Origin of the sequence: Carboxylicivirga taeanensis, assembly GCF_051851475.1 — a bacterium.
In the GTDB taxonomy this organism is placed as follows: domain Bacteria; phylum Bacteroidota; class Bacteroidia; order Bacteroidales; family Marinilabiliaceae; genus Carboxylicivirga; species Carboxylicivirga taeanensis.
In genome coordinates this window covers 1-57,671 of record NZ_JBPUSJ010000012.1, presented here as the reverse complement: position 1 = coordinate 57,671, position 57,671 = coordinate 1, and the positions used below count along the sequence as shown (strand labels likewise).

Annotated in this window: 43 protein-coding genes; 10 read left to right on the top strand and 33 right to left on the bottom strand. The window is 41.8% G+C overall.

The features are described 5' to 3' along the window. Positions 1-9 precede the first annotated feature (9 nt). On the top strand, positions 10-357 hold the full coding sequence (rplS, locus tag ACSX1H_RS15560; protein WP_439185151.1) for a 50S ribosomal protein L19: 348 nt from the start codon (positions 10-12) through the stop codon (positions 355-357). Between the two features lie 249 nt (positions 358-606). Here the strand turns inward: rplS and ACSX1H_RS15555 are convergent, their stop codons facing one another. Then, positions 607-3,054: an AsmA family protein gene (locus ACSX1H_RS15555; RefSeq protein WP_439185150.1), complete on the bottom strand. Its 2,448-nt coding sequence runs from the start codon at positions 3,052-3,054 to the stop codon at positions 607-609. 668 nt (positions 3,055-3,722) lie between these two features. Here ACSX1H_RS15555 and ACSX1H_RS15550 point away from each other — a divergent pair. Then, positions 3,723-5,303, top strand: a complete 1,581-nt coding sequence (locus tag ACSX1H_RS15550) for a dipeptidase (protein ID WP_439185149.1) — start codon at positions 3,723-3,725, stop codon at positions 5,301-5,303. A 67-nt stretch (positions 5,304-5,370) separates the two neighbouring features. Here ACSX1H_RS15550 and ACSX1H_RS15545 read toward each other — a convergent pair whose 3' ends face one another. The 16 genes from ACSX1H_RS15545 to ACSX1H_RS15470 form a co-directional block, all read right to left on the bottom strand. Beyond that, positions 5,371-6,588, bottom strand: a complete 1,218-nt coding sequence (locus ACSX1H_RS15545) for an alkaline phosphatase family protein (protein ID WP_439185148.1) — start codon at positions 6,586-6,588, stop codon at positions 5,371-5,373. A gap of 69 nt (positions 6,589-6,657) precedes the next feature. After that, positions 6,658-9,918: a TonB-dependent receptor gene (locus ACSX1H_RS15540; protein ID WP_439185147.1), complete on the bottom strand. Its 3,261-nt coding sequence runs from the start codon at positions 9,916-9,918 to the stop codon at positions 6,658-6,660. 380 nt (positions 9,919-10,298) lie between these two features. Beyond that, on the bottom strand, positions 10,299-12,755 hold the full coding sequence (locus ACSX1H_RS15535) for a DUF6359 domain-containing protein (protein ID WP_439185146.1): 2,457 nt from the start codon (positions 12,753-12,755) through the stop codon (positions 10,299-10,301). Between the two features lie 60 nt (positions 12,756-12,815). After that, a complete protein-coding gene (locus tag ACSX1H_RS15530; RefSeq protein ID WP_439185145.1) occupies positions 12,816-13,856 on the bottom strand; it encodes an endonuclease I family protein in 1,041 nt (346 codons plus the stop codon). A 6-nt stretch (positions 13,857-13,862) separates the two neighbouring features. Continuing rightward, positions 13,863-14,783 (bottom strand): hypothetical protein, encoded by a 921-nt coding sequence (locus tag ACSX1H_RS15525; RefSeq protein ID WP_439185144.1) that lies wholly within the window; start codon positions 14,781-14,783, stop codon positions 13,863-13,865. An 11-nt stretch (positions 14,784-14,794) separates the two neighbouring features. Next, a complete protein-coding gene (locus tag ACSX1H_RS15520; protein WP_439185143.1) occupies positions 14,795-17,377 on the bottom strand; it encodes a TonB-dependent receptor in 2,583 nt (860 codons plus the stop codon). A 230-nt stretch (positions 17,378-17,607) separates the two neighbouring features. Further along, on the bottom strand, positions 17,608-18,177 hold the full coding sequence (locus ACSX1H_RS15515; protein WP_439185142.1) for a TetR/AcrR family transcriptional regulator: 570 nt from the start codon (positions 18,175-18,177) through the stop codon (positions 17,608-17,610). Positions 18,178-18,516: 339 nt separating this feature from the next. Further along, the gene (locus ACSX1H_RS15510) at positions 18,517-19,539 is read right to left on the bottom strand and encodes an aldose epimerase family protein (RefSeq protein WP_439185141.1); all 1,023 of its coding nucleotides are present in this window, start codon (positions 19,537-19,539) and stop codon (positions 18,517-18,519) included. A gap of 78 nt (positions 19,540-19,617) precedes the next feature. Beyond that, complete coding sequence (locus ACSX1H_RS15505; RefSeq protein WP_439185140.1) at positions 19,618-20,892, bottom strand: galactokinase; 1,275 nt, start codon at positions 20,890-20,892, stop codon at positions 19,618-19,620. Positions 20,893-20,911: 19 nt separating this feature from the next. Continuing rightward, complete coding sequence (locus ACSX1H_RS15500) at positions 20,912-21,964, bottom strand: UDP-glucose--hexose-1-phosphate uridylyltransferase (protein WP_439185139.1); 1,053 nt, start codon at positions 21,962-21,964, stop codon at positions 20,912-20,914. A gap of 26 nt (positions 21,965-21,990) precedes the next feature. Beyond that, positions 21,991-22,689, bottom strand: coding sequence for an NUDIX hydrolase (locus ACSX1H_RS15495; protein ID WP_439185138.1), 699 nt, complete (start codon positions 22,687-22,689; stop codon positions 21,991-21,993). A 188-nt stretch (positions 22,690-22,877) separates the two neighbouring features. After that, a complete protein-coding gene (locus ACSX1H_RS15490) occupies positions 22,878-23,855 on the bottom strand; it encodes an ROK family protein (RefSeq protein ID WP_439185137.1) in 978 nt (325 codons plus the stop codon). A gap of 90 nt (positions 23,856-23,945) precedes the next feature. Then, on the bottom strand, positions 23,946-25,199 hold the full coding sequence (locus tag ACSX1H_RS15485; protein WP_439185136.1) for an MFS transporter: 1,254 nt from the start codon (positions 25,197-25,199) through the stop codon (positions 23,946-23,948). 296 nt (positions 25,200-25,495) lie between these two features. After that, complete coding sequence (locus ACSX1H_RS15480; RefSeq protein WP_439185135.1) at positions 25,496-26,077, bottom strand: FKBP-type peptidyl-prolyl cis-trans isomerase; 582 nt, start codon at positions 26,075-26,077, stop codon at positions 25,496-25,498. Positions 26,078-26,147: 70 nt separating this feature from the next. Further along, complete coding sequence (locus ACSX1H_RS15475; RefSeq protein WP_439185134.1) at positions 26,148-26,678, bottom strand: FKBP-type peptidyl-prolyl cis-trans isomerase; 531 nt, start codon at positions 26,676-26,678, stop codon at positions 26,148-26,150. Then, on the bottom strand, positions 26,665-27,693 hold the full coding sequence (locus tag ACSX1H_RS15470) for a DHH family phosphoesterase (protein ID WP_439185133.1): 1,029 nt from the start codon (positions 27,691-27,693) through the stop codon (positions 26,665-26,667). Before ACSX1H_RS15470 ends, ACSX1H_RS15475 begins: the two co-directional genes overlap by 14 nt. A 104-nt stretch (positions 27,694-27,797) precedes the next feature. Here ACSX1H_RS15470 and ndk point away from each other — a divergent pair, with 104 nt between their 5' ends. Beyond that, positions 27,798-28,229, top strand: a complete 432-nt coding sequence (ndk, locus tag ACSX1H_RS15465; RefSeq protein WP_439185132.1) for a nucleoside-diphosphate kinase — start codon at positions 27,798-27,800, stop codon at positions 28,227-28,229. 199 nt (positions 28,230-28,428) lie between these two features. Here the strand turns inward: ndk and ACSX1H_RS15460 are convergent, their stop codons facing one another. Both ACSX1H_RS15460 and recF read right to left on the bottom strand, forming a co-directional pair. Next, a complete protein-coding gene (locus ACSX1H_RS15460; RefSeq protein ID WP_439185131.1) occupies positions 28,429-28,719 on the bottom strand; it encodes a DciA family protein in 291 nt (96 codons plus the stop codon). Positions 28,720-28,774: 55 nt separating this feature from the next. Continuing rightward, positions 28,775-29,932 (bottom strand): DNA replication/repair protein RecF, encoded by a 1,158-nt coding sequence (recF, locus tag ACSX1H_RS15455; protein ID WP_439185130.1) that lies wholly within the window; start codon positions 29,930-29,932, stop codon positions 28,775-28,777. A gap of 176 nt (positions 29,933-30,108) precedes the next feature. Between recF and ACSX1H_RS15450 the strand changes: the two genes are divergently transcribed. Together ACSX1H_RS15450 and ribH are read left to right on the top strand one after the other, a co-directional pair. Continuing rightward, positions 30,109-30,795: a tetratricopeptide repeat protein gene (locus ACSX1H_RS15450; RefSeq protein ID WP_439185129.1), complete on the top strand. Its 687-nt coding sequence runs from the start codon at positions 30,109-30,111 to the stop codon at positions 30,793-30,795. Positions 30,796-30,867: 72 nt separating this feature from the next. Continuing rightward, on the top strand, positions 30,868-31,362 hold the full coding sequence (gene ribH, locus ACSX1H_RS15445; RefSeq protein ID WP_439185128.1) for a 6,7-dimethyl-8-ribityllumazine synthase: 495 nt from the start codon (positions 30,868-30,870) through the stop codon (positions 31,360-31,362). Between the two features lie 111 nt (positions 31,363-31,473). On the opposite strand, the gene ACSX1H_RS15440 is transcribed toward ribH, so the two are convergent. Together ACSX1H_RS15440 and ACSX1H_RS15435 are read right to left on the bottom strand one after the other, a co-directional pair. Beyond that, positions 31,474-33,273 (bottom strand): cation:proton antiporter, encoded by a 1,800-nt coding sequence (locus tag ACSX1H_RS15440; protein WP_439185127.1) that lies wholly within the window; start codon positions 33,271-33,273, stop codon positions 31,474-31,476. A 92-nt stretch (positions 33,274-33,365) separates the two neighbouring features. Next, on the bottom strand, positions 33,366-35,246 hold the full coding sequence (locus ACSX1H_RS15435; protein ID WP_439185126.1) for a mechanosensitive ion channel family protein: 1,881 nt from the start codon (positions 35,244-35,246) through the stop codon (positions 33,366-33,368). Positions 35,247-35,424: 178 nt separating this feature from the next. Between ACSX1H_RS15435 and ACSX1H_RS15430 the strand changes: the two genes are divergently transcribed. After that, positions 35,425-38,694, top strand: a complete 3,270-nt coding sequence (locus tag ACSX1H_RS15430; RefSeq protein ID WP_439185125.1) for a UvrD-helicase domain-containing protein — start codon at positions 35,425-35,427, stop codon at positions 38,692-38,694. 122 nt (positions 38,695-38,816) lie between these two features. Here the strand turns inward: ACSX1H_RS15430 and ACSX1H_RS15425 are convergent, their stop codons facing one another. The 5 genes from ACSX1H_RS15425 to ACSX1H_RS15405 form a co-directional block, all read right to left on the bottom strand. Next, a complete protein-coding gene (locus ACSX1H_RS15425; protein WP_439185124.1) occupies positions 38,817-41,147 on the bottom strand; it encodes a glycoside hydrolase family 20 protein in 2,331 nt (776 codons plus the stop codon). 167 nt (positions 41,148-41,314) lie between these two features. Next, positions 41,315-42,643 carry a serine hydrolase domain-containing protein gene (locus ACSX1H_RS15420; RefSeq protein WP_439185123.1) on the bottom strand — a complete coding sequence of 443 codons (1,329 nt, stop codon included), beginning with the start codon at positions 42,641-42,643 and terminating at the stop codon, positions 41,315-41,317. 94 nt (positions 42,644-42,737) lie between these two features. Beyond that, positions 42,738-43,319, bottom strand: a complete 582-nt coding sequence (locus tag ACSX1H_RS15415; protein WP_439185122.1) for a thioredoxin family protein — start codon at positions 43,317-43,319, stop codon at positions 42,738-42,740. Positions 43,320-43,331: 12 nt separating this feature from the next. Further along, positions 43,332-43,808, bottom strand: coding sequence for a TlpA family protein disulfide reductase (locus ACSX1H_RS15410; RefSeq protein ID WP_439185121.1), 477 nt, complete (start codon positions 43,806-43,808; stop codon positions 43,332-43,334). A gap of 45 nt (positions 43,809-43,853) precedes the next feature. Beyond that, positions 43,854-45,017, bottom strand: a complete 1,164-nt coding sequence (locus ACSX1H_RS15405) for an Lnb N-terminal periplasmic domain-containing protein (protein WP_439185120.1) — start codon at positions 45,015-45,017, stop codon at positions 43,854-43,856. Positions 45,018-45,108: 91 nt separating this feature from the next. On the opposite strand from ACSX1H_RS15405, the gene ACSX1H_RS15400 reads away from it, so the two are divergent. Further along, complete coding sequence (locus ACSX1H_RS15400) at positions 45,109-45,639, top strand: HEAT-like fold family protein (protein WP_439185119.1); 531 nt, start codon at positions 45,109-45,111, stop codon at positions 45,637-45,639. Here ACSX1H_RS15400 and ACSX1H_RS15395 read toward each other — a convergent pair. After that, positions 45,636-47,084 (bottom strand): hypothetical protein, encoded by a 1,449-nt coding sequence (locus ACSX1H_RS15395; RefSeq protein ID WP_439185118.1) that lies wholly within the window; start codon positions 47,082-47,084, stop codon positions 45,636-45,638. The genes ACSX1H_RS15400 and ACSX1H_RS15395 overlap by 4 nt on opposite strands. A gap of 201 nt (positions 47,085-47,285) precedes the next feature. On the opposite strand from ACSX1H_RS15395, the gene ACSX1H_RS15390 reads away from it, so the two are divergent. After that, entirely contained in the window at positions 47,286-48,662 is a 1,377-nt protein-coding gene (locus ACSX1H_RS15390; RefSeq protein ID WP_439185117.1) for an MATE family efflux transporter, read from the top strand. Between the two features lie 48 nt (positions 48,663-48,710). Here the strand turns inward: ACSX1H_RS15390 and ACSX1H_RS15385 are convergent, their stop codons facing one another. Continuing rightward, complete coding sequence (locus ACSX1H_RS15385) at positions 48,711-50,015, bottom strand: carboxypeptidase-like regulatory domain-containing protein (protein ID WP_439185116.1); 1,305 nt, start codon at positions 50,013-50,015, stop codon at positions 48,711-48,713. Between the two features lie 248 nt (positions 50,016-50,263). On the opposite strand from ACSX1H_RS15385, the gene pepF reads away from it, so the two are divergent. Continuing rightward, complete coding sequence (gene pepF / locus ACSX1H_RS15380) at positions 50,264-52,141, top strand: oligoendopeptidase F (RefSeq protein WP_439185115.1); 1,878 nt, start codon at positions 50,264-50,266, stop codon at positions 52,139-52,141. Between the two features lie 135 nt (positions 52,142-52,276). Here pepF and ACSX1H_RS15375 read toward each other — a convergent pair whose 3' ends face one another. Then, positions 52,277-53,551, bottom strand: a complete 1,275-nt coding sequence (locus ACSX1H_RS15375; protein WP_439185114.1) for a DEAD/DEAH box helicase — start codon at positions 53,549-53,551, stop codon at positions 52,277-52,279. 242 nt (positions 53,552-53,793) lie between these two features. Next, positions 53,794-54,507, bottom strand: coding sequence for a DUF169 domain-containing protein (locus ACSX1H_RS15370; protein WP_439185113.1), 714 nt, complete (start codon positions 54,505-54,507; stop codon positions 53,794-53,796). A 234-nt stretch (positions 54,508-54,741) separates the two neighbouring features. Between ACSX1H_RS15370 and ACSX1H_RS15365 the strand changes: the two genes are divergently transcribed. Beyond that, complete coding sequence (locus tag ACSX1H_RS15365) at positions 54,742-55,941, top strand: NAD(P)-dependent alcohol dehydrogenase (RefSeq protein ID WP_439185112.1); 1,200 nt, start codon at positions 54,742-54,744, stop codon at positions 55,939-55,941. 401 nt (positions 55,942-56,342) lie between these two features. On the opposite strand, the gene ACSX1H_RS15360 is transcribed toward ACSX1H_RS15365, so the two are convergent. The 3 genes from ACSX1H_RS15360 to ACSX1H_RS15350 form a co-directional block, all read right to left on the bottom strand. Beyond that, entirely contained in the window at positions 56,343-56,561 is a 219-nt protein-coding gene (locus ACSX1H_RS15360; RefSeq protein WP_439185111.1) for a hypothetical protein, read from the bottom strand. After that, on the bottom strand, positions 56,539-56,817 hold the full coding sequence (locus ACSX1H_RS15355) for a transposase (RefSeq protein WP_439185110.1): 279 nt from the start codon (positions 56,815-56,817) through the stop codon (positions 56,539-56,541). The genes ACSX1H_RS15360 and ACSX1H_RS15355 overlap by 23 nt, the downstream gene beginning before the upstream one ends. A gap of 246 nt (positions 56,818-57,063) precedes the next feature. Next, a complete protein-coding gene (locus ACSX1H_RS15350) occupies positions 57,064-57,411 on the bottom strand; it encodes a hypothetical protein (protein ID WP_439185109.1) in 348 nt (115 codons plus the stop codon). Between the last annotated feature and the right edge of the window lie 260 nt (positions 57,412-57,671).

Sequence of the window (57,671 nt, the reverse complement as noted above, 5' to 3'; positions counted from 1 at the left end):
TATTCAAAAATGGATTTAATTAAAGTAGCCGAAGCCGCTTTTGAAGGCGGAGTTGAGATGCCTGATTTCGGTCCTGGTGATAACATCGCAGTATCGTACAAGATTAAAGAGGGTAACAAAGAACGTATTCAGGTATTTAAAGGCGTAGTTATCCAAATTAAGGGACATGGCAACAACAAACGTTTTACTGTTAGAAAGATGTCTAACAACGTAGGTGTTGAGCGTATCTTCCCTTTCAATTCACCTTTCATTGAGAAAGTAGAGCTTTTACGTCAAGGTAAAGTTCGTCGTGCTAAGTTATTTTACTTACGTGGCCTTACCGGTAAAAAAGCTCGTATCAAAGAGAAAAGAAGCTAAGCCATTATATAATGGTGATAAGAAACCTGACATTTTTTGTCAGGTTTTTTTGTGCCCTAATATTCGGTGGGCAATCGAAAAAAGAGTGCATGCAAAACCTAATTACAGGTGCTATTAAAGCAATAGTGGGCACCTGTTTTCCCAGATGCCCACTAATTATAAATTGTATTTCCAACTATAAGTGATCTACATACCAGTCTATTAAGTAAGAATTCGGCTGAACCATCTTAGTTTTCTGGTCTACTCTCTTTAAAAGCCCTTTAAGAAGTTATTCAGCAACTTCTCTCCCTCCTTTTTTAAGTCCTTCTCAATCTGTTTTTTGGCTTTATCCAAACCAAAACTCAACTGAGGTTGCTGCACAGTGCCTTTCACCAATACATCTACAATGAGATCATCACCCGAGGTAGGTAATGAAAAACCAAAGGAACCGGCCATCTTAGATACTTCTTTTCTGCTTACCGGCATGGTGATCATATAGTCAATGGATTGATCCAGTCCTTGCGTGCCTTGCACTTCCACCATTTTACCTCCTATTTTAGTTTTAAAGGGTTTCACAATCACATTTCCTTTATCCAGAATAAAGTTAATATTGAGGTCTTCGGCCCGCATCTTTCGATAGCTCTCATTATTAAGTGTGGATGCCAGTGAATTCTGAATTTTTGACCCAGCCACTTCCACGCTTTTCGAACGCAACCAGCCACCTCCATTGATGCTCGACATAACCGGCTTGGCATCTGCACTAAGTAAACTGTTATAGTTAAACTGCGGCGATACCTTTCCACTTGTATTTTTAGCCAGTGGTAATAAGGAATCCACCACACTAAATGAATTGGCTGCCATATTTAAATCCAGTTCGGATCCTTCAAATGCAAAGTCAACAAACGGGCGCTGCATGTTTGTGGTGTTATACTGTCCGGTCATCGTCAGTGAACCATCCAGCAACCTCATGTTAAGCCCATCCAGCTTCACCACACCATTCTTCACGGTAATTTTACCATTGGCCCGGTAGATATCTAACTTATCATACACCAAGCGCTCTATCTGCGAACTAAACACAAAATCGAGGTTTTTAGGCACCTCAACCACTTCGGTTGTTTCGTCCGATGTTTCGGCATTTGCCTCCGTTCCATTGGACATGGCCAACAACTCGTTGGTATTGATTAATTTCGAATAATGCCGGAGGGAACCTTTGAGTGTCCCATCCTTAAGCGCGTAGGCCAGGTAGTTTTCGAGAGAACCACTTAAACCAAAGTCGCTTTTGCCCACCTGACAGTCAAATGATTCCAATTGAATGGCCCGGGGGGTAACTCGCATTACCGATTGCCTGATAAAAACCCCCAGAGGCCAGTCGGCGCCTTGATAAGCAAAATTTGTTAAGGCCAGCTTGCCTTGGGCATTTATTTGCTCGTAAGCTTCTGCCTCAATCATTTGATAATCGCCGGCAATAGCAAAATCAGTCTCCATCAGGCCTTTAATTTCAAAGCTATCCAAAGGAATGGCATTGGCCAATGAGCTTAAATCAATTCGCCCGGCCACCTTACTACTAAAGGTAGGGTTAGAAACAGGCGTCAGCATTTTAAATGAAGCATCGAACGGATTCTGAGCTATTTCAAAATGAAACTGTTTTAGCTCAGTAATGGTTAAATCAGCGCTGCCTCCTTCATTATTTATCTGTAAGTCGATATTGATATTATTAATGGACTCTGGTAAATCGGGATATTGCACCCTTCCATTTTCAACCCCCAGGTCGAGTGAAAAAGCGGGCAAATGCTCCTCGTCAACATAGTCACCTTTAACCTTCATGTCCACATGCATGGTGCCCTCCGTTTTAAGGCCTTCAAAATCCTTCAGAAATTCCTCAGGCACTAAAGCCAGCAAGGATTTAAAATCAGTTTTTGTCGTTCCCATCGTGAGGTCAAGACCATAAGCCTCCTCCTTCACCGCTACATTTCCATCCAGATTTAAAACCAGTCCGTTTACCTTCAGTTCATTATCCAAAAAAGTAAAAACCATCTTCTCCAAATCGGCGCCAATGCCAGCATTTAAGCCCAGCGATGCCCCATTGACATACTTTACACCATCGTAATCAACCATCACCTTCTCAATGAGCGACTGAATAGTGAGGTTGGTTTGCTTAGCCGACATATCGCCCGACAGACTCAGGTTAAAGCCATTGATCTCCGACTGAATACCCGCTGTATTATCGTGGTAGCGCAGGTTAGCATTATTCATCACAAACGACTCCAACACCACCTTAAAGGCTGCCGCTTCACCTGTTTCCTCTTGAACTGCTACCTCATCGCTTGCTTTGGCGATGTCCCAGTTAGCACTCGAATCGGCCAGCACAATGGCATTTACCTGCAAATCATTCAATAGTACTGATTTAACTTCCAACTCACCCGATAAAGCTCCCATCAGGCCTACTTTACTGCTAAACTCGCCAAGATATAACAATGTATCCTGTTCGAACGGTGCTTCACCTACCACCGACAGACCATCAATGCCCACACTTATATTGGGAAAGTTTTTTATGAGTGATAAAGAAAAGCCAGAGTAATCGACCCGCGCATTGACATTCGCATTGATCTGCTCTTTCACAAGGTTTTCAATCTTGCCTTTAAACGCCAAGGGTAGAACCAATAGTAATACGAGCAATCCCAAAACGATTCCTCCTGTTATTTTTAAAAACTTCATCATATTCAGATATCATTAAGTTGATGTGATATAAACAAAGTTAAAAAATCCTGTCGAATAACAATTATCCGCCTCTGCAGAACAATGCGTCAACCATGCAGCACGCTGTTAATATCCAATCGTTGGACTCAACAGCCTGCGAGACCGGTTCCGCAATTCGGTCGCTGGACTCGACAAGCTACGGGACCAAATTCATAATTCGATCGTTGGACTCGACAACCTACGAGACCAAATTCACAATTCGATCGCTGGACACGACAAGCTACGAGACCAATTTCACAATTCGATCGCTGGACTCAACAACCTGCGGGACCAATTTCACAATTCGATCGTTGGACTTGACAACCTGCGAGACCAATTTCACAATCCGATTGCTGGACTCAACAACCTGCGAGACCAAATTCACAATTCGATCGTTGGACTCAACACCCTGCGGGACCATTTTCACAATTCGATCGCTGGACTCAACAACCTGCGGGAAGCGTTTTAAAGCAAAGCATCCCCCATTCAACAAGCTAGGGGAAAGTATTGATGAACACTAAGATTGCTTTCGACAAGCTCGATGCTCAATTAGTTCTTCCCCAAACCCACATTAATAAAACGCCCCATTTCAGTTCGAAGGCTCATTCATTTTTATATTTTTGTAGAACCTCAAAAAAATAATTATGCCAATGAAGATAACAATTGCCCTAAGCCTGCTGCTGACCATGGTCGCGCAGGGAATTGACGCACAGATAAAAGCCGATTGGGAAGGCGGTGTACCCGAAGGATGCACGACGATTACCGTTGGAAAAAGCGCTAGTTTTGATGGCTCGGTGATGACCTCTCACACTGATGACAGCCACCGGACCCGCTCGTGGATGAACATTGTGCCCGAGCAAAAACATGGCCGCAGAGACAAGGTAACCATGTATGCCCGTGAGAAAGATGATACGCGAAAAATGCCGGCCTATAAACATACACCAGTTGGTGAAATACCTCAGGAACGCAAAACCTATGGTTTTATCAATTCGGCCTATCCTTGTATGAATACCAAACAGCTGGCGATTGGCGAGTCCACTTTTGGTGGTCGTGAATCGCTGGTTTCGGAAGCCGGCTTGATTGACTGCCAGCGTCTGATACAGCTAATGCTGGAGCGCTGTACAACGGCCAGAGAAGCCATTAAAATGGCCGACGAGCTGACCAAAGAATATGGCTACCGCGACTGGGGCGAATGCCTGACCATTGCGGACAAAAAAGAAGTATGGCACTTTGAAATTGTTGGGCCTGGAAAAGGTGAAGTGGGAGCTATTTGGGCTGCGCAGCGTGTACCTGACGACCATGTGAGCGTTAATGCCAACGCAGCCCGCATTCTGGAAGTAGATACTGCAGATACGCACAACTTCATGTATTCAGACAACCTGTTTGAAGTGGCAAAAGACAGTGCCTGGTGGAACCCAATTGACGAACCTTTCCGCTTTGCCTATGCCTATGCCCCTGAAAGCCGGGCATCAATGGCCAGCCGCCGCAGGGAATGGCGCACCCTTAGCCTGATGGCTCCTTCTCTGGAACTGGATCCGGAAGCCATGGATTATCCTTTCTCGGTAAAACCAGATAAAAAGGTAACGCTGCATAAAATGATTGAAGTGTTTAAGGACTATTACGAACATACACCGTATGATATGGTGGGCCATCTGAAGAAAATTACCGAAGATGGTGATACCATCCCTCATCCTTATGCCAATCCGTTTATGCCTTACGACAAATACGACCTGCATAATATAGAAGGTGGCTGGGGTAAACTGGGTGAGCGCACCATTGCCCGTTGGTACACCATGTATGGCACCATTACGCAAAGCCGCGACTGGCTGCCCGATGAGATTGGCGGACTGGTATGGATGGCACAGGATAATATTGCCACATCGGTGTATATCCCTATTTACTGCAGCGTTAGTGATTTACCAGAATCTTACAAAACACCGGGACGTAACGGCTTTAACCGCAACTCGGCCTGGTGGGCTTTTAACCGCATGAGCACATTAGCCAGCCTGCGCTGGAACGATGCCCGTCACGATGTGGATAAGGTGCTTTTACCTTTGCAGGAAGAAATATTTGCCAAACAACGCGAAACAGAATTGGCGGCGATGAGCATGGGGACCAAACAAACCATTGCCCATTTAACGCGTTACACCATCGACTGGGGAAACCGAGTGGTAAATACTGCCTGGCAGCTTGGTGATGACCTGTGGACCAAATACGATGAGAAGTTTTAAACTTTGAATAACGATATACAACAAAGGCTGCTTCAGATGAGGCAGCCTTTATTATGTTAGGGCATCACTATTTTAAAACGTCTTCAATTTCGTTTAAGTCACCATCATTCCGTGCAGCTTCAATATTCAGTAGCTTACACATCAATTCGTAAATATGAATACTCTCAAATGATTCCTTCCGGTACCCTTTTTTAAAGGCGGGTCCAAAGGCATAAAAAATGCCGTGCATATTCATATTGGTTGGTTCGTAGCCATGCGTACCATTGAAATAGGCTCCAGGTTGTCCCATAGTTATACTCCAGGCACTATCAGCCACAACTACTAAATTGGCAATATTTTCATGAGTGCCATAATGCAGATACGATGGTATCTCTTGCTTTGACCAGACTTTCAAACCTTCAATTTTACCCAATTGCTCCTGCAAAAAGCTCATTCTCTCCTCTTTTGGCTCAATTAAGAAAAAAGGATTACTACCGACCATGTATTCAACATCGCTTGTATCTATTACCTCACTCAAATCTATATTTCTGGTTGAATGAATAGGCCCCATTCCATGATCGGACAAAATTATGACATTGATCGAATCCTTTATAGGTAGAGCTGACAGCCTGGCGCAAAGAATTGACAAATGCCCATTTAAGCTCTCTATCACATTTTTTGTTGTATCCGATACAGGGCCAAAACGATGCCCTGCCTTATCTGGCTCATCAAAATAGAGCATACATATCCTTGGTCTTTCAACGTATGGCAATTGAAACCAATTCACCACTGAATCAATTCGAGCTTCATAACTCACAGATGAATCATAGACTTTCCAGATTGATGGTCTTTTACCTTTTATCTTAGCTTCTGAACCAATCCAATAATAACTGGCTGACTTAAGCCCCTGCTTTTCGGCACTCACCCAAATTGGTTCGCCTCCATAATATTCTCCATCCTGCACCCTAGCCCTGTTACTTACGCTATAATAATCATTGGTCTGTCTGCAAAAGAATGAATTAGACACTAAACCATGACTATCTGGATATAAACCGGTAGCAATAGTATAATGATTGGGAAAAGTTTTACTCGGAAATGCGGGTTGCAATGAGCTCGCTTTAACACCTACATGCTCTATAGAATCAAGAATAGGAATGTTGTATAAATCCTGATAATCCCACCTAAAACCATCCAACGAAACAACAAGCAGATAATTATTACTAGCCTCCACAACCTGCGTATAGCCAACAATTGGAGAACACAGCTTAAAAATAAATAGAGCTATAACACTATTAAGAAACCTCATACGACTATAATAATTAAAAGGGCAACCACCATGATTGCCCTTCATCTATTTTCAAACTAAAGGATGCTACTAGAATATATATCTTACACCAATTTGTGCTTGCCAACGCGAGCTTTGCAAACCGCGGTCATCAATACCGTAGGTTTCATCTCCACTTTTGTTGATATAGGTATAAGTTGGTGTTGTTCCATCAGCCTGATAACCTTCAAAACGTAATAAACGATAGGTACCGTAGTCTCCCAACGAATAGTACATACGTCCCCAATCCTTGTTCAGCATATTCGTAAAATTGAAAATATCGAAGGTGATCTGAATTTTATTCACCCTGTCGGCCGATACTTTAAACTTAAACTCCTGCATAAATTTTAGATCAATAGTATGTTCAAATGGCATGCGCTGTGCATTTCTTTCTGCAACTTTTCCCCGGTTATCACTTAAGTACTTATCGTTTTCGATAAAGGCATTGAGGTCATTCCATTGCTGATCGGCCGTATAATCATCATTATCAACCAATACAATGTCATTACGATCTTTAGGAATATACATTAAAGTCAAATCCCTACCATCCAGGTTATCACCTGCTGGTCCGGCATATGCTGAAACACCATTATCATAGCCATACGAGTAACGTGTACCTGATTGCCCATTGTAGAAAAGTGAAATGGTAGAATTAGCAAACTGACTATAGTCCCACTTATAAGACACATTTGCCATAATACGATGTCCTAAATCGTAAACCGAATAGCCTAATCCAAGGTTGTTACGTCCATTACGGTTTGGCACACGCCATTGTGATGAATTTTGAGACGATTGGCCGTCGTTAATTGACTTAGCAACACCGTAGTTATATCCTAGGCTGGCAAACAACCCATTATTCCAATTCTTATCAAACATAGTTGAGAAATTCAAGCTATGTCCTTTGCTTGTGTTTGAACCTAAGTAGATACCAGTGTAAGCCCTCTTTGGATCGCCAGCTCCCTGATCAAACTCATTAATATCATCCGAAATATCTTCCCAAACAATCCGCTTATCGCCAGTGCCTGTCATACGTTCACCAAGATCCTGAGCCATCAGATTCTGATAAGTCACATTATTCACATTTTTGGTATAGGTTAAATCAAAAGTACTATTGATACCGTATGGCAGCTTTGCATCAAAGGCAACATTTGCTCTGAATATTTGAGGCATCTTGAAATCCTTAGCAAAAATGTCGATCTGTCCTGAAGGAACACCTGAAATAGATGGTTGTTGATCCCACTCTGGTATAAAATTAGGTGTGTTAGCATTACGTAAATCCATACCACCAACAGAGATACCATTGTTATTGTAAGCACCACCTGGCCACACATAAGGAATACGGCTGGTGAATAACCCAGCTCCACCTCTTAACTGCATGGACTTATCCCCTTTGATATCATAATTAAAACCTACACGTGGAGAGAACAAAGGCTTGGCATCAGGCATTTGACCGGTTTTTGCACCCTTAAAGTCAACCCCGTAATTATCTTTCAGATATGGGATAACGTTGTCGTTAAAATCCATATTTACGGCCGGATCATCAAGATACATTGGAATATCCATACGGATACCATAAGTTAGTTTTAAATTATCATTGACCTGGTAGTCATCTTGTGCATAAAATCCCAACTGCAACACCTTAAACTCAGCGGCAGCAGCAGTATTATCGCCAGTTACATTGTCCACCAAAGAAAAACTTCTGCGATACCTATTGGCCTCATCCGGCGATGTTATAAAATCATCTAAGGTATAATATCTATAATAACCATAATTCTGACGAATAAACACGTTAAACATGTCATAATATTCGTGATGCATCCCAACCGTGATATTGTGGTTTCCAGCATAAATATTGAAGTTATCAGTAAAAGTAAATGTTTTTTGCTTCAATCGGTTGGCTGTTGAATACTGCTCACTCCCCAGTGAAATTCGTTGGTCTTGAATGTCAATATAAGGGAAACGGTCACCCATCGGGTCTCGGTTATCATCCACATTGGTATAAACAACTCGCATTTGATTGGCAAACTTACTACCAAAAATACTGTTTAACTCAGCGGTTGTAGAATTGGTAACCGATTCGAAATCGATACCTGAATTTGAGAAACTAATACTTGTGCGACTTGATGTTGAAGGATCTATACTACGTCCCTTTGAATATTGATGACGAACAGAAAACTTATGGCTTTGGTTAATATTCCAGTCAAGCTTCATAAAAAACTTTTCCGCATCTAGCGTTTCAGTTGTACTTTCGTAGGTTCCAGGATCATATCCGTAAGTATTAATCAACCTATCGCGTAAGGCGTCTACTTCGGCTTTGCTGGCAGGGTCTGCTGCATTGTTGGTATAATCAGCAAAGTCAAATGGCCTAGGAGTCTCATCACGCTGAATCTCGAGGTTCGTAAAAAAGAACAACTTGTTTTTGATAATTGGACCGCCCACTGTAACACCATAGGTTTTAGAAGTGAACTCATCTAACTTTTCGCGCTTGATGTCAGGATCGTCAGTTGGCGTTTTACCTGCTAAATCTTCATTCCGGTAGAATCCATAAACGGAGCCAACAAATCGGTTAGTTCCACTTTTAGTTACCGCGTTAATACCTGCACCGGCAAATCCACTTTGCGTAACATCATAAGGTGACAATGAAATGGTTAATTGCTCAATGATATCCAAACTCATGGGATTGATACCAATTTGCCCTCCATTTGTACCATTACTTGCCAAACCGAAAGCATCATTTTGTAAAGCTCCATCAATAGTAAATGAGTTATAACGACTACTTTGACCCGCAACCTCAATACCTCCGCTCTCATTAATTTTAGCCTGTGGTGTAATGCGTGCAAAGTCACTAATGCCTCTGCTAATAGTTGGAAGCGCATTGAGCTGTTCATTACTTACCGTTGTTTTAGAACCCGTTGTATTACCATCAAAAACTCCCGATGTAACAGCCACCACTTCGACTTCTGCCAAGTCGGTAGTTACTTCATCGAGTCTGATATTCAAAGATAAAGTTTGCCCAAGAGTCAGATAAATCTCCTTCTTTACAAAGTTGTCGTAACCAATGAAGGACGAAGTCAAAGTGTAAGGCCCCCCAGGTGTTAAGTTAGGCAGGTGATAAATCCCTGATTCATTAGCTGTCGTTCCATACTGTGCTCCAGTAGACTCATGAACCAAAACAACTGTTGCTCCAGTCAGGTTTTCACCTTGAGAACTAACTCTTCCGCGAATACCTGAAGTTGTAACCTGCGCATGTAGAGGTATTACAAGGAACATCATAAGAGAACAGCAGAGCGCTGTTAATACATGTTTTTTCATTGTGATGTGTTTGAATTATAATTATTTACCTTTAACAGTTCATTACTATAGTATTTATCAAAGATGAATACATTGAATTATAAGTTTGTATTCTCACTATTAAAATTCTGTCAATTCTGGGTAAATATCCATTAAACATACCAAAAGTAATTAACATTTATTATCACTTTATTAACAATTGTAAACTTTATCCATTTTATTCCGCTACTTTGCTATGCGCAATATTATAGTTTGTTGCCCATCATTTTCGAACAAAAACTATCCATATTGTTGCTCTCATTTGGTTAAATAAAAAGCTATCCATAAAATTTGAACATAAAAAAAACTGCCTCAAATTGCTTTGAGACAGTTATTAATTTTAAATTGTTTATCAATCTTTATTATTCTGGGATAATTTCAAATTGCTCCGCTGTTGATACGCCTTTTAGGCCTGCATGCGTGTCAAAATAATTCGTCAAATTACCATTGAGTTTAACAAGTTTTCCTAAAGAGGCTCCGGCAGTTGAGCTTAAACCTAATTGGGTTCTGGCTGCCGAACCAGTACCTGATAATTGAACATAAATCATTTTCTCAGTATCAGTTTCACCCGCAGAGGTTGCTATTGCGATATTACTATCCGAAGTGATTTCCAATGCCTCTTTGGTTACGGTCGCAGGTGTACCAGAGACAACAAAACCAACTATATAGCCTTGTACCCATGCTTTTGAATTATCCTGTATACCAATTGCCTCTTCAACAGTATAAGGATCTTCTTTTGTTCCTCCTTCTACAGGAGGCACCGTATTGTAATCTCCATAAGTAAAGTCGTCAACTCTAAATGTTGTAGAACCTCCTGTGCTACCTTCACCATGGTAATAGAATGCGATATATTTATATCCTGAATAGGCTGATAAATCAATCTCGCCAGACTCAATCCATGCATTATTAGCATCCGTTTCAGAAGCCAACAATGCATCTGTCAGCTCAATCTTTATAGCGGTAGAAGGATCCGTTCCATTTAGCAGATACACCTTGAATTCGGTTGTAGCCGACCAATAAGCCTTAGCTGTCTTAAATGATACCTTTTTATTAGTGGCTCCATCAATATCTAGTGCTGGTGAAATTAACCAAGATGTATATGTATCGAGATCACCATTATAGCCAGACATCTGTGCATACATATTTCCATTAAATTCATTGTATGACCACTGCTTATCGACTCCATCTATACTGTTTACGGTTTTCCAGTTACTCATCATAACAACATCATTTTTAACACCATCACTAAAATCGTAGAATAACTCTGAAACTGGAATAATTGGTTCTTCAGGAGCATCATAATCTCCATAAGTAAAATCATCAACTCTAAATGATGTTGAACTACCTGTTGTTCCTTCGCCATAATAGTAGAAAGCAATACGCTTTACTCCAGAATAGGCAGATAAATCAATGCTACCTGATTCAACCCAGGCATGATCAGCATCAGATTCTCCAGCCAATGTGGCACTCAGTTCAACCATATTATCAGTTTCGGGGTTAGTTCCATCAATTAAATAAACCTTAAACTGTGAACTTGCTGCCCAGTATGCCTTAGCTGTTTTAAAGGAAACTGTTTTATTAACAGCACCTTCAATATCTAAAGGCGGTGAAATCATCCATGAAGTATAGTTAGCTTCAGTGCCATTAAAACCAGATGCCTGTGCATACTTATTTCCATTTTTACTGTTTTCATTGAAAGACCAACCTCGATCAGCACTTGGGTTTTTATTAACTGTAAGCCAACCATTAAGTTGAATCTTATCATATTTAGTTCCATCTGAGAAATCATAAAAAAGAGAGGTCACTGGATCAACTTCAACAGGAATATCTTCCACATCACCATATATGAAATCATCAACCCTAAAGGACGTCGAACTGCCAGTGGTTCCTTCACCAAAGTAGTAAAACGCAATGTATCTAATACCCGAATAAGCTGATAAATCTATATCTCCTGATTCTATCCAAGCATGATCATCATCTGCTTCAGTGGCTAAAAGAGCGGTCAGTTCAGTTTTGTTAGCTGTCAACGGATCTGAACTGTCCATAATATAAACTTTAAACTCTGAGCTTGCTGCCCAATATGCTTTAGCAGTTTTAAAGGATACAATCTTTCGATTTGTGTTATCCAAATCCAATGGAGGAGTTATCATCCATGAAGTATAGTTAGCTTCTGTGCCATTAAAACCGGATGCTTGTGCATATTTATTTCCAGTATCACTATTCTCATTATATGACCAACCTCTGTCTGCTCCAGCTTTAGCGTCTATAGTTAACCATCCATTCAGAGAAATTTTATCATACTTGGTACCATCCGAGAAGTCATAAAAAAGAGAGGTTACCGGTGGATCAACACCTGGATCAGTCGCAGGATTAAATTCAACCAACTGCAGATCAAATGTTGTTAATTGCCCTTGAACAATATTATCAGATTGAGGCAGAAGCAACTCTGGTGCAATCTCCTTAGCTCTTTCATCATCTTTTGTTACTGCTAAATAAACTGGTAAAAAACTTTTGTCCAATAATACGGCTTGTTTAACTTCCCAGTTACCATGCTCCATATCAAATGGTACAGTAAATATTAGACCATCTGTGGAAATTTTCTCAATCTCCAACTTTGCTTCAACAGTCACGTCATTATATTCCCGATAAAAACTCACCTTTATGGTGTAATCTTCTTTATCTGAGTCGCTAATTGTTTGAGGTACTGAAACGGAAAACTGAACTTTTCCTTTATGAATCACGTCACCTGTCTCATCCACACAAGAGCAGATTATGAGTGAAAGGAAAAATATTGATATATAAATTAAATGCTTTTTCATAGTTATAATTTTTATAATCATTTACTAGATTATTGGAATTTAGAGCTGATTATCGACAGATTAGTTTTCTGAAAATATAACTCCTCCATCCCATTCTTCATTTTGTTTATCTCCGAAAATAAAATCAACTAATTCCGGATGATCAACGAAAGGGTTTCTGTTTTTCTGAAACTTAAACACTACATTATTACGCTTAATTTCATATGGATCAACAGGATCAGTACTATGCCATTTTAGGAGATCAGTTAACTTACCTTGGCGAGGTTCATTGGCAGAATTATAAGCTCTATCATCCAGAACAAGTTTATTATCCTTATTCCAGCGAACAGCCATATACATAAGTGTTCTTGCAACATCTCCTCTTGCTGATTTCATAGGCACATATGAGTAATCTCCGTGCGTACCATAAAAATTTACATCATCTGGCTTTTCTTCAAAATCTCTATTGCTTTTATCGGAATTCACACTTGAATCTTCTGCTCTTAAGTTATGGCCATCGGTTGCCGCTCCTTTATCAGCAGTTTCGCCAACACCACGACTCCTGGCCCATATATGTTCACGATTCCATTTACCTGTTCCATTTTCTGAACCTTGCTGATTTGATTTAAGATTTGTCATTTCCTCATAGCTCAACCATACTTTGGTATTGTCCAAGGGATCTTCATCTGCTTCTTTTGTTAATTCCCAAATTCCAGGCGTATATGTAAGCTCGTAATGATTTTTAGTAATGATTTCAGCAATTGCGGCACGAAGTTCATCTCCCTTCTTTCCTACAGCAGCCGAATAGTAACTTTTTATATCATAACTTGTATTTCCTGCAATATCATATGCAACTGAAACAACGTGATACTTAGCAGTATCGGTATACTGTGGAGGTTGTCCACTTACAATAATCCTCCCACTTTCATCAACTTCAGGAATAATATACTTGTAAGATGTTGTCGTACCTTCGTCACCACCGCCATCAGGCTTCTTATCATTAGGATCGATATAATCAGGAGGCAAAACCTCCCCATTATCGCCACCTGAATCACAAGCTGATAAGGAAAAAAGTGCTAAAATAAAGTAGAGTATACTAAACTTCAATAAATAATTTTTCATATCAGATTATTTTTTCACTGAGAAAACGGGACCAGATAATAGTTCGAACTGTGGCTCTGGCGATGCCTTGATGCAGTTAAAGTTACATGTCATAATCTGGTTACTTCTATCATCAAATCGACAGGTTCCTAAAACTTTATAGGTTATTGTTACCCCATTGGATAGAATCTCTGCACCAGACTCCATATAATGCTGCTGCAACACTACATTCATAGCTTCGACTACTCGCTCAATCAACACCTCTTCTAATTTTACAAGGTCATTTGCGTCATACAGAGCAGCAAGGACAGGATCTATTTGAGCTTCTCCTTCCATTTCCCTCGAACTATTGGCTCTATTATGAAATACAAGATCAAAATTGTAATATTTAGCCGTTGACCCATAATACAGGTCTCGACCAAATGGTAAATACCTCGCCTCCCAGTACTTGCCTAGTTCTTCACTGGCCTTAACGTAATCAGTTATGTATTGATAAAAAGCATTATCTGAATTCATGTCAATTTCAATCACAGGGGAGAATTTCCAAAAACGAGCAGGCTGCATTTCATAGTATTCTAACACAGCAACAACTTCTTCACCTATGGACTCGGAAGCTCTAAATGAAACTTCGGAAATAGATTTGATTCCAAACCCTTTAAAAACGTCATCAATAACCTTTGGAATATACTTCACTGACATACCTGGATATAGAACTGTGTCTACAGCAATTTGCTCCGCCATTTCCAGCTCTTTTGGTGTTTGAGCATCTTCCTTAGCCATTTTACTAATCGTTAAATAGTCAGCGGGTTTCAACTCATATTTAAGATCCTTTCTTAGTGGTCCAGAATAGGCATTATCCAACTCGTCTCTTATATCATCTAACGGTTCACAAGCAATAGCCAGCAGCCCCATTAGGACAATTATTATATAGTGTGTTCTAAAATTCATGATTAAGTGTATTAAAAGTTAACCTTCATTCCAATTGAAAAAGTTCGCCCAAAGCCATAATAGACAGGTGATGTTTGCCAGTTATGCTCAACGCCATCGTCTGCATCAGCAATATATTCTGTATCAAATATATTGGTTACTTTTCCGAAAATTCTCGACTTTAATCCATTAATTTTAAAATTATAGCTGGCATTTACGTCAAATAAATACACATCTGGTAATTGCCAGGCATTAACCCCACTACTGGCAATCGTAGTTCTGTTAGTTGGATCAAAATCAGCGAAGTTACTCCCATAGTAGTTTCCATCAACACCAATCTTAAATGAATTAAAGAAGCGATAATCAATACCCAGAGCTGCAGTTGTTTGGGCCGAATTACCTACATTAACATCTTTAACATACGCATTATACTCACCAATGAAGTTTCCTGCATCATCAAACTCCTGGAAATAAACATCATCAATATAGGTCCAGTCGCCCACTGAAGCCATAGCCTTTAATGTTAATTCTCTTGTTGGCTTATAGGTCAACTCAAACTCTACACCTTGATGGAGAGAACTCAACCCTAGAAGACTGAAACTCTGACCTTGAAAACTTTGAGTGAGTCCCTGGTCTCTCCACTCTGTTCGATAAAGCCCAAGTTTAACATTCAAATTTCTTGAGCGGTACCCATATCCGGCTTCAAACGTTAGCACCTTCTCATATTTAGGATCATCGATTAATTCATTAGTATACCCATCAAAAACAAATTTGACAAAAGGAGCTCTTGTAAAATATCCAGCGTTAGCAAAAACATTATGGTTATCATTAATATTGTAGTTAGCTCCTCCTTTGATACTCCATGAAATAAAGTTGACCCAATCTGACTTCTGATTGCCAACCTCATATTGGAAGAAATCAATACGGCGAACAGTTTGTGCCGAAGCTGAAGCCGACAAGAATGCCGTAAAGCGATCAAACTCCATTTCTCCCTGGGCGAATAACCCGTTCCAAAGCACCTGCATATCGTTGTTATAACTATACTTATCTCCAATTCTAAGAGGTGTGTTTATTGGTCGGTTTATATTGGAATTATCTATATGAAACTGCCCCCCAAGCAAATCATCAACTTCTTCGTAGTGATGGCCAATATAGTAGCGAGAATCAACACCAAAAGTTAGGTTAATATTATCAACTTTGGTATTTAATGTTGACAATAAACCATACCATTCATGGCTATTTACGGCATTACCAATTACAAAGTCAGATTGTCCACCAATACTAGCATTATGCGCAATCATTTTGTCCCAATTAATTAAGCCATCACCAGTACGCCATTCCATACTGTTAAACTTATGGTTATTCCTATCGTACTCTACCTCGGTTGCTTTATCTCCTCTTAAACGACGTCCTCCACCGCTAGAAATTGACGCATAAAGAGAGGTTGCTAACTGTGTATTATTATCGATAGTCCAATAATGATTTAAAGACACCTGTGGTTTGTGATAGAAATTATAGCCATACCCACCGCCGTAGATTTTTCCATCTCGTATACCATACTCAGAGTTAAATTTATATCCTGCTGAATTGGAGAATGGTAAATTTGAATTTTGGTTTTCAAATGTTGAAATTAAATGTTTATTTCCTCGCTGATTATGCCACTGAGGAGCTCCAAATGCTTGTAAAGATAAACGATGTTTGTCGTTTATAACTTTGGTGATGTTGGCAAAATAGTTATAACCTCTGAAGTTTGTCCCATTTATATAACCGTCGCCTCCTACGGTACCTCCAAGCAAAGTAATTGCCCAGCCATTATCCATTAACCCAGTTGACACATTAAAGCTAAACTTTTGATAACCATCATTCCCCATACCTGCATAAAAGGAGCCACCTTTTTCTGCATCAGCACTCTTTGTGATGATATTCATTGTACCACCAACGGAAGAAATTGCTAATTTTGAAGCTCCTAATCCGCGTTGCACCTGCATTACCGATGTCACATCTGATAAACCTGCCCAATTAGAAAAGTAAACCCTCCCATTCTCCATATCATTTACAGGTATACCATTTATTAAAACCCCAATATTGCTGGTATTAAAACCTCTGATATTAATCCTGGAATCTCCAAAACCTCCTCCTCCTTTTGTGGCATAAACAGATGGCGTAGACTTCAGAACTTCAGGGAACTCTTGATTACCAAGCTTTTCCTCAATTACTGTTGCTGGTAAATTTGAAATAGCGACTGGTGTTTTCCGGTCAGTCGCAAAAGATGCCACAACAGATACCTCTGTTATTCCTAAAGACGAAGACTCCATTTTAATTACCCCTAAATCAGTATCTCCTTTAACATTTAGGCTTCTTGTTTGATCTACAAATCCCAAATAGGAAAATTGTAGATTATGCTTTCCATTACTTAAAGTAATTTCAAATGACCCATCATAGGCGGTTACGGTTCCAATACTATTATCTGCCTCAAGGTAAACTGCAACACCTATTAGTGGTTCTTTGTTACTAGCATCAATAACACTACCAGTAACTTTCGACTGGGCTATTACTGCGGTAACATTCAACATAATAAGAGAACAGCAGAGCGCTGTTAATACATGTTTTTTCATTGTGATGTGTTTGGTTAGTAATCAATTACTGTATGCCAATTTTTGTTAATTATATTATCTATGCAAAGATTAAAAACTAGACCAATGGGTCGGTTTTCTAAATGTTAAAATTCTGTTAATTCTGTATAAATGACTAAAAAAAATCACAGAAATAATTAACATTTTTTAATAAGTTATCAACAAAATGGCGCTCGGTATGTAACCAAACAAATAATATGAATAGTAAAATGCTATTTAGAAGATCTCTGCTTATTAGCTACCCCATCCCAATACATATCGAAGGCCGCATCAAACTCTTCGGAAAAACTCTTTAGGGGCTTGGGTAAGCTCAAGAAGTAGTTGGCTGTAGCGCGGGTAAAGGCAAAATCGAAGAAAGCAATCATATCTGTTTTATAAGCCTTTAATATACCCATATTCACCTTTTGCATAATAAAACGACGAGGGCCTTCCTTGGTATCTTCAACAAGTTCGAAGTGCAGCTTCATATACGGACTCGACTCAAAGATATTGATGTAGTGAAACTTAACCGGATGAGCAATGAACCACCTTACAATACCACTAAATACCTGTTTGGTGTTTTCTTTCTGATCCTCGGTAAGCACATTTACACACTGCTCTTCCACCTCAAACATCAGCTGTTTGTAAATGTCGATAATTAACTGCTCCTTACTGGCAATGTGATGATACAGGGTGCCTTTAGCGATACCAATGCGCTCAATTAACTCATTGACTGAAGCTGCAAAACCTTTTTCAACAAATAGTTCCATTGCTCCATTATAAATATCCTTCTTTTTACTCATCACTGCCTGTTTTAACCCCGCGAAGGTAAAGTAATTTTAAAGCATATAAAAGAGGTATCTAAATCAATATAGTCGGCTCTTGCCACTTGACTTTTAATAAGTCCGCTCATATACACTCTCATCATAGCTGCAGGCGACCTGACATGAGCACCATTCCAGGTGTTAAAAAAAGAGGTTGCCCGCTATTCTAAGTAGATGACAACCTCATGAATCATTATATAGACCCTACAGCTTCTATTGGTCTCGCAAGTCGGCATCTTACCAGCTGGTAATCAAGACCAGGAAAAAGCCAGGTGCGTAAAACCAGGAGCCATAAGTGTTTAATTACTGCAGTATTAATTAGATAAATTTATACACGCATGTATGCCTGTAATGCTCCTCAGCTTTTAAGGTAGCTTCAGGAAAATGTGCCTTATTGGGCGAATCTGGGAAAATTTGCGTTTCCAAAGCTAACCCGGCCCATTTTTCAATAGGTCGCCCTTGCTTACCTGTTTCGGAACCATCAAAATGACTGGCAGTATACACCTGCACGCCTGGCTGATCGGTATACACCTCCATGCATCGGCCCGATAACGGACTTTCGAGGCGCGCTGCCAACTTCAGCGAACCATCATAGCCATTGATCACAAAGTTATGATCGATGCCATCCACCAGCTTCACCTGCGGACAATCAGCCTGTAAAGCCTCTTTAATTTTTTTAGCAGCCGTAAAATCCATTGATGTATCTTTTACCTCCGCAATTTCGCCAGTAACCGTACCTATTTCGCCATCAATTGGGGTAAACTTATCGGCATTAAGAGTTAGCTCATGCTCAGCAATAGTACCAGCACCAGCCCCATCCAGGTTGAAATAGGCATGAGATGTTAGGTTAATAATTGTATCCTTATCAGCCACTGCATCGTACTCTATTACCAGCTCATTATCTTCTGTTAAACCATAGGTAACAATGGTAGTGAGCTCCCCTGGATAGCCCTGATCACCATCGGGACTTACCAGAGTTAGTTGACAGGCCTGCGCAAACTGCGGCAACTCCACCTGTTCAACTTCCCAGGTACGCAGATTAAAACCATCAGTCCCACCGTGCAAATGATTGGGACCATTGTTGGTTTCCAATTGGTAAGATTGTCCGTTGAGCTCAAACTCTCCCTTTACAATGCGATTGGCATAACGGCCGCAGATAGCCCCATAATAGGCATCCCCTGCCAGCGCCTCTTCAACCGTATCATAACCAATTACCACATCGGCTACTTCACCTTTGGCATTGGGAACTTTGATGGAAGTAATCTGTCCTCCCCGTGCAATAAAGGTTACTTCAACCCCTTTGCTATTTTTTAGTGTAAACACGTCTGCTGCGTTAGTCATAGTATTTTCTTTTAAAAATTGGTGTAGCTAGTATCACCCCGCACAGGCAGCCCGTGCCCATGCAGGATGTTAAACAATTTATAGGTCTACTTTAACCGCACCCTTGGAACGAATAAATAACTTATGACAATTTCCTTTGCCAAATACCAATTCCAGTGTTGAGATGTAATCATCTAATAAATCATTAGGTACGAAAGCCTGAATAGTACCGGCAAAACCGCCACCATGCACGCGCCAAGCTCCTTTACCCTTCAGTATCAACTCACTTAAGGCCAGTGCTAAAGCTACATTCTGATGTTTCGTTTCGCCACCTACAAAAATATTTTGATTGTACATGTATGAGCTAAAACCCGATTCTACAACCAGTTCCAGAAACTTGTTAAAATCACCCGACTCTAAAGCTTCCACCTGATAAACAACCCGGGAGTTATCGGCCTGAAAGTGGATTGAACGTAACAAAGCACGGTCCCCTACTTTTTCGCGAATAGCCGGAATGCCTTTTACCACATCTTCCATCGACAGTGGACGCAATACTTCTTGTCCCAACTCCTTTGCTACCGCTTTCATCTCACCCGGAAGCGCGTTATACTCTTCATCGAGCCCACCATGACTTCCTCCTGTATTGGTAATTACCAATGAGTAACCAGTTTTAGCAAAATCAAAATCCAAAGCCTTTACTACCGGGTTTGCTTTATCAGCAAAGTCGATGGTAATAAACCCACCCACTGCACAGGCTGTCTGATCCATCAAACCACAGAATTTTTTACAGGCATGCTCGGCTTTCTGGCCAATCTTGGCATTATCAACCGGATCTAATTTGCCATCATTAAATAAGTTGCTAAAAATAGCACCAATCAACACCTCGAAAGACGCCGACGAGCTTAAGCCCGATCCCTCTGGCACACTGCCATGAATAACCGCATCGAAACCAGCTATTTCAAAGCCCAAAGCTTTAATTTCTTTTGCAATTGTGCGAACAATATTGCCCGGCGTTAACTTAAACTCTGTTACCTCCAGCTCGTTAAGGTCCACCTCAAAAGGCTCAAAACCTACTGAAGTAATTCGCACCTGGTTAGTGCCATTAGGAGCAGCTACTGCAATGTTATCGAGGTTAACAGCCCCGGCCAGAACACGACCCAGCTGATGATCGGTATGATTACCGCCCACTTCGGTACGACCAGGTGAACTTAAAAGCATCACATCATCGCTGCCATATATACTTTTAAACTCATTGATGTATTTAATATAACGATCAGCCTGAGCTTTTAACACAGCCTCATCGGCTCCATATAACTCTTTAAAAAACGGATTATTTCCTCCGTTGATTTTCTCAATTAAACTTGTTATTTGCATCTCTATACTGAATTAAGTGTTATTGTTTATTTTTTTTGTAGTGAACTGTTGGCAAATCGCGTAAGCGCTGAGCGGCCTGTTCGGCTGTAATATCACGCTGTGCATTGGCCATCATTTCGTAACCTACCATAAATTTCTTAACAGTGGCCGAACGCAGCAATGGCGGATAAAAATGCATATGTAAATGCCACTCCGGATGCTCCACACCATCGGTTGGCGCCTGATGAATACCGGCCGAATATGGGAATGACACCTCAAACAGGTTATCGTACATAACGGTCAGTTTTTTATAGGCATCCGCCAGGGCTATGCGCTCTTCATCTGTTAGTTGCGCGATATTCGCTACCGCTCGTTTGCTAACAATCATGGCCTCAAATGGCCAGGTGGCCCAGAAAGGCACCAACGCCACGAAATGCTCGTTTTCAACCAAAATGCGCTCACCAGCCTTCAATTCATCGGCAACGTAATCTTCCAAAAGCGTTTTGCCATGTTTATCGTAATAGGCTTTCTGCATGGTAGCCTCCTTGGCCGGCTCTACCGGCACTGAGTACTGCCCCCAAATTTGCCCATGTGGATGTGGGTTGCTACACCCCATAGTATCACCTTTGTTCTCAAAAATTTGAACATGGTTGATGTAGTCCAAGGCACCAATAGAACGGTACTCCTCACTCCACAAGTCGACTACTTTGCGGATATCAGCCACTTCCATCTCCGGAATGGTTAAATCGTGACGTGGTGAGAAACAAATGACCTTACAGAAACCTCGTTCGCTCTCAGCCCTGAACAAGTCGCCATTGGTATACTTCCCCTCAGGAATGTCAGGCACAAGTGCACTAAAGTCATTCTGAAAAACAAATACATCCTTGTAATCAGGATTTTGAAGACCTCCAGCCCGCTCATTACCGGGACACAGGTAACATTTCTCGTCGTAGGCCGGACGTTCTTCAATGGCTGGCTTTTCAACTTTTCCCTGCCAGGGGCGCTTGGTTCTGTGAGGTGATACCAATACCCAATCGCCAGTTAATGGGTTGTACCTGCGATGCGAATGTTCAGTAAATTCAAATTGTTCCATAATCTTATAAAGTGCAGTTAGTAGTATTATATTGAACGTTTAAATATTGGATCGGTGAATTCGGCCTCCTGCTTTGGTTTGAACTTAAAATAGTAAGCTCCCTTTCGTGAGTCCGACATATCTTTCTCATCAAGCCGCTCCAACACTTTGAGCGATAATATTTTTTTTCGGAAGTTACCGGGATCAAATTGTCGCTGAAAAAGCTGATCGTATAAGTTACGCAGCCTGGTAATGGTAAACTTTTCGGGCAAGAGTTTCCGGCCAATTATTTCGTAGCTGGAACGCAGCCTTAACATCTCCAAGGCTTTTTCAACTAATAAATCGTGATCGAAAATAAGCTTGGGCAAGGCCTCCAGTGTAAACCACTTGGCTCCATAATCTTTAATCAGATCAGCCACTTCCGCATCAATTTTTATCAAAGCATAATACTCCACGGTTATTACACTGCCGCCCGGGTCGCGGTTAGGGTCAGAAAAGGTATGCACCTGCTCAAGGTACACATCTTCCAGTCCTGTCAACTCCCTGAGTACGCGGCGTGCAGCATCCTCAGTTGATTCATTGGTGTGTACCCATCCGCCCAGCAAGGACCATTCTCCTTTAGCCGGCTCAATATCACGTTCAAAAACCAGCAACTTAAGTTGCTCTTCTTCGTAGCCGAAAATAACACAGTCAACAGCCACAAAGCGTTTGTTTTCCTGATATTGATCATAAATACTTGTGTTCATACTTACAAATATAAAAGTAAATTCTACTTTTATATTATTTTAAAGGTAAAATTTACTTTTATTAGAGCATCTATCTAAACCCCTGGTATATTTACTCCCTATACTATAAAATAGCTCCAGATAAATAGCACACAAAAAAAGCCTGCCCGGAATATCCGAACAGGCTTTTTTAATGCTATAAATCTATACTACTTCTCTAATTCCTTCCAGGCAAGCGCACTTGCTCCAACAATTGCTGCATCACCAGCATTCAGTTTAGAGGATAATATCTGAATTTTATTTTTAAAGATAGGCAGCAGGTGCTTTTCCATGCTATCGCGGGTTGGCTTCATAATTAATTCGCCAGCCGCAGTAGGACCACCAAATAAGAATACCGCCTCAGGACTTAAATGATGAACTGTATCGGCAATTCCTTGTCCCAAATGGTGTCCTGTCAGCTCAAACACTTCCAGCGCCACCTTGTCTCCAGCCACTGCCGCATCAAATATCATTTTTGATGTCAAATCATTATAGGTGTGGTTGGCCAGTGGACTATCCGTAGCATTGTACTTAGCGAGCAGCTCAAAAGCAGTTCGTTTCATACCAGGTGCCGAACAATAGGCTTCGAGATGCCCTTTTGCACCACAGCCGCATAAACGACCATTTGGTACCAGTGTTGTATGTCCGCACTCACCCGCAAAACCATCGTGCCCATATACCAAATCACCATTAACCACTAATCCGCTCCCCACACCTGTTCCCAAGGTGTACATCACAAAATTCTTCATCCCTTTGGCACCACCGTATATCATCTCACCAATGGCGGCCGCATTTGCATCATTGGTTAAAGCAATGGCATCCATGCCCGGGAATCTGTCTTTTAACAACTTCACCACATGCACCACCCCTTTAAAGGATAAGTTTGGCGCATACTCAATGGTTCCGCTGTAATAATTACCATTAGGCGCTCCAACACCAATACCAATGATTTCGATTTCTTCATTCATCAACTTGGCATTGGTAATCAACGTATTGATAGCTACTGATAAGTCTTCAATATATTTATTAATATCGCCATGCGAAGGCGTTGAGATGTTATCCTTCGCCAATACATGTCCTAATTCATCGACTACGCCAATAGCAGTATTTGTTCCACCAATATCGACACCAACAGACACTTTTTTCATATGACTAGTTTTTAGTTAATAATGCTTTTATGCAAAACATGACTCCCTTAAAAGAGAGTCATGCTGAACTATTATTTGGATTTCTTTCGATTAACCTTTTTGATGAACCTTAGAACCAATTAATGCATAGTAAAGGATGTATAGCTCACCTAAAATAACCAAGGTCCATGTCCAGGCCCAGTTACCGCCAAGCATATCTGCCATCACACCTTGCAATAAAGGCAGGATAGCACCACCAATTACACCAATCATCAATGCTCCCGAGGCTTTAGAAGTGTATTTTCCTAGATCGGCTACTGCCAGAGAAAAGATACCACCCCACATAATAGAGTGTAACAGACCGATTCCAACTAAAAACCATGGGTTACCAGTAACCATAGAGATTAGGACTAAAACAGTCGCGCCAACAGAGGTAGTAACCAACTGCACTTTGGCGGAAATCTTACTTAAAGTACTACCGATTAAACGGCCCACTAACATACCACCCCAGTAAAGGGTTGCCATTTTAGCAGCAGCCTCGGCGAAAGAACCACCCAGCCACTCGGCATATACGTTAATATTAGCACCAATCGCCACTTCCACACCTACGTAAAAGAAGATACCAATTACACCTAATTTCAAGTGCGAGAAAGACCAAATACTTTTTTCCAGTTTTTCACCACCTTCGTTAGTTGTACCTTCAATGTTAGGCAAAGATAAACGACTTACAATAAAAATTACTAAGGCAATAGTAACTGCCAAAAGCATAAATGGAATGATAACTTTGTTGATATCCACTTCGGCCATTGACGCACCACCAAATACCAAACCAGACACAAAATAAGGTGCTGATGTAGTACCAATTGAGTTAGACGAACCACCAATGGTAATGCGCTGAATAGCACTTGTACCCTTCACCTTACAGGCTGTCAGATAAGGGTTAATTACCACCTGCATAATGGTTGCAGCTGCACCAACAACATAAGAACCAATAAGGAAAACAAAGAAACCTAATGGAATACCTGCTAAAACAACGCCATCTTTCATTGAACCCAGATAAGCAGATCCGGCTGTAATTAGCAAACCAACCACCATTACACCCAAGGCACGCAGCAGGGTGTTCTTGTATCCGAAACGGTCCACCCATTTCGACCCGGTATTACCTGTCAACGGATAAGCTAAAAACCAGGCAAAGGTTACCATAATGGTTAGTGTATTTTTAATCGATTTAATGCTCTCTGCTCCCAGAAACGCTTCGCGCAAAGGTGTTTGAAACTGCTGGAATACTACTGTTAAAAATCCTACAATAAAAAACAGGAATACCATTGTAATAAATGGCCCTAAATAACTCTTCTGCTGATTCATAATTCGATAATTAAATCCTAAGACAGGTTACCCCATCTTTCTTGTTTTTAGTTTGTGTATAAATAATTGTTATTGAATTTTATTTTTAAATACTTACGACCTTGCTCACAATCAATTTTGTATAGTTCCGATTGTACTATTTAAAAACGGAAAGCAAGATAATATTAAAATGTACATTTTTTACTACCTGTTTTAAAATATCCCTTATAAAAAATAGTTTTAAATTACCGGAAGACTTTCTATATCAAAAAAAAAGCCATCTCTGAAGGAGATGGCGGTGTTATAAAAATCATATTTTATTGTTCCATATAGGTTACTTTCAACTCGTAGATAGTCGTGTAATAGCCATTCACACCACCAATTGAAGATGGCAATACTATTTTTGCTTCTCCCCCAAAGCGCATATGCAACAATGCTTCGTTGAGCCCGATAGGCACGCCGCTTGCATTGGCTGTTGCGGCATCATTTACCGGAAAAGTTGTATAGCTTGCCGGATCTTCTGCATACTCATTGGTTCCAGCATAGGCCTCGTAAGTAACACCTGTTGAATCCTGTGCAATATTGAAAGCCGAAAAACGATAGGCGACTTTCTGAAAGGTTCTTATCGAATCGCCCCCGCCTACTTTAGTATGAAAGAGCATCAGCCCTGATTCTAAACGATGATCGACCGTATCAATTGCCGCTGCCGACATTGAATCTAAACGGATTGATCCGTCTTGCAGTTTCTCATTATAATATCTGTCTAACAGCTCGAGCTCCTCGGCAATTAATTCCTTGGGATTGATATAGTTATTATTATCATTACAAGCCGCAGCTCCCACTAAAAGTGCTATGGCACTTAGCAGTATCAGGTTATAGCGTATCTTATTATTCTTCATCTATTAGTAATTTATGTCAGCGTGACAAGCACACAAAGAAAATCATTTTTATGCAATCTTCAAACCTATTTTAAGGTGATACCCGGCTTCTTTGCACCTCAAGCACCTCAATATCCATTATTACGATGGCTAACTTAGGAATTTTGTTTCCGTCGCCAGACACGCCATGAGCCAGGTAAGGCGGAAGAATGAGTTTTGCTGTCGCACCGGGCTGCAGCATCTGCACAAACTGTTCGAGGCCGGCCTCTACATGCCCCCGGCCAACGGTAAACTCCATTAAACCATCGGTGGCTGATGCGTAACAAACCGTGCCATCCAACAGGCGAGTGGTATAGGCCAGTGTCACCACATCCTGATTGCGAATGGTATCGCCTGTACCCCTTTTATCAAGCCGATAATAATATCCTGTGCCCGATTTTTGCATCTCCAAATCATTATCGGCAATATATTGCTCAATAACATTCGCTTCAACGGCCACCATCTTTTTATTCATCTCCAGCAGCATTTCGCTGGTTATGCGCTTTTTCTTATCGGGTGCTTCTTTACAGGCAGCGGCACTAATAAGACATACAAAAATTAAGAGTGCTTTAATCGAATCCATTAGCTAAACAAAACTCTTTTAATACAACTTTAAAACGTTCTACCGTATCGCTTAAACTTAATTTTGACTCACCGCCAGCCGCATTATAATGACCACCACCATTAAAGTACTGCTCACTGAATTTATTGGCCGGGAAACCTCCCCGTGAACGAAATGAAATCTTGACCAGATCCTTTTTTTCGGTAAATAAAGCCGAAAGATTGACTCCTTCAATCCACAATGCTTGATTAACAAAGCCCTCTGTATCGCCTGGTTTGAAATTAAAACGCTTTAACTCGTCTTGGCTAAGTGCTATAAAAGCTGCTTTTTGAGCGGGTATTCTTTCCATCTTTTCGCCAAGGGCATGCCCCAAAAGACGCATGCGATCAAACGAATTATTATGAAATATCATGTGATGAATACGATCTTTGTCAATACCCATGCGCAACAATTCAGCAACAATCAGGTAGGTTTCCGGACGACTGGAATTATAGTTTAAAGAGCCCGTATCTGTCATGATCCCGGCATAAATGCACTCAGCGGCTTCACGTGTCACCTGCTCCTTAAACCCGGCTTCGCAAAGTACATGAAACAAAAGCTCACAGGTAGATGAGGCTTCGGGGACACTTATCTGTACTTCGGCCACATTTGCTTCGGGAAATGGGTGATGATCAATCATAATACGTGGGGTATCATCCTGCTCAAACACCTCGCCCATTAGTTTAATTCGCGACAAGGCATTAAAATCGACAAAGATAACCAGTTCACTTTCGGCAATGAGCTTTTTCGATTGCTTAACATTTTTATCGTAAATCAATACAGATTCCACTCCATGCATCCAGTTAAGAAAATCGGGAAACTCATTGGGTGAGATCACCGATACTTCTTTATGCATGTTTTGAAGTGTATTGAATAAGCCTAAAGCAGCCCCCAGCGCATCGCCATCGGGATTGTTGTGAGGAACAATTACAACTTTTTGACTGTTATGTATCTTAGTTTTAAATAAATCGATTTGTGATTTGTCTTGAATATTCATTGGTATTTTTTGTTGAATTGACAAAGATATAGATTTTGTAAGACTATTTTTTTTGTATTTTAGGAATTCTAATTTTTTACCTTACACTAAATTAATCAGCTACTATGGCAGGACTAAAAACACTTACCATGATTAAGCCTGGCGCCGTCAAAAACAGGCATATTGGAGCAATACTGAATATGATTGAGGAAGCCGGATTTCGCATTTCGGCCATTAAATCGTTAAAGTTAACCAAAGAAGATGCAGAAACATTTTATGAGGAGCATAGAGAGCGTCCATTCTTCCCCGATCTGGTTGACTTTATGTCTTCTGGGCCTATTGTAGCCGCTATACTTTTAAAAGAAAATGCCGTTGATGACTTCCGTAACCTGATTGGCAGTACCGACCCGGCAGAAGCCGCTGAAGGCACCATTCGCAGACTTTTTGCCAAAAGCAAGGCGCATAATGCTATCCATGGTTCTGACAGCGATGCCAGCGCCGACAGGGAATGTCACTTTTTCTTTAGCGATAAAGAGCTGCTGGAAAGAAATCCTTGAGAACCCATCAGCCCACACAACTGAACCTGATAAAAATAATGCAGCCCTTTGCCATTGCAAGGGGCTTTTTGCTGCATCCAAACCATTTATAATTATTAAAAACCGGCGACTCAGTTGATCAGTTACGCCTCCCTGACGCTATCCAAATTAACACACATCTTATTGTCAGACATACAGTGCGTCGCCTACTTTACACCATCTATCTAAATACAATATCTTTGACAATGTCGTCGCCAACTGCCTGATTCATATTGACAATTATTTTATCCTTCCACATCATTAATTCGTTGCGCAGCACACTCGATGTCATTTCGACATACAGCACGCCATTGCGTATATAGATACGGTGCGTAGCTCTGGCAACAGCCGGCCCCAATACTTTAGCCCAATAATGAACCGCCCTGTTTTCGAGCATGCCTTTATTCAGGTTTTGCTTCTTCAGCACCTCTTTTATTACATCACTAATGGCTTGTGTTTTTCGTCGACGCATAGATATTTTGTTTATTGGCTAAAAAAGTGACCTCATATTATAAGTTGTTTGCTAATCAAGTGGCAAGAATTTGTCCATTTGCCACATCAAACACCTTGTATTCTTTACCGGTTCGCTTAACGATGTCAACCAGATACGGTTTATTAGTATCGGTGATAAATATTTGATTAAATACATCCTCGGCTACCAGCTGCAACAACCGATTGCTACGGGCATCATCCAGTTTGTCAAATATGTCATCGAGCAACAGGATGGGCTTAATTCCGTTATGGTTATGTATAAACTCATACTGCGCCAATTTAAGCGCAATCAAAAACGTTTTCTTTTGCCCCTGAGAAGCAATTTTCTTTATCGAATACCCTCCCAGTAACAGTTCCAGATCATCTTTATGAATCCCCTTAGTGGTGTAACCCAACGCTATATCCTTGGCGCGTGCCTGAATCAGTTGCTCCTTTAATTCACCTTCGTGCAGATGGGATTTATAATTAAGCGCAATCTCTTCTTTCCCATCGGAGATATAAGAATAATATTTCTGAAAAACAGGTACCAATTCTTTTATAAATGCCACACGACGTTTGTAAATCCGGGTGGCTAACTGCTCCAGCTGCTCATCCCATAACTCCAGCATTGAATAGTTGCGCGACTGTGTTTCTTTCAGCTGCTTTAATGTGGCATTACGCTGCAGCAGCGAGCGGTTGTAACGCATCAAATCATCCAAAAAAGGCTTGTCATATTGCGAAATAACACCATCGATGTATTTACGCCGTTGCTCGCTTCCCTCGTTGATCAACTGCTCGTCGGAGGGAGATATCATTACCAATGGCAGCAGACCTATGTGTTCTGCCAGCTTACCATACTCTTTCTTATTGCGCTTAAAATGTTTTTTTTGCGCTTTTTTTAAGCCACAATAGATATGCTCCTCCTCCTCTTTTCGGTCGTAACGGCCCTGAACCACAAAAAACTCCTGTTCATGCATGATGTTTTGGCTATCAACCGAGTTAAAGTAGCTCTTACAAAAAGACAGGTAATACAAGGCATCCAGCACATTGGTTTTACCAGCACCATTCTCCCCAACTAAACAGTTGATACCCGGAGAAAAGCTTATTTCAGCCTGTGCAATATTTTTAAAATTAATAAGATTAAGGTGCCTGATGTGCATGTAAAATGGTTTTGTGCAAAAGTAACTAACCAAGTGGTATTGTTCAAAGTTCATATCCGTTTTTTTATCGTGTAAAAAGCGGTTCTTTTAAGCCTTTTAAATACCTGTTGGGCTCTTTGCTAGCTGTGATTCGCTAAATAATTTATCAATAAGTCTTAAAAAGTAATAAGCCACCTTTTGTTTTTAGGCCAAAACGATTACTTTTGGCATTCGAATAAAAATTTACTAACATGTCAAAAGAGAAACATACGCATCAAGACGATAGCTTCGAAAATGTAGAAAGCGCATTGAGTAAGACGGAGCACTTCATTGAGGAAAATCAGAACCGATTAAGTATGATTGCTTTGGCAGTCATTATTATAGTTGCCGGATACTGGGGAATTAAGAAATTTTATTTCTTGCCTTTAGAGCAAGATGCTCAAAAACAAATTTTTTATGCTCAGCAGTATTTTGAAAAAGACTCATTCAACCTGGCTTTGAATGGCGACGGACAAAATGCCGGTTTCCTTGAAATTATTGAAGAGTACGGTTCAACAAAAGCGGGTAACCTGGCCACATACTATGCCGGCGTTTCTAACCTTCATTTAGGCAATTACAATGAGGCAGTAAGCTATCTGAAAGATTTCTCGGCTGATGAAGAAATGGTGGCAGCAACCGCAACAGGTGCCTTGGGTGATGCTTACGCCGAATTGGGAGAGAATGATAAAGCAATTGCTCAGTATAAAGATGCGTCTTCATTCGATAATTCGTTAACAGCTCCAACCTATCTGATGAAGTTAGGAGTGATGTACGAAGCAAAAGGTGAGTATCAGAAAGCTGTTGAGGCCTACAAAACAATTAAAGACAAGTATGCAACATCGGCTGAAGCCCGTCAGGTGGACAAATACCTGACACGTGCCGAGCTTCAAACGAAGTAATTTGAACTAAAATATCAGCAAGAGGTTGTCTATATAGGCAACCTCTTTTATTTTTGCACAAAACACAAAACAATGGCAACAAGTCTTAAAAACTTATCAGATTACAACATAGCAGATGTTCCATCGGCTGCTGACATGAAGTTCGGCATTGTAGTATCAGAATGGAACACCGAAATTACTGAAGCCCTTTTCAAAGGGGCCTACGAAACATTGGTAAAACATGGTGCTTCGGAAGATAACATTATTAAAAAATACGTACCAGGCAGTTTTGAGCTGACAGCAGGCGCCAAGTACCTGGCTGAAATGACTGATGTGGATGCTGTAATTTGCTTAGGATGCGTCATCCAGGGCGACACACCACACTTCGATTTTGTTTGTCAGGGAGTAACACAAGGTATGACACTGTTAAATGTGCAATACCCCATTCCTTTCATCTTTGGTTTACTCACCACACTTGATCAGCAGCAAGCACTCGACAGAGCTGGTGGCAAGCATGGCAATAAAGGTGATGAAGGAGCGGTAACGGCCATTAAAATGGTGCACTTGAACCGTTCGCTTAAAAGCTAAGATGCATTTAAAATATTATAAGGTAAAGCCAGGACTTGTATCCTGGCTTTGCTGATCTATAAACCGTAGAGAACCTGTGCTCCACTTTCTACAGTTTGTCATTTCTCACACTTAACGAGCCAGTTCCAAAGCAATAACCTCCTCTCCTTCCTCAAGCCTGTCGCCGGAAGCAAAAACACGCAACTTCCCCTGCTGATTGCGAATAAGGATTGGTAAAAACCGATTGATATTATCGGTAAACTTAGCACTCCAATCTTCGGTGCTAATTTCTTTATCAACTGCCACCACAACCTCTTTTGTATGCTCATTACCAATGGCTGCAAACCAACGGTCCAGCCTCGGATGACCGGCAAATAAGGAGTCTGCTTCAAAGCGCTTTAAGAGCTCATTGCCCGATTTCGATTCCTGCTGAACAATGGCCACTTTCACCTGTGGTACCAAAAAAGAATCTTTTGACAGCTGCCCAGATAATAAGTTAACCTGGCTGTTGGTAGTGAGTCCGATAAAGGTTTGGATATTTTCCATCGATAACTCATCCAGTGTCTCTTTGTTAAGCGCATTACCGTATATACAGTTAAAGCCCATTGCTTTCGCTTTATTGACATGATTCATATTGTTATCAATCATATAAACCGGTCGTTGTGGAACCAGGTATTTAGCCAGCAACATACTTAATGAATTAACGCCAAGCAGCAGCACCCCAGTACGCTGGTCCATGTACACCAGTTCATCGCGGCGGCGCAACCATCTGGTCGTCCAGTTTAATAAAAGCGGTACGGTTAGTGTCGTAAAAATGGCCATGAAAACTAAAATTGAAAAAATAGTTTGATCGATGATCCCCATCTTTAAGCCAATCTCGGCAATGATTATTTCCACCGCCCCACGTCCGTTCATGCCTGTACCAATTGTTATACCTTCGCGCCAGCCATTGCCCGATGGCAAGTAAAATAAAGCTGTGCCTAATATCTTGCCTACCACAGCCAGGCCGGTTATCAGCAGTAATAACCCGAGGTCGGTTTGGAACACGGTTATATCTACAAAAAAGCCGGCCGAAACGAAAAATACAGGGGCCATAAAACCGATGGAAACATCGTAAAAAGCCTTATTCAATTCCTTGGAAATAGTTTTTGAGAACAGCTTATCTTTCAGAAACAAGCCCGCCATAAAAGCTCCTAAGATGCTGTGCATGCCAGCTAATTCGGCCAATTCGCAATACCCAAATGTGACAATTAGAATAAGCGTAAAATAAGCCGTGCTGTTTTTTAAGCCCGAGCGCGACAAATAGCTGCCAATACGCGGCAATACATATACACCTATCCCAATGGTGATCAGGAAAAATAAGATGATTTTCCCGGCTATCATTAGCAGGCTTAAAATGTCTAAGGAACTGGATTCGGCAAAGTTGGTGATGCCCGAAAAAATGACAAGTGCAAGCACATCAGATATCAAGGCACCGGCCATTAACACATAAGCAATGCGAGTATTCAGCAACTTAAGATCGATGAGAATACGGCTTTTGGTAGCCAGTGAGGTGACGCCGATGGCAATGGCCACAAAGAGACCTGAAATGGGTGTTCCTCCACTCCACACAATGGAAAAATAGCCCAAAACAAAGGGAACGAAGAATCCTCCGATGGCAGCCAGCAAGCCAGGCCACGAAGCCTTTTTCAAGTCCTGAAACTCAATCTCCATTCCAATGTAAACCATAAGCAGGATGATTCCTACTTCGGCCAACACCTTTATAGACTCACTGCTCTCAATCACCCCTAACAAGCCTGGGCCTAGAATTATTCCAATTAACAACTCACCTAAAATGGCCGGATAGCCAAACTTCCGAATGAGCGCGCCTCCAACATAGGCTGCAAGCAGCACCAATGAAATATTTAAAATATTGAGATGAAATGGTTCCATGGCGATAAGAATTAGTTTCCTGTGATTAATTTAGTAATTTTTCACTCAATAAACGATATACAGGTCTTTTATTTAGTCGCAAATTTAACCAGTCACTCGCCCGGCGGATTTTTTTCTATGCGTACATTAAAACCAGGTGCTTTATAAGTTGCTGGCAAATAGTCTGATGGTATGGTACTGGCATTTCCATCGCGGGCTGCCCGGTAATGAGGCGACAGTATTTCAATGCCTCGCTCATTACATACATCCTGTATGTGCTGATGCAGAGAGGAGTAGATGAGCGCCTGTTTACTGGCTTCCCTCGTATAAGCGTTTAACTGATAAGACACGTAAAAATCGTCCAGACTGGTTTGTAATACAAAAGGCTGCGGACTATCCATGAGCATATCTGTTCTGGCAGCCGCCTCTATCAACGCCTCGTGCATGAGTTTCCAGGGCACATCATAGCCAATGGTTAAAGTCGTATGGATAATCAGTCCTCTCTCCTGCGCTTCTACACTGTAATTAGTTGTATTGCCGGTTAGTACCGATGAATTGGGAATCGTGATGATTTCATTCTTAATGGTTCTCACCCTTGTTACCAAGAGTGTTTTTTCAATCACATCGCCCGAAATTTCCCCAATTTTAATACGATCGCCAATCTTAAATGGTCGCATATAAGTAATTACCAATCCTGCCACCATGTTGGCAATGGCCGATGAGGAACCAAGGGAAAAAAGAATACCAATAAACACCGATACGCCCTTAAAAATATTTGAATCCGACCCTGGCAGATATGGAAAAATCAAGACAAACATAAAGGCATACAGCAGGAATTTTACAATGCTGTAGGTGGGCATAGCCCAATCAGAATGAAAGCCCGAAATCTTTAATTTATCAGCTTGAATTTCTTTAAAGATATACCTGACAAAGCGGATAACATACTTCATTACAAAGTAGATTACCAATATACTGAACAAGTTTGGGAGGTAATCCCACACGGCCATTAGAACCGCCTTAAACGGCGACCATACTAAATGAAACAAGGCATTGGCCCAGTCGCGCGAAAAAGGAAATATACTAAAGATAATTGGCAGAGTGATGTAGAGCAGAATAACGTATACCAGCCAGCGCACTATCCTGACTAAAAACAGAATGACATGCAACTCCTGATCAGCTGTCAAAAAAGTATAGTCTTTATACGTTAGATCTTTTAACCAGGTCGCCTTTTTCTGATGGATGAATAGCAAAAGGCGTCGATATCCTTTACCAATCAGCCAGATGATGAGCCAGGCAATAACAATAACCACAAGCACCCAACCCACGCGGGCCGCCAGCTTAAACAAGCTGTTTTCGTTTTTGGCTCTTATAACCGATTCGCGAATGAGCTCCTGGTACTGTTCGGCCAGCTCCGCCATGCTTTGTTCATGCCATATGGCATCGGTTTCTGAAATGCTCATCACAATCATATCCCGGTAAACAATGTCATAAGTATTTTCCGATTTATGCGTCAGGATAGAATCAGCCACCAAAAAATCATCGTTGTACAACCGCCTGATTTTGCGACTAATGTTATCAGCCCGCTCTTTGGGCGTTGCCGCCCCTAGTTTTGTATATACGTTAAACAGTGTATCCTTCATAACACCCACAACCGGAAAACCACGTGCCGTTTTACGCAAGGAGTTAATGTGAGCCTTCTTGTCAGCAATCCGCTGTTTTTCGTTTAACTCAATGGCCAACAACTGTTTCAGCAACTCTTCTTTCTGCAAGTTGTCGGTCGTTTTGAGCTTTAGCAGCTGCGCCTCTAACTCCACCTTCTTCAGCGAATCAGCCTTACGCTGCCTGTCTACTTCCCAAAGCTTTTGCTTATACCGTTCAAACAAGGTCTGGTTGAGCGTATCCGTTTTTTGCAGCAAGCTATCCGATTGGGCGGCCACTCCGCTATTAAGAGGCATGATAAGTAAAAGCAGGACGAGTCTTATTAGGTATCTCATAGTCATTGTTATAATTGCTAATAATACTAAAAGAAAGCCTGAAAATAAACCCCTTACTACTTCTTATTGCAGATAAATTCAATGGCAACTAACTATTACTCCCTATGAGAAAGCAAACGAAGCGGCTATTACACTGTGCAATAATTTGTCTATTTTTGATTGCAAACAAACGTTGTTCATGTCACAATTAAAGATATACCGTGCTTCAGCCGGGTCAGGCAAAACCTTTACGCTGTCCGGTGAATTTATAAAACTCCTTTTTAGAGAACCGCAAAGCTACAAAAGCATTCTGGCCGTGACCTTTACCAATAAAGCCACCGCCGAAATGAAGCATCGCATTCTCGATAAGCTCTATGCGCTTGCCACAGCTGAACAGCCCGATTACCTGCAGGATTTGATGCAGCTGCTCGATAAACCCGAAGCTTACATTCGAAAGGTTGCCAAGAACCTGTTGGTTAATATTTTGAATGATTTCTCTAAGTTTTCGATTAATACCATCGACAGCTTTTTTCAGAAGGTGATTCGCTCTTTTGCCTACGAAGCCAATCTGCCTGCTAACTTTAAGATTGAGCTGGATGCCGAACGAATTCTGTCGCAGGCCGTAGATAATTTATTGCGCGAACTGGAGCTGAAAGGCAACGAAGAGTTAAAGGAATGGCTGATTAAGCATACGCTATCAAAAATTGAAGAAGGAAAAGACTGGAACATTGCCAGTGAACTCAACTCCCTGGGACGAGAGGTGTTTAAAGAGGAGTTTCAAAGTCTGAAACCCGAAGTACTTCAAAAGCTCCGAGATAAAAAGCTGCTGAGTACCTATCGGCTGGAATTAATAAAGATTGTTGAGGCCTTCGAAAAACAAATTAAGGACGCTGCCAAAAAAGGCCTGAACACGCTTAAAACCCACGGAATCAGCTGGGACATTCTGCAAGGAAAATCGCGTTCGCCCCTCAAAAAGCTGGAAAAACTGGTTAATGTAAGTAAAAGCAGTGATTACCTGGAAATACTAAAGCTGGAAGCACTAGCCAATAACCCGGAAGCCGCCTTTCATAATAAAAACAGCGAATCGGACAATAGCCTGATTATCGACTGCTATAACAATGGTCTTAATGAGGCATTGGTGGAACTGTTGACCACACTGAAGGAGCAAAAAGTCAGCTTCTTTACGGCCAAAGCCATCCTCTCAAACCTCAACGCCCTGGGTATTATTACCGATATTGCCCTAAAGGTCAACGAGCTGGCCCGGAACGAAAACCTATTCTTACTGGCTGATGCCAACCGCTTACTGCATCAGATTATTGATGAAAATGACGCGCCCTTCATCTATGAGAAAACAGGTACGCGCTTTCAGCACTATATGATTGATGAATTTCAGGACACCTCGCGATTGCAATGGGACAACTTCAGGCCCCTGTTGCAAAATAGTGTCAGCGATGGCCATAACGCGCTCATTGTTGGGGATGTAAAGCAGTCCATCTACCGCTGGCGTAACTCCGACTGGAAACTTCTTAGTGACCAGGTAAACATTGATTTTGCCGCACACGGACTAACTAATCTGACGCTTGACACTAACTGGCGCAGCTCCGAAAATGTGATCACCTTTAACAACATTATTTTTGAGAGTGCCGCCCGCCTCTTGCAAACCGAATTTATCAATTCATCACAGGAGGCCATTGAAGAAGCAGATATTCCGGATGACCTGCAGCAAAAAATCAGCATTGCCTACAGCGATACTGTTCAAAAAATAGCTTCTAAATCAAAGGGTTCAGGAGGTTTTATACACGTTGACTTTCTCGAAGGAAAAAATGCTGAGTTTAAAACCAATGCCACCCAGGCTGCGGTAGAACAAGTAGAGCGTTTGCTGGCCGAAGGCTATGATTATAAAGACATCTGCATACTGGTTCGCAAAAAAAATGAAGGAACAGAAATTACTGAAGCACTGCTTTCGGGCAGCTACTCACCTACTGCATGCAAACACCCGGTGATATCCAACGAAACACTTTTGCTAAGTAGTTCACCAGCCGTTAACCTGGTGGTACAGCAAATCAAATACATCCAGGAACCCGACAATGAGGTGGCAGAGGCCTTTATCAGGCTTTACAGTCACTTTTATGCGAATAATACCATTGATGCACTCCACTGCGACACAGATATCCTTCACGACACAGAGGGACAGCTGTTTGCCCAGCTATCTGAGCAGTTGCTTGAACTGAAAGGCCAGCCGCTGTTTGAAATGACCGAAGCCTTGGTGCGTCGTTTACCCAACGACCTGCATCAGAACCAGTTTGTTTTTCTCCAGGGCCTGTTGGATGCCGTTCGCGACTATGTGACGAACTATTCGGTTAATGTGCATGATTTTATTAACTGGTGGAACGACAAAGGACAGAATACCGCCATCTCAGTGCCCGAAAATCAGAATGCCATCACTGTTATGACCATTCATAAATCCAAAGGACTGGAGTTTAAAGCGGTGGTGCTTCCCTATTGCAACTGGAACATTGATGATAAAGGCCATGGCAGCCTTATCTGGTGCCAGCCCGACAGCGCACCTTTTAACGGGTTGGAACTGTTGCCCGTGAATTATTCGGCCAACCTGCTGCACACCATTTTTATCGATGATTACCTGACGGAGCGTCTGCATCAGTTTGTAGACAACCTTAACCTGTTGTACGTTGCGTTAACAAGGGCCGAGCAGGCCTTGGTGATAATGGCTGAACAACCTGCAAAAACTGGCGGACTGAAGAATGTATCCCACCTTCTTTTTAGAATCATCAACCAATTTAATATGCTGGCTGGGAAAGATGAGGCACTGGTGCAACAATTGACCGAAGGCTGGGATGGTGACAACCAGACATTTGAATTTGGACAAATACCGCAACAACCGGTTAAAGAACCCGCCCCAATCTCTGCCCCCGTTCCCTTCAAAACCAGCGAACTGGGCAAGCGTATCCAAATTCATCCCGAAAGTGTTGCCATGAGTTCGCCTGAGCACCTGAAACATCTCAAATATGGAAAAGTAATGCACCGCTTATTTGAGCTCATTATTTCAAAAGATGATGTGGAAACAGCGGTGACCAGACTCATCCTTAACGGACAACTAAAAACCTCAGAACGAGATAGCCTGATCTCTTTTATCAATACGAAAATCAGTCAGGATTTGGTGAAAGACTGGTTTGCTGCCGACCGGCAAATTATCAATGAAGGAACCATTTTAATGCCCGGTGGCACGTATCGCCCCGATAGGGTCATCATACACAATGATAACGTAACAGTTATCGACTACAAGTTTGGGGAGCTGAAAAATGAAAAACATGCGCAACAGGTAAGGCGTTACATGGGCTTATTGAGGGAGATGGGCTACTCAAACATTGAAGGCTACCTCTGGTACCTGCGCGATAAGGACGAAGTAATCAACGTAAGCGATGTGGCCATACAGGGCAGCTTATTTTGACAACTCCTTTCGCATTGAGTTGACAAGTTGATTACAGGCACTTCTTATTAAGGGCTTTAAAACAACAAAAGGCAGATATCTGATGACATCTGCCTTTTGTACTTATTCTCACATCCATTAACTTACTCAATAATTACTTCGTCGACAAACAACCAGGCATCGCTGCTTGCTGCACCATGCCATTTTGGAACGAGTCCCTGATTAACCACTACTACTTTCACATAGCGAGCAGATACATGGCTCAAATCAACACTAAAATCCATTACCTGATCTTCACTTTGCAATGGAATGCTGTTAATGGTTGAACCGGCATCAGTAAACTCCTGACCATCCAACGATGTAAGTACCTTAATTTGCTTGGGCAGAAAAATCCATGAACCTGTTTGATGCAAACAGCCCACTGTAACTTTCGATAAAGTTTCCTCTTTCTCCAAATCAATCGATAGCTCCAGATTATCGCCTTTAAAGCCCTGCCATTTCCCGTCGGAAAAGTTACGGCCTCCTCTAATGCTGTTAACCAGTGTAATATCAGACTGCCCGCGATACCTTTCATTTGGCTGATTTTTATAGGTAATGGGCTTTGTTGTTGCCAAGTGCATATTAAAGTTTACACGGGCATTCTTACCTACCTTTTTCTTATCTATAAATGTGGCAGCCACCACATCGACTGACGTGTCAATATTAACAGCACCGGTATAGCGATTTGAGTTCAATGTTGGTTCACTGCCATCTAAAGTATAATAGATCTCAGCACTTGGAAATTCAGTAGATAATTCAAGAGCCACTGTTTTGTTGGCGGCATCAAACACGCTTTCAAAGTTGACCGTGTACATGCTTCTGGCATAATTGAGACCCATTTTATCATATGTTTGGGTCATTGTCCCAATACGTTTTGAAAAATCATCCCAGCTGCGGTTTTCTTTATTGGTCCACAATACCTCAGCCATAGCCGCCATCCTTGGGAAGGTCATGTATTGCATATGTTCCTTATCCCCCACTTGCTCAGTCCACAGGTTGCCCTGACCTCCGAGAATATGCTTCACATTTTCAGGCTTTAACTTTGCCGGAACCGGATCAAAACGATAAACTTTCTCCAAAGGAACGTAACCATTAAAAGCCACGGGCTCGGTATCCATTGGTCCTTGATAGTAGTCGAGGTAACAGTACGAAGTCGGTGTCATAACCACATCATGCCCACTATTCGCGGCTTCAATTCCGCCCTCAAAGCCTCTCCAGCTCATAACCGTTGCATTAGGCGCTAAACCACCTTCCAATATCTCATCCCATCCAATAAGGGTGCGATTATTGGCGCTTAAAAATTTCTCTATCCGCTTAATAAAATAGCTTTGAAGCGCATGCTCATCAGCCAGTTTTTCGCGCTTAATCCGTGCCTGGCATTTGGCACACTTTTCCCACTCAGCCTTATTGGCTTCATCCCCGCCAATATGAATGTACTGGGATGGAAATAGCGCCATTACCTCGGTGAGAATATCCTCTATAAAACCAAAAGTGGCCTCATTACCCGCACAATAGATGTCGGTAATGGGCCATAAGCCTCCGGGTACCACGTTAAAAGGACCTCCTGTACAGGAGTATTCGGGATAGGCCGCCAAAGATGAAGTGGTATGGCCAGGCATTTCAATCTCGGGCACTACAGTTATAAAACGCTTTTGCGCATACGCTACAACTTCTTTAATATCCTCTTGGGTATAAAAACCACCATAGGTCGCCTTTTCACCCTTTTCCATAGGTGGACGAGCCTCCCAGGGCAAGTGCTCACGATCAACTCTCCAGGCACCAACCTCGGTAAGTTTTGGGTATTTTTTGATTTCGATGCGCCAGCCCTGATCATCCACCAGGTGCCAGTGAAATACATTAATTTTGTGAAACGCCAGGTAATCGATGAGATCTTTAACTTCGTCTTTTGTGAAGAAGTGGCGCGATACATCAAGCATCATACCTCGCCAGGGAAAACCGGGGCTATCTTCAATGGCTGCCGCTTTAACCGGGTAACTAAAAGCTTTGCTTTGACCGGTTGCCAGAACTTCAGACGGACACATCTGCAAAAAAGTTTGCATGGCGTAAAAAACGCCCTTTGCATTAGCCGCTTCAACAGAAACTCCATTATTCGCCACATTTAACCGGTAACCTTCGTCGGGCAGCTGTGCATTACGCTTAATCGTAATGTTATGTTCGAAAGCGCCTTCGGTTCTTACATTCAGCTTTTTTTGAGCATGTTGAGCAATTTTTTCATTGAAGACCTCTATTCCCGGCAACAAATCTGTATCCTCAACAATGATTTCGGTCTCATTACTGAACTTAAACGCATCGGCTTGGTAAGTGATTTGATTAGGTTTTGGTATCAATGGTGTTTCACTGGCTTTATTCTTGTCGCTGCAGGCAGCAAGCACCAGTAAAAAACAGCTAAAAAATAGCAATTCTATTTGTTTCATATTTTGGCGTTTTTTATTCATTGTAAAAATCACCAAAAACAAACGATTCTAAAACCAGATGGTGTTCAATAACTACAAAGAGTGTTCATTGAAAGCAGAGACAAGCCTTAACACACTTGCCTTTTAGACAAATTTAAAAACCCATTATTCAACTCAAGAAGATACTTTTAGTAAATAACTTGCGGCCGTTTGCGGGTCGACGCCCAGGTGTTGTCCATTTGAAAAAGGTTATAATCGGGCCAGTTTTCAATAGACGAAATTCCTCTATTCATTACACGGGCAATATCATTGGCTAAAGCAGGCCCTTTCCAGCTTCCGGTATTAAACAACACCACGTAGGCAATGCCATCATCCTGACGCGCCATGAGAGCTGATGTTCCGGCCAGTGTTCCGGTACGAAACCAGGTGTTGGAACGAATACGCCGCCATCCCAGCGGACCATAATTATTGATCTCGTCATCCACCATCAGCCTTATGCTTTCACTACTAAGAAAATCGGGATAAGTACTAAAACCATCAATGGCGAGCATCAGCTTCATCAGGTCGGTTGATGAAGCAATCCACCCTCCTGCCGCACCCAATGCCTGCATATCGTTACCGCCGTAGGTGCGTAACACCTCTTCACCGGTTCCGGAATGATCACTCACATAAAATGTTGGTGTCGGTTCATAATATTTTACTTCCAGCTCAGCACGTTCATGCAGATAACTGCCTCCGATACGCATGTCGAAAATACCTAAAGGATAAAGCAGATTGGTTTGAATGTACTTTTCATACTCTATGCCCGACACTTTTGAAATCACTTCCCCAAGTATCATGTAACCCAGGTTGGAGTAATAGGCCGACTGACCGGGTGTAAAATGAAGGCGTTTGTTAAGAACAAAACGAATGATGTCGCTCTTGCTAACGGGCAATGCTTTATGCAGTGAACTGGCCACAATGGTTGGCATAAACATCTGGTCGCCCCAGCGGGTAGTCCATCCGCCACTGTGCTCCAATAGGTGACGCACCGTGATGTCTTCTACGCGCTTGTCGCGATACTTTAAATAAATGGAATCGTTCAAAATACCGGTTTCGCCAAATACTTTATCATCCAGCGTCAGGCGTCCCTGCTCTTTAAGGCGCATGATACCAGCAGCAGTTATCAGTTTGGATACACTTGCAATACGAAAAAGATGCGAAGGCTCGACAGCAATTTCCATTTCCTTATCGGCATAGCCAAACCCTTTGGCATACACCAGCTTGCCATCTTTGGCTATGGCCACCGATGCGCCTTCCAGCAGCTCACGATGCATGAAACGCTCTACCTGCTTCTCCAGATAACTAAAATCCTCATTATCTGACATAAAGGAAGGGACATGAAAAGATGTCGCTTTTGTCCCCGGAGGACTAAACTCACTTCCGTACGACTCTGCGACCGGATTAACCATCGCTGATGATACCCATAATGTAGCAGTGATACCTACTCCTGCCAGTGTTTTATAAAATAGCCTCATGAATTTTCTTGTAGCACCCGTCAAAAATAATGCTTTCTGTTCAGTAATAAAACTAACAAGTTGTTAAAACACGATCATGCCACGTGCAGGTGGTCTAGTTAAAGGGTTTGATGGAACAACCAATAGCCTTAGTGAGTGATGGTTCAGCAGCACGTCCTTGCTGCGCTGCTTTAATAGCATTTTCGAGGTAAGTCTCCTTTACCCGGGCAGCATCCTGCGGACTATCGTCTATAGCTCCAATATAGGACACCTTAAAACCATTACTTGCTTTCACCAGCAAAAACACATGTGGTGTTTTAGTCGCTCCATAGGCTTTGTAGATGCCTTCATTATCCAGTAAATAGGGAAAATCGTAACCCTTGGCAACCATAAACGAGAAACCATCCTCTTTATATTGCACCGAATCATTGGGGTTAATAGCAACAACAGGAAACGCTTGCGCCTCGTACGTCTGGTGCAGTTGCTTAATCCGCTCCTCGTAAAGCTTCGCGTAGGGGCAATGGTTACAGGTAAAGATCAAAATAAGGCCTTGCTGTTCACTGTAATCACTTAAGGCAACCTCCTGATAATTGGTATTTAAAAGACGGAATTCAGGCGCCCCATCTCCTACTTTTAATTGTGCATGAACGCCAAGCGACAGCACCAACACCAATAATAGACTGCTTACTTTTCTCATTTAGGTATATTTTTAAGGGTAAATAGATGCTATTAACTGTTTTAACTCATCCAAGGTGAGCTCTCCTTCATTAAAAACCATTTCTTTATTGTAGTAAACAGCGGTGGCCGGAATAGCTCCAGACCAGTCCGGATGAACTTGATTCATCCAGCTATTGGGATTTTGCTCATCCAACAGTAACACTTCCTGCTTCAACTGCTTCTCTTTTATAAAAGCTAAAAGCTGCTCCTTTTGCGATGGAAAATCAACACTCACCAGTAACACCTTAATTGGAACTTGAAGCTGCTGAAGTTCCGTTGACTCAAATACTGGCAGCTCCTCAACACATGGTCCACACCAGGTTGCCCAAAAATTTACAATGTAAACGCTATCGTTGGTTTCATTAACACGCCGAAGCAAATGTTCAGCACTAACTTCCCTAAGCTGTTGGGCAGCAACCGGTAACCATAAGAGCAACACGGCAATAAGCAATATAACACTCCGCTTCATAAATAATGAAACGAAATTCTAACAAAATAGTTCGCTGACAGATGGTTAACGTTTCGCTAACAAGTACAGCCAAGATGCATAACGGCTGATAAGCAGCAAACACAAAGGATACACCATTACCGGCAAGTATTGTGGAATTAACCAGCCAAAAACAACAGGTACAGCGGCGCAAATAATCAGGAATATCAGGTAGATCTTAAATAGTTTGGTTTGAAAAAACCAGGAAGCAAAAAAGGCCACAAACAAATTAAAAGGCATGGCCCACAAAATATTAAAGTTCTCACCCGTTACACTGTGACGTGACAGAAACCAAAGGAAAAATATAAGGGCGCCAACTGCCCCGCTTAAAAACAGAAATATGCGATTGAAAGCTGTCAGGGGTTTAGCCCGCCTCACCTCTACTATTACCATCACAGCCGACAGAAAAAACAGGAACCAAAAAAATTGTCCCGGACCAATTCCTTTTGAGGGTTCAGGCTGCTCAAGAGTAATAATTGGCTGATCGGCTTCCAGCAACTTTCTTGTCTCCCCATTTTCGATAACCGCTGCTAACAGATGTTGCTGCAAATAGTCTGGTAAAAACATTTGATGAAACAGCCTGGCATCATCATCGGTCTTCATACCAAGTATAATGTCTAAACCATTACTTATCCAGGGATACTTACCATCGTACTGGTGAAGCATTTGCCTGTAAGTAAAGGCTTCGACACTGCCAGCTGTGTACTTTAGCTCTCCCTCAACATTAGCGGCTATGATATCGCGAATGCGTGTTGCACAATTATCAAATAAGAAATCATACCGATAATACCGGTTTTCTTCCTCTGCGTTTTTAAGCAGCGCATCAAACAACTGCTGCTTTTCGGTCTGCGATAAATTCAGCTTGTTTTCGGTTACACTCTGCCCATAATAGGCATAAGCTCTCTTAAAACGCTCAAAACTGTAATAGGTTAACCAATAGTTTAAATCGCCTTTGGCAAATTTGAGATAAAAATTAGGCGTATCGAAATCAAAAGTCCCGTAGTTAAATACCAGATCGAAACCCGCCACCGGGTCCTTCACGCGAATAGCACTGTGCCCGAATAGCGAATATAACTGATCGCCAGGTGAGCAAGTCAAAACCGATAAATGAGCTTTATCGGATAGTTGTTGACTAGCCGATGAAAACTGACATAAACTAAGCAGCAATAGAACGATGGAGAGGTAACGCATGTGTTGTTTTTTTGTCGAAGATATAAAATTATAGTTTTGAAAAAGCAGGCCCGTGTTATCCAATATAACCCGCCATCTTTATCTTTGTAACATGCAGAAACGAAAAAATGAAATTATCACCCTGATTAACAGCGGCTGGGAAGGCAAATTATTCAAAAGTATTGCCGACGAGCTCTATCATACGTCAACCGATATTCAGATACTGCTGGAATTAAATGAACATGCTGATGCTAAAGTGGCCTGGCGATCGGCCTACCTTTTGGACCTGGTGCACGACATTGACTCTGATGTAATAAATAAATACCTGCCCCTTCTGGTGCAGCGCACGCCTAAGTTGACCAACCAAAGCATAAAAAGACATTATTTACGCATTCTGTCGCAACATAATTTAGAGAACCTGGCCGACGGCCATCTGCTGGACTGCTGCTTTCAGTGGCTTCAAACCGAGGAAACACCGATTGCTGTTAAGGCCCATTGCATGACCATTATTTTTGGCTTAACCCATGTTTATCCCGAGCTGGTTCCTGAGCTAAAAGCAACGCTGGAAAACCTGCTTCCTTATGGCAGTAAAGGCGAAGTAAACCGGGCAAAAAAAATACTGGCCGCAATTGCCAATCACTAGTTGGTACTAAATTCTCCATCAATGAGCTTGTTCTCCCACTTTTTTGCAAAATCATTTAAAAAAGGAATAGAGATACCAACAATAAATCGCAAACGATTCCATTTCACATCGGTATAGGCATTGGGATCCAGAATACCTGACCCTCCGCTCTCATTGGGGAAAACCAGCGATCGCTTCACCCGGTAATTGGTGGTTGCCAAAGACGCTCCAAAGGTGATATCAGCCCTTTTAAAATGCATAACTACTCCTCCCCCAAAATGGTTAATGTTAGAATTAAAGGTAGATGCATAAGTTTTGGACCTAAACACCTTCTTATCACTTGGCTGCGCCACTGCTGCAGAGATATCAGTTGAATAACTGATGTACCCGAACACATCGTCACTAAACACAATGTTGTAACCAATACCAAAATTAAGCACCGGCTTCAGCTTATCAACCAGAGTAGCCTGATAAAGGTCGCCCGAACTCTGCCCAGTGAAAGGGACGCTGGTCATCAAGGTATATTCGCTCACAGCACCAAAATATTCGGCACTAACATTCACCGAACCGCGCTTAACTTTGATACCGGCACCGGCGGCTACTGAGAAGGGTGTTTTATATGTCACTTTCAGGTCGCTTTGGGTATTGCGCTCATAAACCGGGTTAGCATCATTGATGCCGGTGTAGATATAGTCGTAGGCAAAAGAGCCATTACCCGACAAGGAAAGAGTTGGCGTTGTAATGGTGACTCCCCATTTGACGGGATGATGGTTCCAGGCAAGACCAATTTTCCAAAGAATGCCTGTGTGCGAAAAGCTATAGCTATTATTATTTTTATAGGACTCAACATCTTCAGCCTCACTGAACACGAATATTTGTGTTTCATCAAGCGCATTCTGCTTTCTGATCGAAAGAAAATTAGAAACTCCAATACTGAAGTTTTCATTTGGGGTATACGACCAGCTTAATCCGAACCACTCTTCATTAAACTTTTTTTGTAAATACACATCCCCACTAAAATGCTCTTCTCCAGGTAGAATTGGCAACACATCGCCAAAAGTACTGGAGCTTTCGGTAATGCCTAAATCCATTTTTCGCCGGCCCAGAAAGGAATACGCAAACGAGTGTTTATCCCAACCTTTTATGCGATAAGTACCTGCTAACAAACTAGGTGCGCCACCAAAAGACGACTGCCGCTGTGGCGATGTACGCTCTTCATTAGAGTTGGTATCAAAAGCATACGAACTCAGCTGATACACCTTTCCACTGATTAAAAAGGCATTTTCTTCAATAAAGCTTAAGCGGGCCGGATTGTAAAAAACAGCTCCTAAATCCTCCACACTACCATACACCGAATTGCTCATAAGCATTGAGCGCGTGCCGTATTGCTCAGTCCAGTAATGGGCGTCCTGCGCAAATATTGAATCAACCAGTAAAGATAAAAGAATAACGATTACAGCTTTCATACACATAAATCAAGGTTTGACTAGGCAAATTATACATTTCTAATGAAATATTCACACTTCAGCTCTTCTTTAGCTCAAAGCTAAGGAATTACAACTTTCAAATTATCATAAATTTTATGAAAAACTGACAAAAAGAATGAAATCGCCCTGTCAATGATTCCCTTTTGTTACTTTTGTCGCTCACAACAGAAATTTTTTTTTATGTCAAAGCAGGCACAAAATGTCAAAGAGCTGGAATTTGAAAATATACCCAAACTCTTATGGAAGTATTTTTTACCAGCCTTTGCGGGTGTCATTATTAACTCGCTTTACAACATTGTCGACCGTATTTTTATCGGCCATGGAGTTGGTGCAATGGCGTTATCCGGGCTGAGTGCCATTTTCCCGATCATGGTTATTATGATGGCTTTTGGAATGCTCATTGGCATGGGAGCTGGCGTGCGCGTTTCGTTAAACTTGGGTAAAAAGGATTTTGACCGGGCAGAAAGAGTGCTGGGTAACGCGTTTGTTCTGATGGTTATAGTAGCCCTATTTATTATGGGCTTGGGCTTTGCTATAAAAGATCCTCTGCTGCGCTTTTTTGGGGTCAATAACGAAACATTCGACTATGCCAATGAATACCTCAACATTATACTATTTGGGGCTGTTTTTAACATTGTGGGCTATTCACTCAATAACCTGATCCGTTCTGAGGGGAGTGCCAAAGTAGCCATGATTTCGATGCTGATTAGTGCCGGCTTGAACCTGATATTGGACCCGATATTTATTTTTGTCCTCGATATGGGAGTTGCCGGTGCGGCCTATGCCACCATTTTGTCGCAATTTGCGCTTTGCATCTGGGTGATTGTTCATTTCCGGAGCCAACGCTCGGTTATCCGCCTAAAAGTGCGCAACTTTTTCCTCAACAAGGAAATTATCTGGTACATTATCTCAATTGGTTTTGCCCCATTCTCCATGCAAATGGCTTCCAGCCTCGTATTTGGCACCTTTAACGTACAACTGGTTAAATACGGTGGTGACCTGGCCGTTGGTGCCATGGGCGTTATCATGAGTGTAGCCACTCTGTTGGTAATGACCATCATCGCAATTAACATGGCCGCCCAACCCATTATTGGTTTTAATTTTGGCGCAAAAAACTATAAACGAGTGAAACAAACACTGGTGATTAGTCTTATTTTTGCTACAGTTATATCGATTATTGGATTTACTGTAAGTGAGCTCTTTCCGCGTACCATCATTAGGGCCTTTAATAGCGACAGCCAGGACCTGTTAGATATTGGCACACGGGGGTTACGCCTCTTTTTGCTGGCATTGCCGCTGGTGGGATTTCAGATTATTACAGGTAACTATTTCCAGTCGACCGGAAAAGCCGGACTGGCAGCCCTTATTTCTTTGCTCCGGCAAGTGATTGTGTTAGTCCCTATTCTGATGGTACTGCCTCAGCATTTTGGACTGGATGGGGTTTGGCTGGCAGGCCCTATTGCCGACACTGTTTCGGCTGTAATTACCTCCATATTCCTTATTTATGAACTGAAAAGGCTCAACAGAGCCATCGCCTATATGCCACAAAAAGGCTGATAACCTTTACGATTACCAGCCTGTTGTATGATGATTTGGTTTTAAGAGCTAGTTTTTCAGCTTTTCAATATTCTTTTGAATCTTTTTAATAGCCGATTCAATGGATTTTTCTGGTTCGATGACATTGTAATCGCCCCAAAAATCATCATTGGCAAAGCCCATCTCTGTGTCGCTCATCACCACGTTGGTTTTTAAACGTTCAGAACCTCTGAATGATTTTTCACTTGTTTCTTCCCAATCGGTAATGGCCATCTCAATAGCTGTGTTGTAGACGGTATTAAACAGTCGTTTTTTCCAATTTACTTTAAATGTTATCTCACCGCGCGAGTAACCATAAATCCATTTACCATCTTTCTCACGGTAAGTCACCAGGTAAGATGCTTTAGTCGGATAAACATCGGCACCGGCAGGCTTACGTTTAATAAACATAGCGCCAACAGCCTTCTTATCTTCCGTATTTACATTGTACGACGCACTTACAATGGCCATGGTTTCTGAGTCGATGTACAAGCTGCCATAAAACAATGGTTCAGTAACCCAATCTTTTTGTTTGAAATTAAGAATGTATAAAATACGGTTATCCTGACGGGTGATGTTAGCGATTTCAAAATCGTACATTTCAAGCACATCGTAGCGTAAAATCATGTAAGGGCTTTTCATAATATCCAACATAAGTGTTGAATACGGACCACCTTGCAGTTTGAAAGTAATGGTATCAAGCTTGTCGTAGTCGACGCTCTTACGTCCCTTCAATAACTTCACGGCATCATCTTTTTGATTGGAATAGCCTTGCTTATACACTTCTACCACAGCTTCGGACAGAGAGGCGTAGGTACGGCGCTTGCGAATGATTTCGCGGTAAAAAGCCGTCATTTTATGTTCAGTCTGGTAGTAGTTCTCTTTCCGGTGGTTTAACACCGCCTCAATTAGCAAGTCAGGGTCCTTGGGGAATACGGTTATCGCATCTAACGATACCGATAGAATTTCCAGTTTAATTTTGTTCTTGTCGTCATCTAACGTGCTAATGGGAATAGATTTTTTCTGATAACCAATGTAAGAAAAGGTAATGCTTTTATTCAACATTTCGTTAGGTACTTTTAGTGCAAAGCTGCCCTCGGAGTTGGTTACCGTAGCAATATTGGTTCCTTCAATGGTAACATTGGCAAATATAAGGTCATCGCCACTGTTTGCGTCCACCACTTTTCCTTTAATTTCTTTGTAGGTACCTTCTTCAAATACCCGCTTTTCGCTTCTTACAACCCCTTCAGCCATAAATGAAACTGATAACAGGGTTACAACCAGCAAGTAAAAGAAACGTGTGCTAATTCCGAATGAATGATTATTTGCTTTCATAATATCTAAGTTTAATAGTTTATTATTCGCGTGTCACCATAAGGACACCCTACTGCAAATCATACCCTTATCCAAAACTGACTTTTTTTTACTTCGGAATAAAAAAACTCAAACCCCCATATAACCAGCTTTTTGAAATACCCCCTTTCACTGAGCATTCAGCATTTTGCGCCTGCAAGAAAATGCACATCTCATTTTCTTTCTTTAATTTGGTAGCCTGATAAATAAAAACACATAACAATTAAACCATGAAGAAAGTATCTACGGCTCTCCTGTCGGTAGCCCTGATGTTACTGACAGTGTTCACTGCCCATGCTCAAAAAGAGCGCTCTGAAATAGAGGACAATTACAAATGGAATTTTACCGACCTGTATGAAAGCGATGAAGCGTGGTCAGCCGCAAAAGATAAGCTGGCTAAAGAAATGGAAAAAGTGACCAGCTTTAAAGGTCAGCTTGGAAGTTCGGCCACCAATTTACTCAGCTACCTGCAATACTCTGAGCAGGTAATGAAAGAAGGTTACCGTTTGTACATCTATGCTTCGCTAAAATCGGATGTGGATCTGCGTGATGCCGATAATATGGCGCGTGTAAAAGAAATTCGCCAGGTATTTATCGAATACGGTCAAATGGCGTCCTTTATCACACCTGAGCTGGCTGCCATTCCTGAAGCAACGATGAAACAATTTCTGGCCGACGAACCAAAGCTGGAAATCTATAAAATGGGACTGATGGATGTGTATCGAATGAAAAAACACACCCTGTCGGAATTAGAAGAAGCCGTAATGGCCAAGACCGGCATGATTACCGGAACCGCCAATTCAGCGTTCAGCGTTTTTAGTAATGCCGAAATGCCCCGCGCCACCATTATGATGGATGGGAAAGAGACCGAATTAACCCCGGCCAGCTTTAGTGTGGCCCGCTCATCAGCAGACCGTGAGATGCGACAGGAAGCTACAAAAGTGTATTGGGATAACTACCTGAAATACGAGAGTACTTTCGGCGAACTATTGAATGGTCAGGTAAAAGTTAACGTATTTCGCGCCAAAGCCCGTAACTACAACTCGGCCTTAGAAGCAGCTGTTAAACCCAACAACATTCCGGTTGAAGTATATAAATCACTAATTGAAAATGTCAATAACAACCTGGAAACCTTCCACCGCTACCTGGAACTTAAAAAGCGCATGTTGGGCGTTGATGAGCTGATGTATTCCGACGTGTATGCACCTACAGTAAAAGGAGTTGAGTTAAAATACTCTTACGAGGAAGCACAGGAGCTTATTCTTAAGTCGTTAAAGCCACTCGGAAAAGAATATGTAGAAGTGGTTGATAAGGCTTTTAACAACCGCTGGATAGATGTGTACCCTAATACTGGTAAGCGCAGCGGTGCCTACTCTAACGGAGCCGCCTACGATGTGCACCCATACATTTTAATGAACTACACCGACCAATATAATGAGGTGAGTACCTTAACTCACGAGCTGGGTCACACCATGCACAGCTATTTCTCAAACAAAACACAGCCTTTTGCCACTGCTGATTATGCCACTTTTGTAGCTGAGGTAGCCTCAACCTTTAACGAAGTACTGCTTAATGACATGATGCAGAAAAAGCTAAAGGATGATGACTTGCGTCTGTCTTTATTAATGAGCATGCTCGATGGCTTTAAAGGTACCCTGTTCCGCCAGACTCAGTTTGCCGAGTTCGAACTGGCTATTCACGAGGCTGCAGAGAAAGGAACGCCCCTAACCGGCAAAGTACTGACACAGATGTATGGAGATATCACACGCAAATACTATGGCCACGACAAAGGTGTATGTACAGTTGAGGATAACATTGCGGCAGAATGGGCGGCCATCCCCCATTTTTACATGAATTTTTACGTGTACCAGTACAGCACCTCCTTTGTTGCATCGCAGGCTTTAGCCGCTAAGGTTTTGGAGGGCGATAAGGAAGCCACCAAGCGCTACATTGAGTTTCTGTCTTCAGGAGGTTCTGATTACCCCATTGAGCTGTTAAAGAAAGCTGGTGTTGACATGACCTCATCGGAGCCATTTGAAAAAACCATTGAAGCCATGAATGGACTGATGGATGAAATAGAAGCTATCCTGGATAAGAAAAAGAACTGATTGATAGCATAAACCAGCAAAAGAAGGCTGGTTCTAAGCATAAAAAAACCTGTCAGAACGTAAATGTCTGACAGGTTTTTTTTATATCAATTTGTAGCTATTTGATAGCTGCAATAAAACGGTATTTAAATTAAATTACCTACGCTTTCGGTTGAAACCTCCTCGCTGATCGCCTTCTTTCTTATTTCGATTGGCAAAGAATTCCTGCTTACGTCGCTGCTTCTCTTTCTCAAATTCTTTCTTTTCAACAGCATTCATTGGTTTCTCCGTCTGCGGAAAAGGATTATCGCGCTCCACCTCTATTTTTTGCTTGATAAGCTTCTCAATGCTTTGCACATACGCATTTTCTTCGGGCTCACATAGCGAGATAGCCACCCCCTCTTCGCCTGCACGACCACAGCGCCCAATACGATGCACATAGGTCTCCGGCTCGTTAGGAACATCGTAGTTAATCACGTAGCGCAATTTATCAATGTCAATTCCACGTGCGGCAATATCCGTTGCTACCAACACACGTATCTCACCCATTTTGAACTGCTTTAACGCTTTTTGACGCTGGTTCTGGCTCTTTTCGCCATGAATAGCGGCACAGGTAACCTTTTTCTGACGTAAATTACGCACGATACGATCCGCTCCGTGCTTGGTGCGTGAAAACAGCAGTACCTGGTCCATATCCTGCTCTTTGAGAATATGAAGCAACAAATTCTTTTTACTGTCTTTATTGGTGGTATATAAACGCTGTTGGATCGTTTCAGCAGTAGAAGAAACTGGGTTCACCGCCACTTTTTTAGGGCTCACCAATATCTCCTGCGATAATTTCAGAATCTTAGGAGGCATCGTCGCCGAGAAAAATAGAGACTGCCGTTCTTTAGGCAGCATCACCAACAGCTTTTTAATATCATGAATAAAACCCATATCGAGCATACGATCGGCCTCATCCAACACAAAGTATTTAATATCGTGAAACGATAGCAAGCCTTGTGCTTTTAAATCCAGTAAACGACCTGGAGTGGCAATTAACACATCAACCCCTTGGCGGATGGCTCTTACCTGAGCGTTTTGTGGAACTCCGCCAAATATTACCGAACTCTTTAGTTTGGTGTATTTGCCGTAAGTTTTAAAGCTTTCCCCTATTTGAATAGCCAATTCGCGTGTGGGGGTAACGATCAGGGCTAAAATTTTTCTTTTCCCCCTCTGTTCCTCAATATCCTGCATCACATGCTGAATAATTGGAATGGCGAAAGCGGCTGTTTTTCCCGTTCCGGTTTGTGCACTGCCTAACACATCTTGCCTATTCAATACATAGGGTATAGCCTCGGCCTGTATAGCGGTGGGTTTGGTGTAGTTCTCGTCGCTCAACGCTTTGAGTATTGAGGCATGTAATTTTAAATCTTCAAACTTTATTTGCATTCTATAACTGGTTAACAACGGCCCGCATACGAATAGTGGAGAATTACGAGCTCATTGCCATCAAACCGCCGCGCCGCCTTTTAAGTATAATTTGTGCAAAGATACGACTTTAAGCGCTACTACAAGATTTTAATTTCATTCATTGCGCAATAGGCTGATAATAAAACAGGTTAAGCAACCAAAAAACGATGGATAAGTAGTCCGATTAAGCAGTACTCAATCAAGTCCCCATCACATGGCCATCAATTACTTGTGTCAATACGGGCTTTTACCTTACTCCAGGCATGTGCCCCTTGCAAGCACGATTGGCTAATTGTTGTGTACATGGTTTTAAAGCGCGACATGGGAATGGCCATACTAAGTATGTTATGTTCCACATAGGGGCGCACAGATGGGTCAAACAATCCCAGAAAAACGCGTTGCCCATTATTTTGATTTTCCACCACACATTGCGCCACAGTGGCACTACAGCCTGAGCCAAAAGGAACCGAAACCGCATCAGGAGCATTCGTATCATAGAAGGCCCAGGAGACTAATCCACTCAGAACATCAGGGGTAGCAAAAAAAATCAGTCCTTCGAGCCCCTCAAAGCTATCCACCTGACTTAGTGACGCTAAATTCAGATAAAGCCCCTCCTTACCCGGCATGTTCAGATGACAGATAAACTCGCTCACCTGCTCCGGCGTTGCTTTATAATGCTCCTTTTGCGATACAAAGGGAGGAATAAATGGCGGAGCCTCCGTAAAACCGGTATATACCTTACCGCCTGCACAACCAATGGTGTCTACATTTAAACTAACAATGCCCCCATTACGCACAGGCGTCAAACACTTAAAAAAGCAGCCGTTCACCTTCTCTAGCGGACTTGCTGCCTGCTCCGAATACCAGAAAACCAGAGGCAGCTCATAATTACCAAAGGCTCTCTTATAGTCCTGTATAAATTTGTTTTTATCCATAGTCTGATCATAAGTTATTTCCCACCAATATACCATTCTTGCTCTGCATGACAAAGCCATGTTGATAGCTTCAATTAGAAGTAGTTTACCACCTTAGTTAATATGTAAAATGTAATTATTACATTAGTGGCACTTTAATAAATGCGCCTTCTTCTATCTGTGTCTCAATAGGCTATCGTTGCCTGAATGCACAATAAGAATTGCGCATCAGTAATCAACTCTAAAACCACAACAATGAAAGAAAACAAAGTTAGTTCACAGGACCTGACACAATCAAGAAGGGATTTTATAAAAAAATCGGCCATTGCCGGCATGGGCGCATCCATGCTATTAAACAATCCCTTCCCTGTTTTTGGCCAGAGTAATCAGGCCAATCCAACCATCCCATCAAAAGGCTATGCGGCTTTTGATACATCAGGAGAATTAAAACCCTGGACCTTTGAACGGTGCCCAGTAGGCGATAACGACGTGTTGATAGATATCAAATACGCCAGCATCTGCCACTCCGATATACACCAGATGAAAGGGCACTGGGGATCACAAACCTACCCGCAAGTGCCCGGCCACGAAATCGCTGGCATTGTTACTGCAGTTGGAAAAAATGTAAGCAAATTCAAGGTGGGCGACCGGGCTGGTGTAGGCTGCATGGTCGATAGCTGCATGGTGTGCGACAGTTGCAAGGATGGCGAAGAGCAATTCTGCGACAATGGTCAAACCTTATTTACATATGGTGCTCACGATAAAAAATCACCTACAGGCATCACTCAAGGTGGCTATTCGAGCAACATCGTGGTCAGAGAGCATTTTGCGGTTCATATCCCTGATCACCTAACGCTTCAGGAAGCCGCTCCCTTATTGTGTGCGGGCATAACCACCTATTCGCCGCTGATGAAAGAGAATTTTAATGCTGGAGACAAGGTAGGGGTAGCCGGAATTGGCGGCTTAGGCCATCTGGCTGTTAAACTGGCCGTTTCAAAAGGGGCAGAAGTGTATGCCTTTACCACTTCGCCCGATAAAGTGGAGGACATTCAATCGTGGGGTGCTAAAAAGGTTATTGTGGTTGACGACACATATAGCAGCATGCAGGCCTGCCACAAAAAGCTCGATTACATGATTTGCACCATCCCCTACCAGTTTAACGCTACTCCGTACGTGGCCTGCGTTAAGCCATACGGCAATTTTACTTATGTAGGAATGCCAGAAGGCTTCCAGATTAATCTCAGCAACATTGCGCTGGCGGCCACGCGCGTTAATTTTAATGCCTCGCTAATAGGCGGCATCCCCGAAACCCAGGAGGTAGTGCACTACTGTGCCGATAAGGGCATAAAACCGGAAATACAGCTTATTTCGGCCGAACAAATTAATGATGCATGGAAAAATGTGGAGAACAAGAAAGCCCGCTACCGCTATGTAATCAATGCAGCTACTTTTTAAGGCGGTTTTAATGAAGCGTTTTTGAGGCTGGCTGCAATCACTCCAATATTAGCAATACAGCATTTTTTGACTGCCCGGACAAGCGTTCGGGCTCTTTTATTTCAACCTCCACCCTCCCCGCCCGGCAGAGTCCACAAAATCTATTGGTATTAAAAAAAGCCGCGCTACTGCTAACGTGGCTTTCTATTATTGTTTGCTTTGCAATGTTAGTTGAAAACTATGCCGAGCCGCGTTTGTATACTTATTGACTATGGCGAGCTGGAAAAGTGACAAGATTTAAGATAACACCCTTTCTTCCTCCTTCAACTCATCAACTTTCAACTTTCACTGCTGCCGCACGAGTCCTCTCGTGTGGCTCTCCACTCACGGCTCCCGCGGGAATCCTTTCGCGTGGTATAATTCTATTGTTTTATAACCGTCACTTCTAACAATCCCTTCTCCCCACTATAATCACGAGCACTGCTGTACACATAATCTTCAGGATGAAAAACCAATTCTTCTTCAACCGGATTGTTATGAATGTAACTTATTTTTTCGTTTATTACTTTATTGCTCCACAGCTCAATTGGCTTATTGTCATGCCTCCAAAACTGGTATTTATTGACATTTGATGATTTCATTGCTTGTAAAACGTTTAAAATCGCCTAATAGCAATTCTAGTTTCTGACCTTGAATGCTTCTAAAAATTAAATACACATGATTGGTCATTATGCACCAGACAAAGAGTTCCATTCCTTTCTTTTGCTGACAAAATGCCAGACTATCAAGTAGAATATCTTTGTATTCGTTGCGTGTGAAAACATCCAGCCACTCGACTACTGCAAAGCTTACAAAGTAAACCCCTTCTGGATTATAAAACTTGTAATTGCGGCTCATAGCATCAAATATAACAAAAGCTACCCTAAAAAATAGAGCAGCTTTTGTTGTTATCTTATTTATACTTTGCTAAACCACGCGAAAGGATTCGCGCGGGAGCAGGGGTACATAACAAGTAGTCTGTAACTACAAAACATTTTTGTATTTAAAAAGCCACGCTATCGCTAACGTGGCTTTCTATTATTGTTTGCTTCGCAATGTTAGTTGCAAACTAACTGTTATCAAGAACGAAGTCACAGACTTCGCTCAGCGGTAGCTTTCTCTCCAATCTATATAAAACTGAATATTACATGAATCTGGCTTATAAGTTATTGCATTTGGAGGTTTTAACCCACTAATCTTCTTAAGCGCAATGATTTTACATTGATAAACAGACATGCCCTTATAATGAATATGATGAGAAACTCTTGGATCATTTAAGTTATCAAATAGAAATGGTAGATATTTTATATTTTTTGTCTCTCCAATTATTTGGCATGCTTCCATGTGGTCTTCTATTTTACTACTTTTTGTAAGTAAGGAAAGATCATCATTACTATAATGGCATGCACCTAAAGAAATTAACATATATACAAATATAATTATTATTCTCATAGTTCTAATTTATTGGATAATTAGCTATTATAAACAGATTACTACTTTGCTTTAAATATAGACCAAATGCAGAAGGTGTTATACACTGCTGCCGCACGAGTCCTCTCGTGTGGCTCTCCACTCAAGGCTCCCGCGGGAATCCTTTCGCGTGGTAGAGTTCTATTACTTTATCACCGTCACTTCTATCAATCCCTTCTCTCCACTATAATCACGAGCACTGCTGTACACATAATCTTCAGGATGAAAAACCAATCCTTCTT

Excerpts from the sequence above, each read along its gene's own strand:
- ACSX1H_RS15460 (WP_439185131.1), bottom strand. The coding sequence starts at position 28,719 with ATGCGTCGACGAAAAACACAAGCCATTAGTGATGTAATAAAAGAGGTG.
- ACSX1H_RS15500 (WP_439185139.1), bottom strand. The coding sequence starts at position 21,964 with ATGGAACAATTTGAATTTACTGAACATTCGCATCGCAGGTACAACCCA.
- ACSX1H_RS15360 (WP_439185111.1), bottom strand. The coding sequence starts at position 56,561 with ATGAAATCATCAAATGTCAATAAATACCAGTTTTGGAGGCATGACAAT.
- ribH (WP_439185128.1), top strand. The coding sequence starts at position 30,868 with ATGGCAACAAGTCTTAAAAACTTATCAGATTACAACATAGCAGATGTT.
- ACSX1H_RS15390 (WP_439185117.1), top strand. The coding sequence starts at position 47,286 with ATGTCAAAGCAGGCACAAAATGTCAAAGAGCTGGAATTTGAAAATATA.
- ACSX1H_RS15355 (WP_439185110.1), bottom strand. The coding sequence starts at position 56,817 with ATGAGCCGCAATTACAAGTTTTATAATCCAGAAGGGGTTTACTTTGTA.
- ACSX1H_RS15350 (WP_439185109.1), bottom strand. The coding sequence starts at position 57,411 with ATGAGAATAATAATTATATTTGTATATATGTTAATTTCTTTAGGTGCA.
- ACSX1H_RS15535 (WP_439185146.1), bottom strand. The coding sequence starts at position 12,755 with ATGAAAAAGCATTTAATTTATATATCAATATTTTTCCTTTCACTCATA.
- ACSX1H_RS15505 (WP_439185140.1), bottom strand. The coding sequence starts at position 20,892 with ATGCAAATAACAAGTTTAATTGAGAAAATCAACGGAGGAAATAATCCG.
- pepF (WP_439185115.1), top strand. The coding sequence starts at position 50,264 with ATGAAGAAAGTATCTACGGCTCTCCTGTCGGTAGCCCTGATGTTACTG.
- ACSX1H_RS15400 (WP_439185119.1), top strand. The coding sequence starts at position 45,109 with ATGCAGAAACGAAAAAATGAAATTATCACCCTGATTAACAGCGGCTGG.
- ACSX1H_RS15410 (WP_439185121.1), bottom strand. The coding sequence starts at position 43,808 with ATGAAGCGGAGTGTTATATTGCTTATTGCCGTGTTGCTCTTATGGTTA.
- ACSX1H_RS15545 (WP_439185148.1), bottom strand. The coding sequence starts at position 6,588 with ATGAGGTTTCTTAATAGTGTTATAGCTCTATTTATTTTTAAGCTGTGT.
- ACSX1H_RS15515 (WP_439185142.1), bottom strand. The coding sequence starts at position 18,177 with ATGAGTAAAAAGAAGGATATTTATAATGGAGCAATGGAACTATTTGTT.
- ACSX1H_RS15425 (WP_439185124.1), bottom strand. The coding sequence starts at position 41,147 with ATGAAACAAATAGAATTGCTATTTTTTAGCTGTTTTTTACTGGTGCTT.
- ACSX1H_RS15365 (WP_439185112.1), top strand. The coding sequence starts at position 54,742 with ATGAAAGAAAACAAAGTTAGTTCACAGGACCTGACACAATCAAGAAGG.
- ACSX1H_RS15470 (WP_439185133.1), bottom strand. The coding sequence starts at position 27,693 with ATGAATATTCAAGACAAATCACAAATCGATTTATTTAAAACTAAGATA.
- ACSX1H_RS15435 (WP_439185126.1), bottom strand. The coding sequence starts at position 35,246 with ATGAGATACCTAATAAGACTCGTCCTGCTTTTACTTATCATGCCTCTT.
- ACSX1H_RS15490 (WP_439185137.1), bottom strand. The coding sequence starts at position 23,855 with ATGAAAAAAGTGTCTGTTGGTGTCGATATTGGTGGAACAAATACTGCT.
- ACSX1H_RS15450 (WP_439185129.1), top strand. The coding sequence starts at position 30,109 with ATGTCAAAAGAGAAACATACGCATCAAGACGATAGCTTCGAAAATGTA.
- ACSX1H_RS15550 (WP_439185149.1), top strand. The coding sequence starts at position 3,723 with ATGAAGATAACAATTGCCCTAAGCCTGCTGCTGACCATGGTCGCGCAG.
- ACSX1H_RS15540 (WP_439185147.1), bottom strand. The coding sequence starts at position 9,918 with ATGAAAAAACATGTATTAACAGCGCTCTGCTGTTCTCTTATGATGTTC.
- recF (WP_439185130.1), bottom strand. The coding sequence starts at position 29,932 with ATGAACTTTGAACAATACCACTTGGTTAGTTACTTTTGCACAAAACCA.
- ACSX1H_RS15495 (WP_439185138.1), bottom strand. The coding sequence starts at position 22,689 with ATGAACACAAGTATTTATGATCAATATCAGGAAAACAAACGCTTTGTG.
- ACSX1H_RS15405 (WP_439185120.1), bottom strand. The coding sequence starts at position 45,017 with ATGCGTTACCTCTCCATCGTTCTATTGCTGCTTAGTTTATGTCAGTTT.
- ACSX1H_RS15475 (WP_439185134.1), bottom strand. The coding sequence starts at position 26,678 with ATGGATTCGATTAAAGCACTCTTAATTTTTGTATGTCTTATTAGTGCC.
- ACSX1H_RS15525 (WP_439185144.1), bottom strand. The coding sequence starts at position 14,783 with ATGAATTTTAGAACACACTATATAATAATTGTCCTAATGGGGCTGCTG.
- ACSX1H_RS15370 (WP_439185113.1), bottom strand. The coding sequence starts at position 54,507 with ATGGATAAAAACAAATTTATACAGGACTATAAGAGAGCCTTTGGTAAT.
- ACSX1H_RS15375 (WP_439185114.1), bottom strand. The coding sequence starts at position 53,551 with ATGCAAATAAAGTTTGAAGATTTAAAATTACATGCCTCAATACTCAAA.
- ACSX1H_RS15395 (WP_439185118.1), bottom strand. The coding sequence starts at position 47,084 with ATGAAAGCTGTAATCGTTATTCTTTTATCTTTACTGGTTGATTCAATA.
- ACSX1H_RS15440 (WP_439185127.1), bottom strand. The coding sequence starts at position 33,273 with ATGGAACCATTTCATCTCAATATTTTAAATATTTCATTGGTGCTGCTT.
- rplS (WP_439185151.1), top strand. The coding sequence starts at position 10 with ATGGATTTAATTAAAGTAGCCGAAGCCGCTTTTGAAGGCGGAGTTGAG.
- ACSX1H_RS15510 (WP_439185141.1), bottom strand. The coding sequence starts at position 19,539 with ATGACTAACGCAGCAGACGTGTTTACACTAAAAAATAGCAAAGGGGTT.
- ACSX1H_RS15485 (WP_439185136.1), bottom strand. The coding sequence starts at position 25,199 with ATGAATCAGCAGAAGAGTTATTTAGGGCCATTTATTACAATGGTATTC.
- ndk (WP_439185132.1), top strand. The coding sequence starts at position 27,798 with ATGGCAGGACTAAAAACACTTACCATGATTAAGCCTGGCGCCGTCAAA.
- ACSX1H_RS15530 (WP_439185145.1), bottom strand. The coding sequence starts at position 13,856 with ATGAAAAATTATTTATTGAAGTTTAGTATACTCTACTTTATTTTAGCA.
- ACSX1H_RS15430 (WP_439185125.1), top strand. The coding sequence starts at position 35,425 with ATGTCACAATTAAAGATATACCGTGCTTCAGCCGGGTCAGGCAAAACC.
- ACSX1H_RS15480 (WP_439185135.1), bottom strand. The coding sequence starts at position 26,077 with ATGAAGAATAATAAGATACGCTATAACCTGATACTGCTAAGTGCCATA.
- ACSX1H_RS15420 (WP_439185123.1), bottom strand. The coding sequence starts at position 42,643 with ATGAGGCTATTTTATAAAACACTGGCAGGAGTAGGTATCACTGCTACA.
- ACSX1H_RS15415 (WP_439185122.1), bottom strand. The coding sequence starts at position 43,319 with ATGAGAAAAGTAAGCAGTCTATTATTGGTGTTGGTGCTGTCGCTTGGC.
- ACSX1H_RS15385 (WP_439185116.1), bottom strand. The coding sequence starts at position 50,015 with ATGAAAGCAAATAATCATTCATTCGGAATTAGCACACGTTTCTTTTAC.
- ACSX1H_RS15520 (WP_439185143.1), bottom strand. The coding sequence starts at position 17,377 with ATGAAAAAACATGTATTAACAGCGCTCTGCTGTTCTCTTATTATGTTG.
- ACSX1H_RS15555 (WP_439185150.1), bottom strand. The coding sequence starts at position 3,054 with ATGATGAAGTTTTTAAAAATAACAGGAGGAATCGTTTTGGGATTGCTC.